General features: G+C 51.9%; 46 protein-coding genes (2 of these 46 cut by a window edge). 26 read left to right on the top strand and 20 right to left on the bottom strand.

Annotated elements, in window-relative coordinates:
* The 5 genes from dsrO to BM231_RS22875 form a co-directional block, all read left to right on the top strand.
* Positions 1 to 656 carry the 3' portion of a sulfate reduction electron transfer complex DsrMKJOP subunit DsrO gene (gene dsrO / locus BM231_RS22895; protein ID WP_093523212.1) on the top strand. It extends 64 nt beyond the left edge of the window, so 656 of the gene's 720 nt are visible here — the last part of the coding sequence; its start codon lies beyond the left edge, outside the window; its stop codon occupies positions 654 to 656.
* Positions 657 to 659: 3 nt separating this feature from the next.
* On the top strand, positions 660 to 1643 hold the full coding sequence (gene nrfD, locus BM231_RS22890) for an NrfD/PsrC family molybdoenzyme membrane anchor subunit (protein WP_093523210.1): 984 nt from the start codon (positions 660 to 662) through the stop codon (positions 1641 to 1643).
* A gap of 12 nt (positions 1644 to 1655) precedes the next feature.
* Complete coding sequence (locus BM231_RS22885; RefSeq protein WP_093523208.1) at positions 1656 to 4736, top strand: molybdopterin-dependent oxidoreductase; 3081 nt, start codon at positions 1656 to 1658, stop codon at positions 4734 to 4736.
* 444 nt (positions 4737 to 5180) lie between these two features.
* Positions 5181 to 6278 (top strand): DUF1217 domain-containing protein, encoded by a 1098-nt coding sequence (locus BM231_RS22880; protein ID WP_093523206.1) that lies wholly within the window; start codon positions 5181 to 5183, stop codon positions 6276 to 6278.
* A gap of 421 nt (positions 6279 to 6699) precedes the next feature.
* On the top strand, positions 6700 to 10158 hold the full coding sequence (locus tag BM231_RS22875) for a hypothetical protein (protein WP_093523204.1): 3459 nt from the start codon (positions 6700 to 6702) through the stop codon (positions 10156 to 10158).
* 29 nt (positions 10159 to 10187) lie between these two features.
* Here the strand turns inward: BM231_RS22875 and BM231_RS22870 are convergent, their stop codons facing one another.
* Positions 10188 to 11279, bottom strand: coding sequence for a glycosyltransferase family 2 protein (locus BM231_RS22870; protein WP_093523202.1), 1092 nt, complete (start codon positions 11277 to 11279; stop codon positions 10188 to 10190).
* Positions 11280 to 11541: 262 nt separating this feature from the next.
* Here BM231_RS22870 and BM231_RS22865 point away from each other — a divergent pair, with 262 nt between their 5' ends.
* Positions 11542 to 12756, top strand: a complete 1215-nt coding sequence (locus BM231_RS22865) for a serine hydrolase (protein WP_093523200.1) — start codon at positions 11542 to 11544, stop codon at positions 12754 to 12756.
* On the opposite strand, the gene BM231_RS22860 is transcribed toward BM231_RS22865, so the two are convergent.
* The 4 genes from BM231_RS22860 to BM231_RS22845 all read right to left on the bottom strand — a co-directional run bounded on the left by BM231_RS22860 (position 12751) and on the right by BM231_RS22845 (position 15454).
* Positions 12751 to 13152, bottom strand: a complete 402-nt coding sequence (locus BM231_RS22860) for a VOC family protein (RefSeq protein ID WP_093523198.1) — start codon at positions 13150 to 13152, stop codon at positions 12751 to 12753. The genes BM231_RS22865 and BM231_RS22860 overlap by 6 nt on opposite strands.
* Before the next feature lie 159 nt (positions 13153 to 13311).
* Positions 13312 to 13677 (bottom strand): VOC family protein, encoded by a 366-nt coding sequence (locus BM231_RS22855; RefSeq protein WP_093523196.1) that lies wholly within the window; start codon positions 13675 to 13677, stop codon positions 13312 to 13314.
* A gap of 60 nt (positions 13678 to 13737) precedes the next feature.
* Positions 13738 to 14523: an enoyl-CoA hydratase-related protein gene (locus tag BM231_RS22850; RefSeq protein WP_093523194.1), complete on the bottom strand. Its 786-nt coding sequence runs from the start codon at positions 14521 to 14523 to the stop codon at positions 13738 to 13740.
* 85 nt (positions 14524 to 14608) lie between these two features.
* Complete coding sequence (locus BM231_RS22845; protein ID WP_159437991.1) at positions 14609 to 15454, bottom strand: LysR family transcriptional regulator; 846 nt, start codon at positions 15452 to 15454, stop codon at positions 14609 to 14611.
* Between the two features lie 97 nt (positions 15455 to 15551).
* Between BM231_RS22845 and BM231_RS22840 the strand changes: the two genes are divergently transcribed.
* The 3 genes from BM231_RS22840 to BM231_RS22830 all read left to right on the top strand — a co-directional run bounded on the left by BM231_RS22840 (position 15552) and on the right by BM231_RS22830 (position 18498).
* Positions 15552 to 16478 (top strand): MBL fold metallo-hydrolase, encoded by a 927-nt coding sequence (locus BM231_RS22840; RefSeq protein WP_208860590.1) that lies wholly within the window; start codon positions 15552 to 15554, stop codon positions 16476 to 16478.
* Positions 16479 to 16685: 207 nt separating this feature from the next.
* Positions 16686 to 17528: a transporter substrate-binding domain-containing protein gene (locus BM231_RS22835; protein ID WP_093523182.1), complete on the top strand. Its 843-nt coding sequence runs from the start codon at positions 16686 to 16688 to the stop codon at positions 17526 to 17528.
* A 13-nt stretch (positions 17529 to 17541) separates the two neighbouring features.
* The gene (locus BM231_RS22830; protein ID WP_093523181.1) at positions 17542 to 18498 is read left to right on the top strand and encodes an amino acid ABC transporter permease; all 957 of its coding nucleotides are present in this window, start codon (positions 17542 to 17544) and stop codon (positions 18496 to 18498) included.
* 20 nt (positions 18499 to 18518) lie between these two features.
* Here BM231_RS22830 and BM231_RS22825 read toward each other — a convergent pair whose 3' ends face one another.
* Positions 18519 to 19184 carry a hypothetical protein gene (locus tag BM231_RS22825; protein WP_093523180.1) on the bottom strand — a complete coding sequence of 222 codons (666 nt, stop codon included), beginning with the start codon at positions 19182 to 19184 and terminating at the stop codon, positions 18519 to 18521.
* A 25-nt stretch (positions 19185 to 19209) separates the two neighbouring features.
* The gene (locus BM231_RS22820; RefSeq protein WP_093523179.1) at positions 19210 to 20790 is read right to left on the bottom strand and encodes a multicopper oxidase family protein; all 1581 of its coding nucleotides are present in this window, start codon (positions 20788 to 20790) and stop codon (positions 19210 to 19212) included.
* Positions 20791 to 21282: 492 nt separating this feature from the next.
* Here BM231_RS22820 and BM231_RS22815 point away from each other — a divergent pair, with 492 nt between their 5' ends.
* The 10 genes from BM231_RS22815 to BM231_RS22775 are packed head-to-tail and all read left to right on the top strand — an operon-like array spanning position 21283 to position 29586.
* Entirely contained in the window at positions 21283 to 21546 is a 264-nt protein-coding gene (locus BM231_RS22815; protein WP_139226395.1) for a hypothetical protein, read from the top strand.
* Positions 21547 to 21556: 10 nt separating this feature from the next.
* Entirely contained in the window at positions 21557 to 22360 is an 804-nt protein-coding gene (gene cobA / locus BM231_RS22810; RefSeq protein WP_093523177.1) for a uroporphyrinogen-III C-methyltransferase, read from the top strand.
* Positions 22353 to 22724, top strand: coding sequence for a c-type cytochrome (locus BM231_RS22805; protein ID WP_093523166.1), 372 nt, complete (start codon positions 22353 to 22355; stop codon positions 22722 to 22724). The genes cobA and BM231_RS22805 overlap by 8 nt, the downstream gene beginning before the upstream one ends.
* Positions 22721 to 23902, top strand: a complete 1182-nt coding sequence (locus tag BM231_RS22800) for a cytochrome D1 domain-containing protein (RefSeq protein WP_093523164.1) — start codon at positions 22721 to 22723, stop codon at positions 23900 to 23902. The genes BM231_RS22805 and BM231_RS22800 overlap by 4 nt, the downstream gene beginning before the upstream one ends.
* 55 nt (positions 23903 to 23957) lie before the next feature.
* The gene (gene ahbB / locus BM231_RS22795) at positions 23958 to 24956 is read left to right on the top strand and encodes a siroheme decarboxylase subunit beta (protein WP_093523162.1); all 999 of its coding nucleotides are present in this window, start codon (positions 23958 to 23960) and stop codon (positions 24954 to 24956) included.
* Entirely contained in the window at positions 24953 to 25441 is a 489-nt protein-coding gene (locus BM231_RS26990) for an Lrp/AsnC family transcriptional regulator (protein ID WP_159437990.1), read from the top strand. Before ahbB (BM231_RS22795) ends, BM231_RS26990 begins: the two co-directional genes overlap by 4 nt.
* Entirely contained in the window at positions 25438 to 26013 is a 576-nt protein-coding gene (gene ahbB / locus BM231_RS26985) for a siroheme decarboxylase subunit beta (RefSeq protein ID WP_159437989.1), read from the top strand. Before BM231_RS26990 ends, ahbB (BM231_RS26985) begins: the two co-directional genes overlap by 4 nt.
* Positions 25949 to 27163 carry a heme d1 biosynthesis radical SAM protein NirJ gene (gene nirJ / locus BM231_RS22785; protein WP_093523160.1) on the top strand — a complete coding sequence of 405 codons (1215 nt, stop codon included), beginning with the start codon at positions 25949 to 25951 and terminating at the stop codon, positions 27161 to 27163. The genes ahbB (BM231_RS26985) and nirJ overlap by 65 nt, the downstream gene beginning before the upstream one ends.
* The gene (locus BM231_RS22780) at positions 27138 to 28739 is read left to right on the top strand and encodes a nitrite reductase (RefSeq protein ID WP_244527208.1); all 1602 of its coding nucleotides are present in this window, start codon (positions 27138 to 27140) and stop codon (positions 28737 to 28739) included. The genes nirJ and BM231_RS22780 overlap by 26 nt, the downstream gene beginning before the upstream one ends.
* Positions 28696 to 29586: a CbiX/SirB N-terminal domain-containing protein gene (locus BM231_RS22775; protein ID WP_208860589.1), complete on the top strand. Its 891-nt coding sequence runs from the start codon at positions 28696 to 28698 to the stop codon at positions 29584 to 29586. The genes BM231_RS22780 and BM231_RS22775 overlap by 44 nt, the downstream gene beginning before the upstream one ends.
* Before the next feature lie 62 nt (positions 29587 to 29648).
* Here the strand turns inward: BM231_RS22775 and BM231_RS22770 are convergent, their stop codons facing one another.
* The gene (locus BM231_RS22770) at positions 29649 to 30299 is read right to left on the bottom strand and encodes a peroxiredoxin (protein ID WP_093523156.1); all 651 of its coding nucleotides are present in this window, start codon (positions 30297 to 30299) and stop codon (positions 29649 to 29651) included.
* A 98-nt stretch (positions 30300 to 30397) separates the two neighbouring features.
* Between BM231_RS22770 and BM231_RS22765 the strand changes: the two genes are divergently transcribed.
* Positions 30398 to 31297, top strand: coding sequence for a LysR substrate-binding domain-containing protein (locus tag BM231_RS22765; protein WP_093523154.1), 900 nt, complete (start codon positions 30398 to 30400; stop codon positions 31295 to 31297).
* Between the two features lie 45 nt (positions 31298 to 31342).
* Here BM231_RS22765 and BM231_RS22760 read toward each other — a convergent pair whose 3' ends face one another.
* A complete protein-coding gene (locus tag BM231_RS22760; RefSeq protein WP_208860588.1) occupies positions 31343 to 32062 on the bottom strand; it encodes a Crp/Fnr family transcriptional regulator in 720 nt (239 codons plus the stop codon).
* 525 nt (positions 32063 to 32587) lie between these two features.
* Between BM231_RS22760 and BM231_RS22755 the strand changes: the two genes are divergently transcribed.
* Positions 32588 to 33115 carry a GNAT family N-acetyltransferase gene (locus BM231_RS22755; protein ID WP_208860587.1) on the top strand — a complete coding sequence of 176 codons (528 nt, stop codon included), beginning with the start codon at positions 32588 to 32590 and terminating at the stop codon, positions 33113 to 33115.
* A gap of 28 nt (positions 33116 to 33143) precedes the next feature.
* Here the strand turns inward: BM231_RS22755 and BM231_RS22750 are convergent, their stop codons facing one another.
* Entirely contained in the window at positions 33144 to 33626 is a 483-nt protein-coding gene (locus BM231_RS22750) for a hypothetical protein (RefSeq protein WP_093523148.1), read from the bottom strand.
* Positions 33627 to 34129: 503 nt separating this feature from the next.
* On the opposite strand from BM231_RS22750, the gene BM231_RS22745 reads away from it, so the two are divergent.
* A complete protein-coding gene (locus tag BM231_RS22745) occupies positions 34130 to 35068 on the top strand; it encodes a helix-turn-helix domain-containing protein (RefSeq protein ID WP_208860586.1) in 939 nt (312 codons plus the stop codon).
* Between the two features lie 43 nt (positions 35069 to 35111).
* Here the strand turns inward: BM231_RS22745 and BM231_RS22740 are convergent, their stop codons facing one another.
* Positions 35112 to 36773 (bottom strand): aminotransferase class V-fold PLP-dependent enzyme, encoded by a 1662-nt coding sequence (locus tag BM231_RS22740; RefSeq protein WP_093523144.1) that lies wholly within the window; start codon positions 36771 to 36773, stop codon positions 35112 to 35114.
* 601 nt (positions 36774 to 37374) lie between these two features.
* Here BM231_RS22740 and BM231_RS22735 point away from each other — a divergent pair.
* Positions 37375 to 42036 carry an ExeM/NucH family extracellular endonuclease gene (locus BM231_RS22735; protein ID WP_093523142.1) on the top strand — a complete coding sequence of 1554 codons (4662 nt, stop codon included), beginning with the start codon at positions 37375 to 37377 and terminating at the stop codon, positions 42034 to 42036.
* Positions 42037 to 42099: 63 nt separating this feature from the next.
* On the opposite strand, the gene BM231_RS22730 is transcribed toward BM231_RS22735, so the two are convergent.
* The 8 genes from BM231_RS22730 to BM231_RS22695 all read right to left on the bottom strand — a co-directional run bounded on the left by BM231_RS22730 (position 42100) and on the right by BM231_RS22695 (position 54429).
* Entirely contained in the window at positions 42100 to 42894 is a 795-nt protein-coding gene (locus BM231_RS22730; protein ID WP_093523140.1) for a hypothetical protein, read from the bottom strand.
* 530 nt (positions 42895 to 43424) lie between these two features.
* On the bottom strand, positions 43425 to 44741 hold the full coding sequence (locus BM231_RS22725) for an HlyD family type I secretion periplasmic adaptor subunit (RefSeq protein WP_093523138.1): 1317 nt from the start codon (positions 44739 to 44741) through the stop codon (positions 43425 to 43427).
* Complete coding sequence (locus BM231_RS22720) at positions 44734 to 46527, bottom strand: type I secretion system permease/ATPase (RefSeq protein WP_093523136.1); 1794 nt, start codon at positions 46525 to 46527, stop codon at positions 44734 to 44736. The genes BM231_RS22725 and BM231_RS22720 overlap by 8 nt, the downstream gene beginning before the upstream one ends.
* Positions 46528 to 46795: 268 nt before the next feature.
* A complete protein-coding gene (locus tag BM231_RS22715) occupies positions 46796 to 48388 on the bottom strand; it encodes a M10 family metallopeptidase C-terminal domain-containing protein (RefSeq protein ID WP_093523134.1) in 1593 nt (530 codons plus the stop codon).
* A gap of 728 nt (positions 48389 to 49116) precedes the next feature.
* A complete protein-coding gene (locus BM231_RS22710; protein ID WP_093523132.1) occupies positions 49117 to 50277 on the bottom strand; it encodes a mandelate racemase/muconate lactonizing enzyme family protein in 1161 nt (386 codons plus the stop codon).
* 54 nt (positions 50278 to 50331) lie between these two features.
* On the bottom strand, positions 50332 to 51888 hold the full coding sequence (locus BM231_RS22705) for a BCCT family transporter (RefSeq protein ID WP_208860585.1): 1557 nt from the start codon (positions 51886 to 51888) through the stop codon (positions 50332 to 50334).
* 15 nt (positions 51889 to 51903) lie between these two features.
* Positions 51904 to 53028, bottom strand: coding sequence for a mandelate racemase/muconate lactonizing enzyme family protein (locus tag BM231_RS22700; RefSeq protein ID WP_093523130.1), 1125 nt, complete (start codon positions 53026 to 53028; stop codon positions 51904 to 51906).
* A gap of 48 nt (positions 53029 to 53076) precedes the next feature.
* Positions 53077 to 54429, bottom strand: coding sequence for an FAD-dependent oxidoreductase (locus BM231_RS22695; RefSeq protein ID WP_093523128.1), 1353 nt, complete (start codon positions 54427 to 54429; stop codon positions 53077 to 53079).
* Positions 54430 to 54976: 547 nt separating this feature from the next.
* On the opposite strand from BM231_RS22695, the gene BM231_RS22690 reads away from it, so the two are divergent.
* The gene (locus tag BM231_RS22690; protein ID WP_063310454.1) at positions 54977 to 55621 is read left to right on the top strand and encodes a GntR family transcriptional regulator; all 645 of its coding nucleotides are present in this window, start codon (positions 54977 to 54979) and stop codon (positions 55619 to 55621) included.
* A gap of 185 nt (positions 55622 to 55806) precedes the next feature.
* On the opposite strand, the gene BM231_RS22685 is transcribed toward BM231_RS22690, so the two are convergent.
* Positions 55807 to 56097: a DUF1330 domain-containing protein gene (locus BM231_RS22685; protein ID WP_063310455.1), complete on the bottom strand. Its 291-nt coding sequence runs from the start codon at positions 56095 to 56097 to the stop codon at positions 55807 to 55809.
* 489 nt (positions 56098 to 56586) lie between these two features.
* Between BM231_RS22685 and fucU the strand changes: the two genes are divergently transcribed.
* Both fucU and BM231_RS22675 read left to right on the top strand, forming a co-directional pair.
* The gene (gene fucU, locus BM231_RS22680; protein WP_093523126.1) at positions 56587 to 57006 is read left to right on the top strand and encodes an L-fucose mutarotase; all 420 of its coding nucleotides are present in this window, start codon (positions 56587 to 56589) and stop codon (positions 57004 to 57006) included.
* Between the two features lie 218 nt (positions 57007 to 57224).
* On the top strand, positions 57225 to 57671 hold the 5' end (the start) of the coding sequence (locus BM231_RS22675; protein ID WP_093523124.1) for a sugar ABC transporter ATP-binding protein. It continues 1080 nt past the right edge of the window; 447 of the gene's 1527 nt are visible here — the first part of the coding sequence; it begins with the start codon at positions 57225 to 57227; its stop codon lies beyond the right edge, outside the window.

Here is a 57671-nt window from a genome sequence, read left to right as displayed (position 1 = left end):
CGGCAGCTGCAAGCGCTCAGGCAAAGCCCAAGCGCTGGGGCATGCTGGTGGATCTGCGCAAATGCATCGGCTGTCAGGCCTGTACCGTGGCCTGCACCATTGAAAACGATGTGCCGGAAGGCCAGCACCGCACCGCTGTGCCAGTGTACGAGCTGGATGGACCTAATGGCCCCAGTCAGGCCGTGCTGCCGCGCTTGTGTAACCACTGTGATGAGCCACCGTGCATTCCGGTGTGTCCGGTCAATGCGACCTTCAAAACCGAGGAGGGTGCTGTGGTGGTGGATGCTGAGCAATGCGTGGCCTGTGGCTACTGCGTGCAGGCCTGCCCTTATGAAGCGCGCTTCATCAACCACAAAACCGGCGTTGCAGATAAGTGCACGTTTTGTGTGCATCGCACCTCTGTTGGCTTGCTGCCTGCCTGCGTTGAAACCTGCGTTGGCAATGCCCGCGTGTTTGGTGACCTCAACGATCCGGAGAGCGAAATCCGCAAGCTGATGGCGCAGCATGAAACCAAGGGCCTGCGCCCGGAATTCAAGACAGGACCAAACGTCTATTACATCGGGCTGGATGACAGGCTCGCCTCAACTGTTGCGGTTGGTGGCGGTGCGCGTGATCTGCGCCAAGGTCTTGAAACGTCTGCACATGGGGAGGTGTGAGTTATGCCTGCTGTCGATCTGATGTCTTTTGACCATGAAGCCGTTTGGCGGCCTTGGGCGGTCGCTTACTTCTTGCTGGTGGGAACAGGGGCAGGCGCTGCCTTGCTGCTGGCTTATGCTCGTCTTGTGCGCATTGCAGAAGCCAAAGGCGCACTAATTGTAGCCGCCAGTTTTGCGCTTGCCTCTGGTTTGCCACTGCTGGCCGACCTGCACCAGCCTGCACGTTTTATGCACTTCTACCTCGGCTCAGCACCTGGTTCCATCATGTGGTGGGGCAGCTGGTTCCTGCCGCTGTTTATCGTCTCCACACTTCTGTTGGCGTTCATGACAGGCCGTCGTGGCAACGCACCCATGTGCGGCGGCGAGCGCATGCTGACCATGATTGTCGGTGCTCTGGCGCTCTGCATTTTAGGGTACACCGCCGGTGAAATGAGTGTGGTTGCTGCACGCCCTGTGTGGAACACGCTTGGCTTCCCTGTTGTGCTCATTTTGACTGCCTTGATGAGTGGTGCTGGTGCCACCATGATCATTGACAGCCTGAATGGCGAAAAGGGTGAAGGCCGTTACATGCTGGTGGTCACAGGTGCAGCCACTCTGGTCGCGTTTGGCCTCTGGATGCTGACCGACACCAACCTCTCAACTCTGGCGGCAGACTATGCACCTGTTGGCTTGTTCGGTGGGTTCATCATTGCGGGTGTCGTCGTGCCAGTTGTTCTGGCCGTGAGTGCAAAGGCCTCTTTGCTGCTGCGCGGTGTGAGTGGAGCACTGGCTGTGTTTGGTGCATTGGCCTTCCGCTGGTCCACCTTCAACGGCGCGCAGCTCATGTCCAAAACCGAGACTGCATTTTACGGTCATGAGGCCGCCCTGTCTCAGGATGCTCTGCGCACGCTGGCTGGGTCTGCTGGCCTGCTGATCCTCAGCCTTATCTTCGTGACGCTTCTCATCAACCTTCTGGCCGTGCGTGCCAGCAAGCAAACTCAAGCCTAAGGAGAGCCAGTTATGACTATTTCTCGCCGTGGTGTTCTTCAAGGCGCAACCGCTCTTGGCGCAGCTGGCGCTGCCTTCTGGGGCTTTGCTGAAACAGGCAAAAATTTTTACCAAGGTGTAATGGGTACAGCGCAAGCCAAAGGCATTGCAGGGGGCGCTTTGCCGCCAGAGTATAAGGTTGATCCAGCAACAGGAGAGGTGATCCTCAATCCTGATCAGCGGGTCGGCTACACAATGTGCATGGGCTGTACCAGTGTTTGCGGTATCCGTGTGCGGGTGGACAAAGCCTCTGGCGACATTCTGCGCGCAACCGGTAACCCCTACAGCCCACTCTCCACCAATCCGCATATTCCATATGACACGCCAATTAAAGAGGCGATCACTGGCCTGTCTGCCTATGGTGAGCAAGGCCTTGCCGGACGCTCCACCGCTTGCGGTCGCGGCAATGCAGCCATTGCCAAGCAAAACAGCAAGGAACGCATTCTCAAGCCGATGAAACGCGTGGGAGAACGCGGCAGCGGCCAGTGGAAGGAAATCTCCTGGGATCAGCTGATTGAGGAGACCGTTGAGGGCGGCGACCTGTTTGGTGAAGGCCCTGTAGAAGGTCTACGTGCCATCCGCGATCTAAAGACACCGCTTGATCCGGAAAATCCAGAATACGGCCCAAAAGCCAACCAGCTTGTGGTGATCCCGGTCTTCAAAAACGGTCGCCTGATGATGGCAGCTCGCTTTGCCAAAATGGCTTACGGCACCCGCAACTTTGTGGGGCACCGCTCCTACTGCGGCCTGTCCATGCGGGCTGGCTATGCGGCCATGTTGGACAACCTGAAGAAACAGCCACACCTGAAGCCGGACTATCGTCATGCCAAGTACATGCTGTTCATCGGCACCGCCCCCGGCAATGCAGGCAATCCCTATAAGCTGCAAGGCACGCTGATGGGTGCTGCCCGTGGGCGTGACGGGGTCAAATATGCGGTGGTGGATCCTGTTCTCACCAACTCTCAAAACCATGCGTTTGGCAAAGACAACACATGGGTTCCGATCAGACCGGGCACCGACGGGGCGCTGGTGATGGGCATGATCCGCTGGATTATGGAAAACGAACGATACGACGCCAAGTTTCTGGCTCAACCGTCCGGCGCAGCAGCTCAGACGGCAGGGGAGGCCAGTTGGTCCAATGCAACGCATCTGGTCATTGATGATCCTGAGCATCCAAAAGGCGGCTCATTCCTGCGGCAAGGAATGGTAACAGCTGACCTGGAAGAAGATGCTCAAAAAGCACCAATGTGCCTTGATGCGCAAACCGGAGAGCTTTCTCCTGCAAAGGGCCGCCCTGCCACACTGTTCCATCAGGGAACCGTGAGACTTCTGGATGGTTCTACTGTGCCCGTAGCCACCAGCCTCAGCTTGCTGCGCCGGGAGGCACTGCGTAAAACACTCGCCGAATATTCTGCAGATTGCGGCGTGTCGGAAGAGCGTATCATCTCCTTGGCACGCGACTTCACCAGCGTTGGCAAACAGGCAGCTGCCGATTGCCACGGCGGCACCATGCATGCAGCAGGCTTTTATACCGCCTATGCCATCGTCATGCTCAACGCGCTGGTGGGCAACCTCAACGCCAAAGGCGGCACCACAGCTGGTGGCGGTCGCTTCAAAGATGTGCAGAAAGGTCCACGCTACAACCTGCTCGCCTTCCCCGGCAAGGTGAAGGTGAAAGGCGTTGATGCAGGCCGCGGTGGCTTTGCTTACGAGAAAACCAGCGAATTCAATCGCTTGATTGCCGACGGCAAAAGCCCATATCCGGCACAGGCGCCATGGCATTCCTTTACCCAACCCATGGGTGCGCAATGGCTCACCTCTGTGTTGGAAGGGTATCCTTACAAAGCCAAAGCCGTGATCACATGGTCCTCCAACCCGGTCTACGGTGTTGCGGGCATGGAAAACGACGTCAAAGAGAAGATCAAAGACACCAAGCGCTTGCCGCTGTTCATCGCCATTGACCCGTTCATCAACGAAACTTCTCGTTTTGCAGATTATATCGTGCCGGACCGTGTGTTCTACGAGGCATGGGGCTGGGCGTCTGCCTGGGGCGGTGTGCCAACCAAGGTCTCAACGGCCCGCTGGCCGGTGGTGGATTGCCAGACTGGCAAAACACCAGATGGCCGCCACATGGACATGGACAACTTCTTCATCGACGTGGCCAAACGCATGGAGTTGCCGGGCTTTGGAGAAAAAGCCATCCCGGATGCCGACGGTAACCTGCACCCGCTGCACCGTTCAGAGGATTTCTGGATGCGTGCTGGGGCTAACGTGGCATTTGATGGCGGCGCAGTGCCGGAAAGTGATGATACCGACATGACGATCACCGGCGTGGATCGTATCCGAGCGGACTTGGAAAGCACCCTGAAGCCAGATGAATGGCGTCGTGTTGCGTATGTTTACAACAGAGGCGGCCGTTATGAAGACGCGGTGAAAACCTACAAGGGAGAGACCTTCGCTCGTTCCTACAAAAAAGGTATTCAGATCTGGAACGAAACCGTGGGCATGGCGCGCAACTCCATGACCGGCAAAAAGTTTGTTGGCTGCCCCACTTGGCAGGCGCCAAGCTTTGCCGACGGCACAAAGGTGGACAAAGCCTTCCCGCCGGATCTGTGGCCGTTCCGCGTTGTCAGCACCAAATCTCAACTACGTTCTTCCAGCACCGGAGGCAATCCGTATTTGGATGATCTCAAACTCTCCAACGCCATCGCTATAAACACGGTGGATGCGGACCAGCTTTCCATCAAAACCGGAGATTGGATCACCGTCATCTCCCCAAGCAATCGCATCAGCGGGCAAGCCTTCGTTCGCCATGGCATCGCACGGGGCGCGATTGGCATCGAGCACGGCTACGGCCACCGCGAACTGGGCGCTCGCACCCACAAGATCGGCAAGGTCATTCTGGAAGGTCATTCCAACCGGGGCCTCGGCACCAACAGCAATGATCTGGGTTATACCGACCCAACCAGCAAACGCCCGGCCCTGCTCGCCGACCCCGTCGTCGGCAGCATTGCCCGCCAGGCTCTCCCCGCGCGTATAGAAAAAATGGGCTAACCGAACACCTCCGGTTCTCGGAAAAAGAATGCGCCAATAAAAAGACATCAGGCACCGCCCCAGTGGTGCCTGATAACAACAAACAGCCAAAGCAAAACGTCCCTCCAACTCGGTATGAGGCACATCCCGGGCAGAAAAACTCTCACGACCCTCGCTTGAGTTGGCGGGGGTCTTTTTTTGAGGGAGAAGGAGTTCGGGGATGTGAGGCGATTCTCCAACAATTATCGAAACACCACAAGGCGCTCCCAAAAAGCAGGTTATAAGGCTGGGTACCGCGCAGGACCGAACTCTGCATGGCTCGTGCTTGCCGCCTGAAGAACAATCATTACAACAGCTTAAATAAACCAACGCGTTGAGAATATCCGCACTAAGGTTCATCAGGTTCAGACAAGACAACCGAGTCAGACTACCCCAAACTGTTTTTATGTAATCGGGTTCAATTCAATGGATACTAACCTTCGTTTCTCAATGCTTAATCGGGATTTGCCTGGTGCAAAGGATCGAACAGCCAAAGATCCAATAATTGCCCGTGAAGTCCAATACTATGAAGAAAATTTTAGCAAGGTCGAGACGGTTGATGACCTGCTCAACGATTATCGGCTTTACACCTTTGTAATGAAAACAATGGGTTTGGAGGACATGTCCTACGCAAAGGGCATGGTCCGGAAAGCTCTTGTCGAAGGCACTGAAGACCCCAAGGCGCTCGCTAATACGCTCAATGATAAACGCTTCAGAGAACTAGCAGAAGCGTTCCCATTTAACAAAGATGGCACGATCAAAGGAAAGTTTGATTGGGACAGTAAAGCTTTGGATCGGAGAATGGCGCTCTGGTCCAACACGCCGGGGCAAGAGATTGACGACGTTGATCGGTTGGCTAAATATTATCAGCTAAAAATGCCAAGGGATGTACTTTTCTCCACACAGATTCTGGCTGATCCTGCTTTATATGAAATTATAACGGTCGCGTTTGATGTCCCAGAAGATATCATTAATGGCCCGAAGAGTGAGCGAATTGATTGGTTTGATGAAAACATCGATATTGAGGAGTTGAAGAAACCGGCAGAGCTGAAGGATACAATCGCAAAATATCGAGATAATCTGGAAGTACGCGAGGCGGAAAGAACTAAAGGTATTGTTGAACAGTACATCCAAGTTAATTTCGAAGAAGAAGAAGGTGAGCAAAATGATGGTGTCAGGCTTGCTCTCAACTTCCAGAGAACGGGTGGCAACATAACAAGCGCCTACGAGATTCTTGGGTCGCCAGCATTGTATCAGGTTGTTCGGACCGTACTAGGTATGTCTGAGTCTATGGTTGGCACAGACATTGATAACCAAGCCGCGGTAATTAATGAGAAATTTGACATTAAGAAGTTTCAGGATCCAGAGGAAGTTGAAAAATTCGTCAAAAAGTTTGTGATCCTATACGATGCTCAAAATGGAACCGGCGGGGCACCGACAGTGCAGCTGTTTGCTGGCAATCCTATAGCTGGAATCTCTGAAAGTGCACTGACGGCCGTTAATGCTCTGAAATTCGGTGGTTAGGTTCAGTTTGATTTTGATAGTGGGAGTACCTTCTCCCGTTTGACTGATGCCAAAATCGCAAATTCAATTAGTTTTAGATACCAAAATGCCAGCGAACGCATACAGCAATGCTGGCATTTTTCTTAAGTAACTCCCTGCTTTTTCCGAGAATCTCTTCGACAAGCTCTTGCAGATTTTCGTGATGTGGCCTGGGAGTAATGTGCTTTGAGCAGGAATGGTCTCACTTGGGAGGCTCGGTGCAAATGTAATGCATCCTACTCGAGCGATCTGCACCGCTGTATGTTCAGCAGAATATCCTCAATTTCCGCGACATCTCCTTTTTAATAAACATTCGCTCGATAGAGGGAGATTAGTGAAACATTATCTCATGGCGTAGGTGATATCCCGCACTTAGGTATTTTAGTGCGCCAAGAGGTCCGTTATGGCTGGTTCCGATATCCCTTCCGGTTCGAATGAAACTGCTGGTACTCAAAAACAGTCCAGTCAGGTCGATGCATGGGCGAATGCCATGCTTAAAGTCTGCAGTATTGATCCCTCCGAGGCCGATACTGATTCCTCCTACGGAGATGAAGTGCCAGAGGCACTTGAGGTGTCGCTTGATACGGCAGAAGGCGTTCAGGTTGCGGTGGCACAGGCTTATGTTGAGTTCGGAAGTCTTACGGAAAAAGCCCATCTGATCATCGACAAGGAACAGCTCAAGATATTCGAGAATTTTGAGCAGAAAACCGATGACTATCTGAATGAAGCAGAACTTGCGGCTGTTGGTGAAGACATTGATGCTGCAAATGATTGCCTCGACAACGCAAAGCTTAGCTTGAAGGGCATGAGTGATGCTCTTGATCGTGGTGTTTCAACCGCGCTCAGGCTGGATGGCTATGTGCAGCAAGTCTCTGATTTGCTTAAAGAAGCCGGTACCTATTATAAACAGCGTAATAAGATCCCCTATGAAGAACAGCTCTCTGACCTGCTGAGCTATCAGACCATGGTGGAGACGCTGGGGCAGGAAGCCAAGCTACTCATCTCTGAAAACAGTATTGCGGATGCCAAGACAGCCATCGAACAGATGAAGGCTGCCATCAGCAACATGCCTAAGTGTTTTGAAGAGCCTAAGAACGCCAAAACTGCGAAGAAAGCCACTGCGGATGAGGTGGAGTTCGGGCTGGTTTCAAAGGGTGCGCATGCAATGGAGGACGTTGATTTCCTCGATGATGTGTTTGGAGAGGAGATCGCACTTGCGGAACGGCAAGATGCAATCTTCGCCTTACAACAGAAGCTGGAAGAAGACCACAAACAAGACAAGACAGGTTGGTCCAAAAAGTCTGTGACTGAGTTTGAAGATGCCTATCAGGTTGCAAAGAATGCGGCGGCTGGTGGGCACAAAATGGCGACGGATCTCTGGCTTGATTCAGATGTAAAAAAAGCCCTGCCCAAGATTGATAGTTTGATTGAGACTAGCCGAACCATGCACATGCGCATGAAGAAAATCAGTCTGACCGCGCAAGGGCATAATGATGCTGAAACAGATGAAATCATCTCCGCTGAGAAGGAAACAGCAGGTGATGTGCTTGAGAACCGTCTGGCACGGTTGAGGGGAGATCTGGAAAGTCTGAAGACAGCTATCAATACAAGCAATGCGAATTGGCGTCCTATTTGTCAGCATGTGAATGGACCAGAGTTTGACACCCTCTATCAAGGCGCCTTGTCAAGTTATGAGGACGGTTTGGCCTGTTCGCTGGAGAAGAGAGAAGACAAAGAGGCGCATTGCGAGCAACTTCAGCAACACGTATCCCAAGCTAAGTTCAGTTTGGTGCAGATGCAGCAACTCTTCGCGAAAGCTCAGGAAATCCGCAATAACGACATTTCCGGTATCAACATCAAAGCGAAAGAAGCTACTGGAAAACTACAGGATCTGGCGAAACGTCGGCCTGAGGTTGAAGCATGGAGCGTTGATCTTGGCGGCTTTGATCAAGCCCGTACCTTAGCGGCTAAAGCACTTGAAGCGCTCAATGTGGCTATGGCTGATAAAAAAACCTCAGTAAGCATTGCTGCGGTGAACGCACTCAATAGCCAAATTGCCGACATGCAGGACGCGTTTGATGCTGCGGCAGCTGAGATCCAACGTATTGGTGCGGACGTGAAGTTCCGTCTCAAGAACATTAAAAGCGTTTTTGCCAATCTTGCGGCTCGCAAAGAAGAGCTTAAGAAAAAGCCCAAGGAATTTGCTGAGTTTTACAAGGCAAACAACGAGGCCTTTACTCTTATCACACAGGATCAGGTTGTTCTGTCCAATCAGGATAAGAAGGGGGCTGAAGATCTGCTGGCTGGTGTTGAAGTTGCGCTTGGCAAAATGCGTGCCTTGCTTGGCATGCCGGATGCCGGAGAAGGTGGTGTGCAAAATGATGCTTCAGGCCGTATGGCAGAATTACAACAGGCCGTGCGTGACAAGTTTGGTCAGTTGAAGCAGATTGAAAAGTGGGCTCGTGAGAACCCCGATGTGGAAGGTCACTACACGGATTTTGCGAACACCCATGCTGATGCCGAAGAACACTCCGAAATGTTCAACGTAGGGCTCATTGAGCTTGGCAATATGGACAGGAAGGTCGTCGAGAATGCCCTTCGTGCTATTGATCAGGACCTGGATGACATGGACAACATCTTCCAGGCTGCCAGAGAGCAGATGGAGCAGCTGAAAGGTACTGATGCAATTGAAGGCGAACTCAATGCGAAGTCTGACCTTCTGGAGCGTATCAGAGCCTACAATCCTGAGATTACCAAGTATGAGGACAAGTCTGGCCGGTTCGAGGATGCAGGTGAGAAAGCGTTCTACAAAGGCACCATCGCCAATCTTAAGGAATGCCTGCTAACAGCCTCAAACTTCTACTACAGAGATGAGGATGCTAAGGGGGAAGCTGAGCTGGAAAAGGTCGAGGTCTACTTCGATAGCCTTGATAATTCTCTCGCACAAGCAGAAGTGACGCGACAGGAAGTGGCTGGTTTTAGACATATTATGGATATGGCTAAGCAATCGCTTGCTGATCTGGAGGCCAGAGAACAGAATCTGAAAACCCGGTCACAACGTAATGCATTTGTTCTTGATGCTGCGGAAGTGAGGAAGCTTTTAGCTGATATATCTAAGTGTATCGGTGATGGAGATATCAAGCCAATTCGAGACCTCATTCCACTCCTGCAAGCGGCCGTTCAGAAAATGGAAGGTGGCTTTCCGAAGTCAAGAGGCGAGAAAGTTAAGGCGGCACTTGGGAAGAAGAAGAAGGGAACTTTCGAAGACGAGTTGGCTGCCATGCAACAGCGTCAGGCTGCTGCTGAAGCAGAACGCCGTGCACACTCTGATGAGCATCTGAGTGAAGAAGAAAAGCAAGCCAAGGCCATTAAGAAAGAAATCTGGGATATGGAACAGATTGTCTACAAGGCTTGCGAACTTATGGTTAGCTTAAACAAAAAGTTTGAGCCAGCTGAAGCTGACCTAGGTCATAGAGAGAAAGCGATCGAGAATGTTATAACAAAGCAAAAGCTGGCAAAGGAAAGTGCTCAAAGTGCAAAAGAAAAGCAGAAGCTAGCGAAAGAAATTGCTCAAAGTGCAAAAGAAGAGCAGAAGCTAGCGAATGAAAGAGCGCCGCTTAAACAGTATTTTAACAATAGAGAAGCATTTAAGGCACTCATTGTAGAGATTGGCCAGCTCCATCGTGACCAAAAGATTGAAGAAGCCTGGGCGCTTATTCCTAAGATCAAGGCAGCCGCTTTGAAGATGGAAGATGAGTATCCAAAAACCAGATCTGAAAAGGCGAAAGCCGCACTCGGCAAAAAGAAGAAAAAGGACTTCTTCGGCGATGATGTCGAACCCAAAGGCGGTAAGAAGAAGTAACCGTTTAACCCACCAAGAGGCGTAACTTACTACGCCTCTTCCTCCAGTCGCTTCCTTAATGCATATTTGACGAATTTGTTGGGTTTGGAGAGCAGGGACTTGAGGTGCCTGCTCTTTGAGATTTCGTGTTGGAGTTTGTAGAGAATCTCTGCGCTCTCGGTGTCTTCAATCCGCATGGCCTGATCAAACAGAAGCCCGAAGGCATGGCCCAGGGCTTTTTTGTTGAACTTTTCCTTGTTGTTGAGCAGGAAGGCTTTAACCTGATCGATATCCATGGAGTTCAATGGCTTACGATCCACGAAGGCCTTTTTGTTACAGTAATAGTCTTGCCTTGCGGAGATGAGGCGCTCGCGAACAAGGCGTTCATCTATGGCTTCCAGATCAAATTCATCTACCATCTGGTCCACCGGGTCACGATGCCCGGCGCGGCGTTGCTGCACGCTGATCTCTGCAAGGCGTGTGATGTAAAAATGCTTCCAGAATCTGTTGGTCAGATCACGCTTGTCCGGAAAACCGCGATAGGCAACAAGCCGTTCTGGCAGGTTGGCAAAGGAGTATCTGTCCTGTGCCCTTAACCAGAGGTCATAGTCCTGACAGATGCTGAAGATCTCGCGATAGCCTCCAAGCTCCACAAGCGCACGGCGACGCATCATCATGGATGGGTGCACGAAAGTGTTCTGGCCGCGATCCAATTGCGCTTTGATCTCGAAATCATCCTCGGGGAACTCAAAGGATCCTGTGACTTTATCATGGTCGTTGATGTGGTCGGCAAAGGTGCCAAGGAATGAGATGTCGGGGTTTTCTTTCAAAAACTCAATCTGCTTGGCAAACCGCTCTGGTCTGCACAGATCATCGCCATCCATACGGGCTATATAAACTCCACTGGCCTGTGTGATGCCAAAATTCAGGGCGCCAGCCATTCCGAAATGAGGGGAATGCAGCAGCTTGAACCGGTCATCGACAGTGGCAATGTCTGCACACACGTCCTCTGATCCATCAGAGGAGTGGTCATTGATCATCAGCACTTCGAAATGAGGGAAGCTCTGGTACTTTAGGCTCTGCAATGCGGGCAGCAGATATTTGCCGCAATTGTGAACCGGAAGAACGACACTGATCTCCACAATACCAACCTCTTGGAATGCTCGGGAATCTGCGAAAGGGCATGCGGGCCAAACCTAACAGCTTCCGAGCCCGGTTTATTCTGGCAGATCTGCTTGGTTATAGAGCGAGGTATGATTTGTTCTGAGGCGACTAAGTATCCGCCTCTCAGGTTGCCCAACTGTGGCTTTTTGCTAAAGAAAGAAGACAGGCTTTGCCAATCTCATGCGCTCTCTTTAAGAGAAGAGGGACGATTCCCAGCTGGCTGACCTGAGGCGATTTGAAATGCGCACCCTGAAAGAGATGTTTCTTGACCCTATCCTGAGCATAAAGGATGCGCTGGAGAACCTCTCCCCCGCCAAACGGATCACGCCTGAGATGATTGCCTTGCGCAACACGTCTGACATGGATCTCCTCTTTCAGCTCTGGAATGGCAATGGAGAAGACCTGTCCATGTTCACGGCTGGCTTCCTTTCGCTGGTCGGAGAGCAGGGGCTGAAGCGGTCTTTGGAAGATGCGCTCGCCGCTTACGGAGCAGCGCAAGAAATCAGCAAAGAAACGCAAAAAAACGCATTTCTCGTCAAAACAACGCACTTTAAGATCGTCGTGCTGTTGGAGCGGGAAAGGTCTGGCAAAATCAAAGGCTTATTCATAAGGCCTGCGCTATATCAGGTTGAAGATCTTGATGAGTGCTTGTCTTTGATGCAAGAGATTGTCGGAACCTCCAGCCTCCTCATTCGCAAAGATGGCGTAGAAATTTTCAGCAAAAATGCAGATCAGCCACTGGCGATTGGTCCGGCTTACAAGCTGTTTGTGATGCAGGAACTGGTGCGACGCGTAAAGAGCGGCGAACTGAAGTGGAACCAGAAGGTTCGGCTTGAGAAAGATCTGGAATCTCATCCAGTTAGCAGCCTTTACGCCAAAATGAGTGGAGGGCTGGTGACCTTACAGGTGCTCGCGCAGCACATGATGGCAGCCTCTGATAACTCAGCTGCGGATGTTGTTCTTAACCTCATCGGCACTAAGGCACTGGAAACACGCGAAGAACGGGCGCCATTTCTAACATCTCGCCAGTTCTATCAACTCAAGGCGGATCGTGCTCTTGCTGATAAATACGGTCAGGCGGATGTTGCTAAGCGGCGGAAAATTCTGGAGAAAATCGAGGAACGTCCGCTACCGGCGATTGAAGATGTGGCAGACCCATACCTCACCGGAGTGGAATGGTATGCAAGCGCAGAAGAACTTTGTGATGTGATTGGCGAAATTGCTGATGACAAGGCGATGCAATTCAACCCTGGCCTCGCGGAAAAGACGGATTGGCAACGCATTGCATTCAAGGCTGGCAGCGAGATCGGTGTTCTGAATTTTACTTATGATCTCATAGGTTTGAATGGAACACACTGGCAAGTCGCGCTGACGTGGAACCACGATGATATTCTGCCGGAGGGCAAGCTGCTTGGCCTTACCAACGCACTGCTTCAGGAGCTGAAAAAGCTATAGCTTGTGCTGCACCATGTCTTCGGGCTGCACCATGTCTTCGGGCTGCATCAGTTCAACGCGGTTGCCGAAGGGGTCATAGGTGGTTCTTCTCAGGAAGCCAATGAAGGTCGGGTCCTCTGAAACCTCATAGCCCGCATCCCGCAGGTGCTGTGTGAGTTTGATGATATCATCCACCACGAAAGCCGGATGCCCCACCTTGTTGGCGACGAACGGGTCTTGCACGGTCAGGTGCAAATTGACAGAACCCACGGAAAACCAACCACCTGAACGGTGCCGTATGCTCTCAGGTCGCTCAATCTCTTCAAAGCCCAGCAAGTCTACATAAAACTCACGCGCGAGCTTATCCCCGTCAGGGGCGATTGGAAGGTTGAAGTGCTGCAAACTGAGAATAGTCATTTGCGGTGGCTCCTGTGTCGAGGTGAGCTTGCTTGATTAACTCATCCTCTAACACACACAGGATATCGTGAGGTTTTCGAAAACTCGAAGATTTTCCGTTTATTTATCAATGTCTAAAGCTGAAATTTGAATGCTATTTCAGCCAGTAGCACCAGCAAGTCAGGCTACCTTCTGCATCAGCTCTATGCGGTTGCCAAACGGGTCTTCTGTGAACTTTCTGATGTAGCCCGGCAAAGGCTTATCATCTTTCAAAACAGCGCCTGCAGCGGCAAGGCGGTCGACGGTTTCCTGAAGGTTATCAAGCAGAAAGGCAGGATGGGCTTTCTTGTTTGGGCTGAATGGTTCTTCCGCGCCAACATGCAGATTAACGCTGCCAGCGGTGAACCAGGCCCCGCCACGGCCTTGCAAAGACACAGGCTTTTCAACTTCGGTGAAACCGAGCAGTCCAATGAAGAAGGCCCGAGCTGCTTCTTCCTCATCCACTGGCATGGTCATCTGGACGTGATCGAGCGCAATGATACTCATAGATTTCTCCTCAATTATGGTTTTGGGACGCGCCGCAACCATCCGAGAGGGAAGCGAGCGCTATTTGAAAATAGGTGAGCGCTTTTCAAGAAACGCGTTCAGGCCTTCGGCATGGTTCTCCGAATTTCCAGCCCTTCGCTGCATCTCCGCTTCCCGCACAAGCTGGTCTTCCAACGTGCTATCAGCTGATGCATGAATGAGGTGCTTGGTCATGGCATAAGCCGATGTTGGGCCTTTTGCAAGTTTAGTTGCAATATCTAGTACCTCGCCCTGAAGTAGGTCATCTTCAATGGCTTCCCAGATCAGGCCCCAATCCGCTGCGCGGTCTGCTGTCAGCGGCATGCCTGTCAGCATCAGCCCTTTCGCCCGCACCTCGCCCACCATCCGCGGCAAGTGGAAGGAGGCGCCAGCTCCGGGTACAAGGCCTAACTTGCTGAAAGCATGTATGAATTTTGCGCTCTTAGCTGCGAAAACCATGTCGCAGGCAAAGGCGAGACCTGCGCCAGCACCTGTGGCAACACCGTTCACAGCACACAAAACTGGCTTTTCCATCTGGCGGATCGCATGAATAATCGGGCTGTAATGCTGGGTTAGAACATCACCCAGATCAGGCTTCTCTCCAGCGCTGTCGGGCAGAATGTCGTTGAGGTCCTGTCCGGTACAAAAAGCGCGGCCAGAGCCTGTGAGGATAACCGTGCGCACTTCAGGGTTGGTGTGGGCTTCATTCAGCGCGGTCAGCAAGTCCTGACGCATCTCTGGTGAGAGAGCATTGAGTTTGTCCGGGCGGTTGAGTGTAATTCTCAAAACACCATCAAGCCGTTCTTTTAAAAGGGTTTCCTGCGCCATACTCTCTCGTCCAATGCAATCGATCACTCAAAATCTGCGGGGATACTAACGAAATGCTCGGCCTGCGCCCATAAGCCATTTGGTCTTACCGACGGGCTTTTGCGCTCTCGACGATGTGTTGGATAAAAGCACGCGTGCGTTTCGGTCTGTGCTTTCTTGCAGGGGTCACAATGTAAAGCGGTACCTGAGGGATTTGCAGAGTGGTTTTTAACAAATGCAAACGGCCTTGCCCTACCTCTTGCTCACAAAGCGAGATCGGCAGCACAGCAAGGCAATCCATTGATAACGCGAGTTGTTTGGTCAAACGGAAGTTCTTGGTCTCGATCGTGTGAGAGGCTGATTTACGTGTCGAGAATTCAGCTAGGAAACCTCCCGGATCTCTGAGAGCAAAAGAACTTATGTTGTCTTCTGTGATGAGCTCATGCGGTTTGCGAGAGAACAGACCGACAGGGTCATAAGTGTAGCGCTGCGTGATCAGAGTTTCTTCTCCCGGATGACGTGCGCGGATCGCGAGATCGAAATGATCTGCCACAAGATCCACTGGATTATCGCTCATATCAACGTAAAACGAGACTTTGGGGTGCAGCTCGCTAAAGCTGCTCAGCAGGGTTTCCAGCGTTTCTACCGGGTAGTCTGTAGGAACGGAAAGGCGAATGTTTCCAGAGAGTTCGTCTTTCTCTAACAGGTCGCTTTCAGCTTGTAGAAGTGCCTCCAAGGCTGGCTCGCACTGCTGCAAAAACCGTTCACCCTCCAGCGTCAAAGAAACCCGCCGGGTGGTGCGGTGAAGCAGTTGCACGCCGAGCCGTTCCTCCAACGCTTGCACGCGAGCCGTGACCGTTGAACGGGGGATATTCTGGTACGTTGCAGCCTCTGCGAAGGAGTTCAGGCGAGCAACATCAATGAAGGTTTGCAATTGGGTGATGTTCGTCATTGTGCAGCTATATCGTATAATGATGACAGTATTATCTGAATACTCCAGCCGATCAGAGTTTGCTAGCCCTATGCTTCTTACGGAGATAGGTGACATCATGAACAGACGGAATTTTCTAGGTTTAAGCGGAACAACAGCGTTGGTTTCTGCCGTTGGTTTACCCGTACTGGCGCAGGCAAAAACCCATGCAAAAGCGAGCAGTATGCCAGAGGAAGCATTGCAAATCCAATGGCTTGGCGGGGCAACGATGCTGATCAGTTTTGATGGGGTAACATTCCTCACTGATCCCGCCTTTGGCATTGGGGAGCAGGCGATTGTGATGCCGAACCCAAATGAGATGTTTGATCTTGCCAAAGGACCCAACATCAAACCGCAACCACGTTTTGGCACATTGCCTGCGTTTGATCTTGGAGCTGTGACTGCAACACTGATCAGCCATTCGCATCCTGACCATTTTGATGCAGCAGCGCAGGCGAAAATTGCTTCTGATATGCCGATGATTGCGACAGAACATGACAAGCAAGTGCTTGCAAAGAAGGGGTTTTCTAATATCTCCACTTTGCCATGGGGCAAGCAGGTGGTGTTTCCGACCAAGTCCGGTCAGATCACCATCACAGCAGTGCCCGCCGAGCACTCGGAAAACGCGGAGATCCTGAAAGTTCTTGGGCCAGGCAACGGGTACTTCTTTGAATTCGTGGCCGGAGAATATCGCAGGACTATGTATTGGACTGGCGATACCTTCCCGGTTGATGGTGTGGTGGACGAAGTCCAAGCCCTTGGTTCCATTGATGTTCTTGTGCCGCATGTTGGCGGGGTAGGCGCGACGGGCGCTCTGGGGAAAATCAGCATGGACGCCGCAGATGTTGTGAAGATGGTTGATCGTCTGAGACCGAAACGCATCCTGCCTATTCACCACTCCACATTTGGGTTGTTCCTGGAACCGATCTGGAAACTGGTGCAAGCGATGGAGAGGCATGAAGTGGATCTTGATGTCATCTCAGAAGGCGGCATTGTCCAGTACTGATAGATGAAGATGTATGTGCGATGACTATTACAAGACATCGCACTCTTCCTTCAATAACGTGGTGGTTCGAAGAATAAATAGATTAGACGTATAGATTTCACTCAGTGAAACTGAGTTATATTCATATATGAATAAATGAGAATCTCTTGTTTACCTTGGTTCTGTTGCCTAGGATCACCCGGATAATATTATTATTTGGAGGGGTGAATGAATATTATTAAATCAATCGCGAGTATTGGCTCAGTTGTCAGCGTGTCTTTTCTGGCCCTATCTCAACCTGCATTCTCTGGCGAGGTGATGGACCGCGTCATGGAGAGTAAGGTGATCCGTGTCGCCACCAACTCGGGGTATCCGCCAGCTTCGTTCCTGAATGCTGATGGTGTGTTTGAAGGTTATGACATTGATGTTTCAAAGGAAGTCGCCAAACGCATGGGCGCTAAGGCGGAGTTCCTGAACCCGGCTTGGGAGGCCATTACATCCGGCAAGTGGGGCGGACGCTGGGAGATGTCCATCGGTTCCATGACGCCAACACCTGCCCGCGCGAAAGTGCTCGATTTTCCAGCGGTTTACTATTACACGCCTGCCGCGTTTTACGTGCACAAGGACGCGTCTTATGAAACAGTTTCGGAGCTAAACGGCAAGCGCATTGGCGCCAGCACAGGGTCCACCTTTGAGTATTATCTTCAGCACGAGTTGAAGTTGGACCCGGCTTATTCGCCTGCTTTTGAGTTTGCGGTGACACCGGGTGAAGTCCGCACCTATGAGGCTGATAGCAACGTACTGGATGATCTGCGTCTGGGAGATGGCAAGCGCCTAGATGCTGGCATCACGTCGGTCCCAACCATTCTGGAAGCAATCAAGGCGAACTATCCGATCCGTATTCTGGGAGAGGCGGTGTTCTTTGAGCCTCTGGCGGTTGTGACGTCTCGTGATGACCCTGATTTTTCCAAAAAGGTTGGCGAAATCATTGAAGAAATGCGGGCTGACGGCACATTGGTTGAGCTTTCCAAGAAATGGTTTGGGGCTGACCTTGTAACCACGACGCACTAGTGCGGCTGGTCCTATGACATTGCTCGTAAACCTGTTTAGTCATGCGCCCTCCCGGCGCCTGGCTTTCTTCGCGGTACTGGCAGCGTTGCTCATGGCATTTGACCTGAGCAGCGTTGGCCAATACCTGACGACCCTTCTGAACCTTGATGTGGCCCCTGATACTGCTTCCGTGCTGGCCGCATTTGCGATTTCTGCTGTGATCACAGCAGATGTGGTGTTCGTCTCCAAGCTGCCGATGAAGGTGCAAGTGCCGATCTACTGGGCGCAGCTTCTGGCGCTGTTTCTGGGGTTCTTCTACTCGTTTGACCTGTCGTTTCCGTTCATCATCGAGCGGTTACCGATCCTGCTTTATAAGGGACTATTCTACACGCTCTTGGTCTCGTTTGCGTCCATCATTTGTGCCAGTTTGCTGGCATTTGTTGGCGCGCTTGCCCGTCTGTCCAACTCAGGTCCAGCCTATGCGGCTTCAACGTTCTATGTCTCGTTTTTTCGTGGTACGCCGTTGTTGTTGCAGGTTTATCTGATTTACCTGGGATTGCCGCAGCTTGGTATTACGCTGGATGCAATCCCCTCCGGCATACTGGCTCTGTCGCTCAGTTACGGGGCCTACATGACGGAGATTTTCCGCGCAGGCATACAGGCGGTTCCACGGCAGCAGTCGGAAGCTGCTGCTGCTCTGGGGCTACAGCCCTGGCAGATTATGTGGAAGGTTGTTTTGCCTCAGGCAATCCGCATTATCATTCCACCAACGGGCAACAACTTCATCTCCATGCTGAAAGACAGCTCGCTGGTGTCTGCCATGGGCATCATGGAGCTTATGTACCTGGCACGGACGCTCGGGCGCTCCGAGTTCAAACACTTTGAAATGCTGATCAGCGCAGCGCTTATCTACTGGGCAGTCAGTTTTGTCTTTGAGATGATACAGGCACAGCTAGAGAAGCGATATTCGGCTCCGCAGAAGGTTGGGTAAGCAAAGGGAGAGGAGGCCGCTCAGGCCTTCTCTCTGGCACGAAACAAGTCGTGACACTTGAGGGCACAGTAATAACCGATCGTAAAGAAGATGCTCATGGAAAGGACTTGGAGATAGAACCGGTCAAACGTGTTCCTGTGCAGCATCAAGTTGAGTGCGTGGCCCACATAAACGCCAAACATCATCATGGAAATGGCGAAGATGTGTATGAAGATTTTTGCGCTTCTGGAGCTCGGGCGCCCTTTGCAGTGGTCCGCGAAGAAACATGTCACGATGCAGGCGAACACCATGATGAGCGTCATCCAGTTTAGATAAACAGCAGCCAGCGTAAGGCTGTTCATTTGTTGCATGGCCAGGTTCTGGTCAATGGATAGATCGATCTGGTGACCCAAAATCATGCCAAGCCCGCCATAGACAAACCCACTCCAAAAATACGTGAAGAGATAGCTGGGCATGACTGCATTTTGCAGGCTTACCATGCCTGTAAAGAATATGGCGAGAATGAAAGCAACTTCAAATACATGAAGGGTGTCCGGTCGGGTGATCAGCGTCACCACAACCAGCTGAAGCACGAGCATCATCCCATAGCCAACAGGGTTGGTAAGCAAAAAGTGGCTCAGAGAAAAGCTGCGCATTGGCTTTGGCTTCCGCTCGTTGTTAGGGCTGATGCCGTGTACCTCAGTCATGTGAACCTGATGTTGCCTTGGGCTGTTACTGGTTGTTGTTCCAGTCGTCTTTTTCTTTCAAGTCTCTGACGACTTTCACGTGTTGCATCATGCCGCCATCCTCGTGGTAAAGCAGGTGGCAGTGGAGCGGATACTTGCCGACGAAGTCTTTGAACCGCATGCGGAATTTCACGTGACCATGAGGCGGAACCTGAATGGTGTCTGCCCAGAACGGGAGTTCCAGGGTGTAATCCAGAGGGTCTTCGCCCTGAATTTCAAAGACATACATGGGGTTCACATGGATATGGATGGGATGCGGAAACTCGCTTTCGTTCTCCAGCGTCCACTCTTCCACCGCGTCCAGCTGGACCCAGTGATTAACCACCTCGCAACCGCCGAACTGGCCGTGGTCAATGGTGACGTTCACCCCTCGATAGTATTTCTCGGGATTGTCCAGCGTGTTTGCCTGAAAGGTCAGCGTGCGTTTGTTGGTTACTTCCTCTGGGCCGATTGGTTCCAGCAGACCGCTCTGCAAGCTTTCCGGGAACGGCGGCGGGGTGGTGCGCTCGGCAGGTTCGCTTGGCATGTAGATTGCGGCACCGATCTCTTCGCCGCGCTCCACTTCAATGGCAAAGAGCGGCGGGTTGTTGTGGTACTTGTAGTGCGGAATGAACTGATACTCGACCGAGTCATTTTGCACGTAATAAAACGCGCCCGGAGTGGCCGCTTCGCTGATTTTCAGCAGGATAGACGCGCGGTTTGCCGGGGCAAGGCTGATGCCCCCCTGTCTGCGGTAGTTGTCTGTGGGGTTGCCATCATACCCGTAGATGAACATCTGCCCGAAGAAGGGGCACTCGAAGTTGATCGATGAGCGTGTGGTTGCGTTCAACAGGCGGAGATTGATCAGCTCTCCCGGCTTTACCTTGATGATTGGGCAGTACTGGCTGTTGACCGTGATGTTGTATTCGCTGTTAGGGAACTTGGCGACCTGCTTCTGGTCTTCCACCTTGCCTTCAGCGTTCACAGCGATGTTCTGGAACACCATGCAGTATTCCTTAACACCCATCTCTTTGAGCTGATCATCAAACGGGCCGCGCACGATAATCATGCCCGCCATGCCGCTACCAACCTGCAGGGCCACGGACCCATGTTTATGCGGGTGATACCAATAGACACCTGGTGGGTGGTCCGCCGGAATGTCGTACTCGTAGTCGTATTCTTCGCCGGGACGAATGGTCATGCAGACGTTATCGCCCGGCGACTCCGGCGTCACATGTAAGCCGTGGGTATGGATGTTGTAGTTATTGAAACCGTAGGGGAAGTTGATGTCATCCGGCTCGGCTTGGTCTTGTTCAGGCAACTTGTTGTGCGTGTGGATCTGCAGTTTTGACCCCGGTCTGATTTCAATGGTCGGACCGGTCAGCGTGTTGCCTGCTTCTTTGGTGAGATCGCTTGTGAAGACCCGGGTGTATGTTGGGACGTTGTGAGGCTTCTCAAAGCTGAAAACATTGTTGGTGTCGTATTCAACATCCAGAGTGACTTCCAGATGCTTCTTTTCAGGATCCATTACGTAAGCTGGCGGGTTTTTGATAGGGCTCAGAAAGGAAAAGGGCTTCGCCTCACTCATGTAGCGGTTCCTCACGTAGACAGCACTCGAGTGCTTGTTGATTTTGGTTTCAACCTACTGAGGATGGGAGAGTGGTGGAATCTTTGCTTGGCAATGGGGTTAAGGTACCGTTAGGTAAAAAGGTCGGTTCCGATCTGACTTTACGTTTATTCCCTAAACGCGCACTCCGTGCAGCTCTGGATGGGTGCCAACTTGCCGTTGTCAGGAAGTAAATACCTGAAACGGAATCTCTTTCTCCTTTTTAGAACGATTATTTTTTGTGGGAAGTCTACGTATTTTTTGCCTGCGCGTGACCTATGTCAATTTAGCTGGGATATCACCACATCCGGTTGCAATTCTGTGAAATTTCTACACACATCAACCTATTGAAATATATAGAAATTATGACCACTCACGAGGCTCTCACAATAACTTGACGATGGTCAATGTGAGAAGCGAGAGGGCAAGCTTACATAACGATGCCGGTAAGGTTCGTCTCGATTGGAGTTTATGGTGTCGTTTAAATCAATTCTCCGTTTTTTGGCCAGTATCGCGCAGCAATGCGCAATCAGCGCCGTAGCTGTAAGCGCTCGCAAGAAGCCAGCAGCATTTGATGACCACACTCTCAGGTTTGAAAGTGTCATCAAAGACGAACGCCTGATCGCTCCGTCGGGCATGGTCTATGTCTCCAACACCTTAAAAGACATCGGTTCGGCAACACTCCAGATCACCAGAGGGGCTCGGATTGCCCCTCTATTTTCGCCAGTTTCGATTTGAGGAATGAGTTATGAGAGGCATTGGTAAGGTCAGTCTGATTGGCGCAGGACCGGGTGACCCGGATCTCCTGACAGTGAAAGCTCTGAAACGCATTCAGAACGCTGAAGTCGTTGTTTACGATCGATTGGTCTCTCAGGAAATTATGGATCTGGTTCCGCCTAAGACAGCTCTTTATCCTGTCGGAAAGAAGCCAAAGAGCCATCCGATCCCTCAGGAAGAAATCAACCAGTTACTCGTTGATCTCGCCAAAGAAGGTAAGCATGTTGTGCGCCTTAAAGGTGGGGATCCGTTTATTTTTGGCCGCGGCAGTGAAGAAGCTGCTGAATTGGTCATTGCCGGCGTCGACTATGAAGTCGTGCCAGGCATCACAGCTGCGCAAGGCTGTGCCTCAAGCCTAAACCTGCCACTCACGCATCGCGGCCTTGCAACGGGGCTTAGATACGTAACCGGGCATTGCCAGAAAGATGTACCCCTCGATCTGGATTGGGCCAGCCTTGCGGACCCTAACACTACCCTTGTGATTTACATGGGCCTTGCAGCCATCGCCGAGATTTCTACCAAGCTGGTGGAACACGGCATGCCTGCGGATATGCCTGCTGTAGCAATCTCGAAGGGCACCACATCCGAAGAGCAGAAAGTGTTTGGCACACTCACCACAATCGGTGAGCAGGCCAAGGCCGCTAAACTACCAGCGCCTACACTGTTTATGATTGGTGATGTTGTGGGTCTGAAAGACTCTCTGGAGCTGCCATCCTATTCCGGCAGTGAGGCAAAATGGGGCGATAGACCTCATCTGGAGGTTATCAATGGCTAAGACAGAGCGGAGTGCGCAAAACCCGCTGCGTTCTTTTCTGAAGGCTGGGTTGCTGGCGCTTCCGTTGCTGACTGGAGCGCCATTCGGAGCTCACGCCGACGAAGAGGCTCTCAAGATTATCGATCGCGAAAAGCTGACAGATTTCGTGCAACAGGACTGCGGGTCCTGCCACGGTCTGACGCTTGAGGGCGGTCTTGGTGGGCCAATTCTTCCAGAAAATCTGGAGCATATGGACTCTGATGTCATTCAGGAAGTGATCCTTGGCGGACTGCCAGGGACAGCGATGCCTCCATGGCGTGGCTTCCTTACCGAAACTGAAGCGGCCTTCATTGCGGAAGGTCTTAAAACAGGAGCATTCAAGTGAAGACGTTTTTTGCTGCCGCAGCCTTAGGTGCGGGTCTTTTATTTGCTTCTGCAGCCAGTTCTGACGACCTGCGCGCCACGGGCGATCTGGGTCTGATTATCGAACGAGCCACAGGAACAGCCCTGATTGTCGAAAGCACAGACCGTACTGTGCTGGCTCAGGTGGAGGGTTTGGGCAATCTCTCACACGCCTCCGTCGTTTACTCGCGAGATGAGCGCTACGCCTATGTGTTTGGCCGCGATGGTGGCCTGTCCAAAGTGGATATGCTCACCGGCAAGTTGGTCGGCCGCGTCATGCAGGCTGGCAACTCCATCGGTGGTGCTATCTCTGATGATGGCAAGCTGATCGCAGTCGCCAACTACAAACCGGGCGGCGTGAATATATTTGATGCAGAAACTCTGGAGCTGGTCTCTGAAGTGCCTGCGATCTATGACGAAGTGGGCAATCAGTCGAAGACCATTGGACTCGTAGATCTGCCCGGCCGTCGCTTTGCCTTTTCCCTTTGGGATGGTGAGCAAACATGGATTTTGGACTATTCCAAGAGCCTGAAGCCTGAGATTACCAAACTCGAAGACATTGGTGTTTTCCCGTACGACGCGCTGGTCACGGGTGATGGCCGCCACTACATCGTTGGTCTGTTTGGTGAAGACGGTCTTGCCCATGTTGACCTTTGGAAAGAGCCGCTGACGGTTGAGCGCATCATGGATGGATACGGCAAGGGCGAAGAGCCTCTTCCGGTCTACAAGATGCCGCATCTGGAAGGTTGGGCGAAAGCCAATGGCATGTACGCACTGCCAGCAATTGGTCGCCACGAAGTTCTGTTCATGGATGAGCGTGATTTCACTGAAGTTGATCGTGTGAAAGTGCATGGCCAGCCGGTGTTTGCCATGGCGCGTCCTGATGGTCGTCAGATCTGGGTAAATTTTGCGCCTCCACACAACGACACCATTCAGGTGATCGACATTCTGGAACGCAAGATCATCAAAACGATGAAACCGGGACCGGGCGTGTTGCATATGGAGTTTACTCCACGCGGCAACGAAGTCTGGATGTCCGTTCGTGACAAGAATGAAATTCATGTCTACGACACAACGGATTTCTCCCTGAAAGAAGTTCTGCCAGCAGAAAAACCAAGCGGCATCTTCTTTACTTCACGTGCACACCAGCTGGGGCTTTAGCCCCCGGCTTTCCCAGGGCGGCGCTGGCCGCCCGAGCGATTGGGGAGTTTGCGATATGAGCGCACAGCTGAGTGATATTGATCTCGTATTGGTGGACAAGTGGCAGCATAATTTTCCGCTTGTTCCTAAGCCATTCAATCTCATAGCCCGGGAAACCGGGGTGGACGCTTTAGACGCGATCAGCAGTTACGAACGGCTGGTCGCAAATGGCGTTATTTCGCGCATTGGCGCGGTACTGGCTCCAAATACAGTGAGCGCGAGTTGTCTGGCTGCCGTGTCTGCACCTCCACACTTTGTGGAAACAGCAGCCCAGCTCATCAACGATGAGTCGGGGGTCAATCATAATTACCTGCGTGAGAATGATCTCAATATCTGGTTCGTGGTTGTTGAACGGGATCGGGCGACGTTAGAGGCCACGCTCGCCCGTATTGAGCAGAACACCAATCTGGTGGTTCATGCTTTTCGGATGGAAAAGGCTTTCCATTTAGATCTGGGGTTTTCTTTGACAGAGCAGCGGCTGGAAAAGAAGACCCCCGTGCTTCCTCCTGTCGACATGTCGGTGCTGGAACCGGGTGATATCGACCTGCTGGAAAAGCTGTCTGATGGCATTCCGCTCTCGGACCGCCCGTTCCTGCGCATTGCGCTGAAGCTGGGTCGCTCGGAAACCTCTGTGCTTGAACGGCTGAAGGTGCTGCAGGATGCTGGCATCATTCGCCGGTTCGGTGTGGTCGTGCGGCATCGGTCCATCGGTTACAAGGCGAATGCGATGACGGTCTGGAATGTTCGTGATGAGCATATTGATGACGTTGGTGCCACATTCTCTGCTGACCCGATGGTGAGCCTTTGCTACCAGCGCAACAGAGAGATGCCGCTTTGGCCATACAACTTGTACACCATGACCCATGCGAACAGTCGTGAAGAGGCGCTGGAGGTCATCAACCGGCTCTCTACCATGGCCACGCAGCATGTGATGAGCAGCGATGTGCTGTTTTCCACCAAGTGCTTCAAGCAACGTGGTGCCCGCCTGTCTCGCAGTGTTGGAGTAAGTGCATGAGCACAGATATTGCCCACCTCAATGAACCTGCCAAGGTGCATCTGGATGATCTGGACCGCAAGCTGATCAACCGCTTGCAAGATGGTCTACCGGTTGTCTCCAAGCCGTATGCAGCGGTTGCAGAGGAACTGAGCATTGCGGAAGACTTGCTGCTTGAACGCCTGCAATGGCTGCTTAAGACGCGTATACTCACTCGTTTCGGGCCTATGTTCGACATTGCTCAAATGGGCGGGGCGTTCTGCCTGTGTGCCATGGCCGTGCCGGAAGAGCGCTATGACGAGGTGACCGAACAGGTGAACTCGTTGGAGGAGGTGGCCCACAACTATGCGCGTGATCACGAGTTGAACATGTGGTTCGTGCTTGCCACGGAAACCCCTGAAGAAATTGAGAGTTGCGGGAAACGCATTGAAGAGCTGACCGGAATCCCGGTCCGGCTGTTCCCGAAAGAACGCGAGTTTTTCATTGAGTTTAAGGTTCCAGTATGAGCACGCATAATATCGAAGAATTTTCAGAATTTGACCGTGCTCTAGTGTCTGCGCTGCAAGAAGGCTTGCCGCTTGTCTCCGAGCCCTACGCGCAGATTGCCCATCAGCTTGGCGTGAGCGAAGAACTGGTGTTGGAGCGTGTCGCTTCCATGAAAGAAAACGGTGCAATTCGTCGTATTGCGGCTGTGCCAAATCATCGCGCCCTTGGCATGCGTGCCAACGGCATGTCCGTCTGGAATATCGTTGATGAGGACGTTGAGCGCATTGGACAAATGATGGGTTCTCTGGACTTTGTGTCCCACTGCTATCAGCGCCCAAGATGGCTACCCACATGGCCGTACAATGTCTTTGCCATGGTGCATGGAAAGACTCGCGAAGAGTGTCTGACTTTAGTCAAGGAAATAGAGGCGCTCATAGGGACATCATGCAATGGAAATGATGTCCTGTTTTCGACAAAAACCCTGAAAAAAACAGGACTTAGACTTCGTCGCAGAGGGGAGAGCCCGCGTGTTTCGTCTGACCCATTATCTCAAAGCTCTAGCGGATCCGTATCCACTTCCACCAGCGCGTAAACCTGCTGGTCCGGTTGTTATCTGGAACTTGATCCGCCGTTGTAATCTGAAGTGCAAGCACTGTTATACAACCTCAGGCGATGTAGATTTTCCCGGCGAGCTTTCAACCAAGCAGGCCTATGAGGTTATTGATGACCTGAAGGGCTTCCGTGTCCCGGTCATCATCTTCTCTGGTGGTGAGCCGCTGATGCGCCCGGATATGCTGGAGCTGTCGGCCCACGCCAAGCAGCTTGGTTTCTATACCGCCTTGTCCACCAACGGCACGCTTATCGACAAAGATATGGCGCGCAAGATTGGTGAGATTGGTTACGACTATGTCGGCATCTCACTGGACGGCATCGGCAAAGTGCATGATGACTTCCGCGGCATGGATGGTGCCTTCGACCTGTCTTTGCAGGCAGTGCGTTACCTGCGCGAGGAAAACGTGAAGGTTGGCCTGCGCTTTACGCTGACAGAAGACAACGCCGATACGCTGGATGACTATCTGGATCTGTGCGCCCGTGAGAACGTGGACAAGATCTACCTGTCTCACCTTGTGTATGCAGGACGCGGCAACAAGAACCGTGGTGAAGATGCGCACCTGAACGTGACCCGCAAAGCCATGACACACCTGATTGAAAAGGCGTGGGAAGATGTGCTGGCTGGCAAGTCCAACGAATACGTGACCGGCAACAACGATGCGGATGGCATCTACCTGTTGCAGTGGGTGCGTGAGAACATGCCGGAAAAAGCTGGTTATCTGGAAGATATGCTGGAGCGCTGGGGTGGCAATGCCTCTGGTGTGAACATCGGCAACATCGATAACACCGGTAAGGTGCATCCGGACAGCTTCTGGTGGCATTACACAATCGGCAACGTGAAAGAACGCAAGTTCTCCGAGATCTGGCAGGATGTATCCGACCCGGTCATGGCAGGTTTGAAGCAGACCCCGCGCCAGATCAAAGGCCGTTGCGGATCTTGCCAGTACTTCAACATTTGTAATGGCAACACGCGCGTGCGTGCGCTGCAGCTGACCGGCGACCCTTGGGCGGAAGATCCATCCTGTTACCTGACGGATGAAGAGATCGGCCTCGTGGATGCAAACCACCAACGCGTTGAAACAACACCATTCCGGGGAGCTCGTCATGAAGCTAAACACGTTTATGCCTAAACTCGCCGGAGTTTTGCTGGCAACCTGCATGTTGGCAGGGGCCGCGGAAGCTCGCGGTAAAAAGCTGGAACTCTACCCCGTTTCTGACGCCACAAAAGGCACTTATCAGGAGCTCTGTGCAGAGTGTCATGGCGGTGATCGCTTAGGCGGTATCGGTCCTGCGCTCATTCCGGAAAGCTTGAAACGTCTGCGGGTCAGTGCTGCGACGTCGACCATCAAGGATGGTCGTGTCCACACGCAGATGCCAGCCTTCGGGGATCAGCTCAACGATCAGCAGGTTGCTGATCTGGTGAACCTGGTAAAGACTCCATTGGGTGCGATGCCGGTTTGGGGCGAAAAGGAAATCAACGCGACCCGCGTGTTCAACGAGGACTACAAGCCCGTTGAAAAGCCAGTCTATGAATCCGATCCGCTGAACCTGTTTGTGGTCGTGGAGACTGGTGATCACTACGCCACCGTCATGGATGGTGACACGTTTGAACCGCTCACACGCTTCAAAACCCAGTTTGCGCTGCATGGCGGTCCAAAGTTCACACCGGACGGACACTACGTGTTCTTCATGTCCCGTGACGGCTGGATCACCAAGTATGATATGTGGGCGCTGAAAGTGGTTGGCGAAGTGCGCGGTGGTATCAACTCCCGCAATATCGCGCTTTCACGCGATGGCAAGCACATTGCACTGGCAAACTACCTGCCGCATTCTCTGGTGATGCTGTCCGCTGAAGACCTTTCCGTTGAAAAGATCTTTGAAGCAGAATCTTTGGGTGGCGAAACCACACGTGTTTCAGCAGTTTATCAGGCGCCGGAGCGTGACAGCTTCGTTGTTGCCATGAAAGATACACCTGAGGTTTGGGAGGTCTCAACCAATCCTAAGGCAGAGCCTGAGTTTGATGCCTATGTTGATGCAGAAAACTACGGCCAGAATGGTACGAAGCCAACCTCCGAGGGTTTGTTCGCTCTGCGCCGTATTCAGGTTGATGCGCCGATGGACGACTTCTTCTTCGACCAGTCCTACAAGCACCTGATGGGATCGTCTCGCGACGGTAAGAGCGGTGTTGTGGTGGACATGGATGAAGGCGCGACCATCGCCAAAATCGATCTGCCAGGCTTCCCGCATCTGGGCTCCGGCATCAGCTGGGAGTGGCAGGGTAAACCTGTGATGGTGACGCCGCACCTGAGCGAGAGCAAGATTTCTGTGATCGATATGTCCAACTGGTCCGTCTTGAAGACACTTGATACTGCGGGTCCGGGATTCTTCATGCGATCTCATGAAAACTCCAAGTACGCTTGGGCGGACGTGTTCTTTGGTCCAAACAAGGACCAGATGTACGTGATCGATAAAGAAACGCTTGAGATCGTAAAGACGCTGAAACCGCTGCCGGGTAAAACCGCTGCTCATATCGAGTTTGACCGCGATGGTAGCCACGCCATTCTCTCTATCTGGGAGGATGACGGCATGATCATCATTTACGATGCGAAAACGCTTGAAGAAGTGAAGCGTATTCCAATGAGTAAGCCATCTGGAAAGTACAATGTCTGGAACAAGATCACCTTCTCCGCTGGTACGAGCCACTAGCGATCTGGCACTTGTTCTTGCTGCTCATGGAGATCTGGGTGGCAAGGGCGCCGACAACACACCAGGCCATGTTCGCCTGAAAAATGCTCTGGCGCTCTTACTGCCTGAACTGGATGTGGTGAGTGGGGTGATGAAAGGAACCCCGCCCCTACAGGAAGTAGTCGAAGGCCTCCCGCACGAGCATGTGCTTGTGCTTCCTCTCCTCCTAAGTAACGGCTACTTCTGCAACACTGTCCTGCCTCGCAGACTGGGGCTGGACCCAAACCTGCAACAACAGAAAGAAGGTGCATGGCAAAATCTGAACCGAGACGGGCAGTATATCAAGCTGTTACCCCCGCTTGGTGTATTGCCCTTCCTACCTGATCTGGTGTCTCAGAGTATTCAAAGTACACTGGCACCAAACAGCAAAAGCACGTTGTTAAAGCCGGAACTCGACCGGGAAGTGCTGATCGTTGCTCATGGCTCCACAGTTGGCCCGGAATCGCGGCTTTGTGCCCTTCAGCTGAAAGACCATCTGGAAAACCGCTACGGCTACAAGCAACTGCGCGTGGCATTCCTTTCAGAAGAACCTTTTGTCGAAAAGGCGGTCCTGACACTTTCCGATGACGCAATCGTTGTTCCTCTGTTCGCCAGCGGTGGCTTGCACGGGCATGAAGATATCTCCAAAATTATGGAGAGCGCCCCAACCGGATGCAAACTGGCTCCCGTGATTGGCTGTGAGCACGCATTGGCTCAGCATCTGGTGAGCTACTTGCAAGAAAATGGCTTAACTCGTGGTGCTGCCAACCAAAGAGTTGCAATACTACGAGATTCAGCCGCACAGCCTACAAGGGCTGCTCTGAGGTAGTTCTGATTTTTGTGTGAGAAGTTCAGGCAATTGATCACCTGAACTCCGTCTCTGGTTTTGTATTAAGCAGGTACTTCTTTCGTTGAGAAGTACCAGTCTACATAATCATAACCTGCTGATTTTCGTGTTTCAGCCAGATCCGCTGTTGCTGGTGGAGGAACGATTACTTTGTCACCAGGTTGCCAGTTTTCTGGAGTTGCGACACCGTGTTCGGTAGATGTTTGCAAGGCTTTGATCAGGCGTAGGAACTCAACCACTGAACGCCCGTTGGTCATTGGGTAGTAAACCATCGCCCGCAGAATTCCCTCAGGGTCAATGATGAAAGTTGCGCGAACAGCAGAGGTGTCTGAGGCTCCAGGCTGAATCATGCCGTAGGCTTTGGCGACTTCCATTGAAAGGTCCGCAATGATCGGGAAGGGGATGTGAACGCCGAACTTTTCCTCGATGTTTCGCATCCACGCGATGTGTGAGTAATGACTGTCGATAGACAGGCCAAGCAATGCTGTATTGAGCTTGCCAAAATCATCTGCTGCATTCGCAAAAGCAATGAATTCGGTTGTGCAGACAGGCGTAAAATCCGCTGGATGCGAAAAGAGAACCAGCCATTGGCCTTTGTAATCACTCAATGATTTCGTGCCATCTGTTGTTGGGGCCGTGAAATCTGGTGCTGGTGTGTTCAGCTGCGGCAATGTGATGATAGTTTCTTCTGACATTTATTTTCCTCGGGCTCAATTGATTTGATAAATGCAGAATATCGATCTATGTTAATTAGTGAAATTGATTAATAATAATACAGTGATCTAAAAATCATATGAGTCATCTACCAAGCCTTCGCCAGTTGGAATTTCTGGTCGCCCTTGTTGAGGAACAGCATTTTGGCAGGGCAGCAGAAAAATGTAATGTGAGTCAGTCCGCTCTAAGCACAGCGCTTAAAGAGCTGGAACAGAACCTTGGTGTTCATCTGGCAGAAAGAACCAAGCGTTCTGTCACTATTACCCCACTGGGCAACTCTCTGGCCGATCGTGCGCGTCACATTCTGCTTGATACAAAAGCCTTTGTAGATTTCGCTGCGGCAAACTCAAAATTCCTGTCTGGAGACATGAAACTGGGTGTGATCTCTACAGTTGGACCTTATCTGCTTCCCGGGATTATGCCGCAGCTTCGGAAGAAATTTCCGGACCTTCGCCTCTTTATCAAAGAAGGTATTACCCACGACCTGTTGGCGGCATTGCAGAGCGGATATCTGGATGCGGTTTTACTGGCACTTCCATTTGAGATAGGCGACCTTGTTCATTTTCCATTGTTTGAAGATGGATACAAACTGGCCGTCACACCTCAGCACCCGCTTGCGAACCGACAACATGTAGATGGACAGGACCTGACCAATACTAAAATGATGTTGCTGGAAAAAGGGCATTGTTTACAACAGCATGCCCTGTCTGCATTTTTACCTGATGGCCCGGTTCAAGATAGCTCTTTTGAAGCGACGAGCCTCTCCACTCTGGTGGGTATGGTGGCGGAAGGGCTGGGAACAACGCTTCTGCCTGACGTCGCAATCACTGCCGGACTGACCGATAATTATGATGTATGCCTCATCGATGTAGATAAGGCATTGCCAAGAGAGATAGCGCTTGTGTGGCGAAAAAGCTCGCCGCGGGGAGAGGAGCTACAACATCTTGGCACGTTCATCAAACAGGCCTACGAGGGATAAATCCCTTGGAGCAGGCGAACGAATAAATTCAATTATCGCAATATCTTAGCCGTGGCTTGAATGCATAACCACTGTGCGTTCCTGCTCTACCAATGTGCGCAGAACCTGAACGTTGGAAATGATCGCCCGGTTTTGCTTGACCTCGACGCCATAGCTTTTCAGCTTCTGGAATGCACGAGACAGGCTTTCCGGTTTCATGCCCAAGCGACCGGCAATGAGCGCTTTATCGTAAGGCAGCACCAATGTGCAGGAACCGGCTGGTTCTGTGCTGAGGTTCAATAGAAATTCAGCAACACGCTGCGCGCCCGTATGCGTCTTCAGTCCTTCAATCTGCAACACGAGTTGATGAAGGTGCATGGACAAAGATGACATCATCGCCAGCGCGATGTTCGGATCTGCTGCAATTGACTTGGCCAGATGGGCCACAGGAATACAAAGCACCACACTATCCGTGACCGCTTCACCAGAAGCTGGATAGTTTGAGTTTGTAAAGGCAGCCCCTTCAGCGAAGGTTTGCCCACGGGTGAAAACCCCAACAACGGCTTCATCGCCGCTGCTTGTTGCGCGGAAAACTTTGACCCACCCTTCCAGAACGATAAAGAACGCGTCTGCCTTATCATCCTGAAAAAATATCATCTCACCGCGCGAGACAGATTTTTTAGTGGCACCCCGAAGCAGCTGTTCTCTTGCCTCGGTACTCAACCGTTTAAGCAAGGGAATTTCAGCGAGCTTCTCCACTTCACTGCTAACTATAGTAGTAGACATTTTTACAGACCTCTCCCACGATCAACCCAATCGTACTGTTGCGTAGATGAAGGACGTTGATCTAACGCAAGTGTTTTTGCGCAATTGGCATCTTGGGGTTGTTCTCTTGAAAACAAATGGACCTAACGAAAATCAAGGAACTAGAGAACTCAGAGGATTAGGGTCCATTAAAGGTAAGGTTTTCACCCAGTGAAGAAACTTGCCTTTTTGGCTCAATAATATGTTCAAAACTGTCTCCGAGCGTGTTTTTCGCTCGAGATTGACGATGAAATGAGCCTGCTTGATGGTGAAGACGCGTCCGGAATGGGAAACGGGCAACGGTTGCGTCTTCACCATCAAGTTCCCAAGCCAGCTAATATTTTCCGGAAATCACGAGTTGCGAAACTGCTCCTAAATATGTGCACCTGAAGCAGTTGTTTGAGGTGCCTTGACATCGCGCAACTGAGGTATAGATTGCCAGCTCTTATATGTTTCACAGGAGATTTGATGTCCCGGATCTGAGGGTTCAAAGAAGAACCCCTTCGCATGCTTTCAACTTTAAGACCGCGCAGCTTGCACGGCCGGTTTTGCATGCCTTCATTTTCAGAACATCAAGCGCCGATTAACGGCACTCTTCAGGACATAGAAATGATCCGTAAATTTGAAACTCGTGACACCGAGTCCATTGTTGACGTCTGGCTTAAGGCCAGCAAACTTGCTCATCCTTTTCTGAGCGACAGCTTTTTAGCCCACGAAACCGACAATATTCGAAACTTGTATCTGCCCAACGCCGAAACCTGGGTTGTTGAGATAAATGAGGCCGTTGTCGGGTTCATTGCATTGCTTGGCAATGAAGTGGGCGGGCTGTTTGTGCACCCTGATTTTCAGGGGCAGAAGCTCGGGAAGGCTTTGATGGACAAGGCCACCTCGCTTCATGACAGTGTTGAACTGGAAGTTTTTAAGCACAATCCAATCGGGCGTGGCTTTTATGCGCGCTACGGATTTGAAGAGATGCATGAGGACTTCAACGAGGATACGCAGCAGTTGGTCATCCGGCTGAAGTATTCTGCGTGAGCTGACACAAAGATGAAGGAGAGGGCGCTTAGCGCTCTCTCCGGTTCTCAGAGAATTTTTGGAAGATGACACCCATCACCATGGCCATACCGACATGTCCGATGAATGAGGACTGCGTATAAGCCCCGAAATCCATCATAAAGCTTCTGCCGATGAAGGGCGCGAGCATACCCTGCGCGATGTACCAGAGCAGCACACCAGCAACGACGCCTGAGAGCCAAAGTCGAAGCCTGGTGACCTCATGCACGGCAAACACCGCAAGTGGGAAGACGACTGCACCAACGGAAAAGTGGACGATGAAGGCAACACTATAGGGAATGGTGAGGCCGAACAGTTTGGTTGCCAAGGCCCTGATGAGATAGGCGGGTTCCAGCACAGGGCCAAACAGAATGGGTGAGACAAACCAGGCATAGGCTTCAAAGGCGACCTCGCCGATGACACCAGCCAGCAGCAAAGCAGGCAATACGTTTCTCAATGAAGAATTTGAGGAAACAGAACTATCCAAAGCCATTGGGAGATCCTTAAGATGCTCGATGGGGAAGCGCACAAACTAAGATATGTGCAGTGAGCACTTCTTTAGGTGTGATTTTGGAAAGAAGAATGCAAGACGGCTTCGTTCCCAGTTTAATCACATTACGTTCACCTGAATGAGAGGCGAAGCGCCAGAAACCGGTACTTTGGGTCTTTTCGTCGTTGTGCTCTCTTCATGCATCAATGCAAGTTTCTCAGGAATAAAGTCAGTTTTCAGAAGGTTCCAAACAAAATGCACAATGATCTGGACGCCACGTCATTGTTTGGGTGGGGCTTGGAGATATATACAATTGCTATAAGGTTTTAGTAAAAGCACGTATTACTTGTGCTGGTTTTACAAGGACAGTTTCTTTGAGTGAGGTGGATCTCATTGATGGAGCGCCGATGGTGGAAATTTCGGAGCCTATTCCTCAGGCTGTGTTTTCCGTTGACGGCGTTGCGCCAGATGAGCGCTTCTCTCTCTGGAAGGAAAGTATCTCCTTCATGTTTCAGGTGGAAGCAGACCATGCCGTTAGGTCGGATGCGTTCACCGCCGAAGTAGATGCACATATGTTTGGGCAAATTATTCTGGCCCGGACAAAAAGTAGAAAGCAGTATTGGGAGAGGAGTGAACTGACCATTGCAAAAGATGGAATGGATCACTTCATGATCCAACTGTTCGAAACAGGAGACATGTTTTACGAACATGAAGGTGCACAACATTCTGTTGCACAGGATGGCCTCATCATTTTTGATTTAGCCAGGACATCAAAATCCTGGACCAATACATTTTCAAACCTATCCCTGATTATTCCCAGGGAGTTGCTCGAACCTAAACTGGTCTATCCAGATGGGCAGCATATGCGGAGATTACCTGCCGCGCAGCCCATGGTTCAGCTTCTTTACAGTCATATTAAATCGTTGAAAGAGTTGTCGGGTCAACTGAGCTTGTCACAAGCTGCAGATATTAACCCGGCAACGATTTCACTCATCGTTGCTTGCCTCAACAGCACGTCTGAAGGCGTCGTTCTGGTGGATGCAAGCAGCCATGCAGCGCAGATTATGCTGGCTAAGCGCACAATCAATGAGCAACTGTCGAACCCGGATCTGTCGCCAGAAACTGTGGCTATAAAAGCAGGTATCTCGCGGTCAAAACTTTATGAGATGTTCCGCAATCACGGCGGTGTGAAAAGCTTCATTCTGGAGCAACGTCTCAAGGGCGCAATGATGGCGCTCATCAGCAACAGCAATACCCACCGCTCAAACTCAGAAATCGCATTTTCCTTCGGTTTTGTCTATGAGAGTACCTTCAGTCGTGCTTTCAAAAAACGCTTCTTTATGACCCCGACTGAAGCCCGAAACTCTGCGGGTATCGCATGGTCGCGAGCCATATCCTCTCCAGATGTCGATAGACGCTATGAGGATTGGGTGAAGTGTTTGTGAGGTGTCACAGGCGACGGTTTTTCTCCGTCGCCTTGGCTTCTTGTTAAGCCACAGCAACGTCTTGTGGGCGGACGAACCAGCGGAGTTCTTCTACTTTTTGTGGCTGAATGACGTTGTAGCGTTCCTCAGTGCTGTGGTTACGCAGGAGTTCGGCTTCAGCTGCTTTCATTGTCTCAGCCAGAGAAGGGCGGTCTGATTTTTCTGCGGCTTCTGGCAGTGCGTTGAAATCGAGTGTTTCGAGAGACGCTGCGAGTTCTGTTTTGTGGTTTTGGTAGCGCCACACAGCGCCGTTTTGGTCGAAGCGATAGAATGGCAGCAACTTCCAGCCATGCTCCGCAACCAACTCAATAGCCCGCACCAGATACTCGAAGGTGTCTTCATCAATAAAGTAGTTGAAGTTGAGGCGGATCCAACCCGGACGCAGGATCATGTGTCCTTCCACCAGTTGCTCCTCCAGTGCCTTACTGTAGTGCATGTCCATGCCAAGCAAGGTGTGACCGTATGGACCTGCGCAGGAGCAACCACCACGAGCCTGAATACCGAACAGGTCATTGAGCAGCGCCACAATGAAGCTGTAGTGCAGGTCTTTGCCTTTATGGGTGATCTTCAGCGAGGTGATAGACAGGCGTGGCGCCGCAGTGTTGCCGAGTATCTCGATGTTCTCGCAGTTTGACCAACGCGCAACAGCTCTGGACACAAAGCTCTCTTCCCGACGTTCAATCTCATCGGTACCAACGGCTTGCTGAAGCTTAAACACCAGTCCTGCCCGCACAGATTCAATGATAGCTGGTGTGCCACCTTCTTCGCGGCGTTCTGCGTCAGCCACGTAACGATGATCTTCCGGTGTTACGTACATGACGGTGCCGCCGCCCGGCATTGCTGGCACTCGGTTCTTTAGAATTGCGTCGTTGACGATCAAAACGCCCGGTGTGCCCGGTCCACCGACAAATTTGTGAGGGGACAGGAAGATCGCGTCTTTGGAGCTGTCGCCCTGCTCATCTGTGCCAGCCATATCGATGCCTACATACGGGGCTGCGGCGGCGTAATCCCAGAAGGAGAGCGCGCCGTGTTTGTGAAGCAGGCGGGCGACGGTGTCTACATCTGTTTTAACACCGGTAACATTGGAGGCTGCGGAGAAGCTGCCGATCTTGAGGGGGCGATCTGCGTATTTGATGAGCTGCTTTTCAAGATCGTCCAGACAGACCTGACCACCTTCGCAAAGGGGAATGGGAACCACGTCTGCGATGCTCTCGCGCCATGGCAACTCGTTGGAGTGATGCTCGTAAGGACCGATGAAGACGACGGGGCGTTCTTCCGCCGGAATCTGCTGCTCAAACTTGTAGCGTGCGCTCAGGTCTGCTGGCAGTTTCAGGTTGAGAATGTCGATTAGTTTATGGATCGCAGAAGTTGCACCGGAGCCGCAAAAGATCACGGAATGATCGTCGTTTGCGTTGACCGAGGAACGGATCTGCTGGCGGGCTTGCTCACGCAGTGCAGTGGTCTGCGCTCCTGTGTAGGAGGTCTCTGTATGGGTGTTGGCGTAGTAGGGTAAAACGTGATCCCGGATGTAATCCTCAATCATGCTCAGCGAACGGCCAGAGGCTGTGTAATCCGCATAAACCAATGGCTTACGACCAAATGCCGTGGTGATGGCTGCGTCCTCACCAATCACTGACTTCCTGATTTTATCGATCAAATTACACATGCTTGCCCCGTCCCTTAATTCCGTCTCATCAGTTTCTTGTTATCGCGAACACTCTCTAAGTTCGCTTAGTTTGCTGAAAAGATAGGATATAAGAAACTACATACTACAAAGATAAGTCAAGTTAGAAAATGATACTCTAAATGAGATAAAATATAGAATTGGTATGATTTTACTCAAGCTCGTGCCGCACGTGCGCCATGAACCCGTAAAAATCGTGATTTTGATAATTAAATTTTAATTGTATCTATGGATTCGCAGGGGGCTCATGAGAAATATGAGTCGCTTAGCTGCTGATATGTGCGTAAAAGCACCTTAAGTTATACACAGCACTGGGTAACTTCCTGTCGCCTTGACATTGATATGCAACGCGAAGTTGAAAAAAATTTCACAAAAGAAAATATTATTCGAAATAATATGCAAAAAGTGAAAAATTGATCAATACGTCCTTTACGTCACCCCCTACATCGAGAAAACTGTCGATGCATGCTGCAGAAAATCTTTCGGGCATCTAGCAAAAAATAATCGTTCGTCTTGGCTCCCGGCTCAAAACTGGGAGGGGAGTGACGAACTCGGATAAGATGAACTGTAACGGGGTTGATACATGTTCAATTTCTTTCCTCGATTTAACTTCTACTCGATCAGCGTAAACTTTGGCACGTGGTGGGATGACGTCATCACGGGTACCGACGGTATTGATTGGGTCTGGGGTTTCAACGGTAACGATACCATCTCCACATATGCTGGAAATGACTGGATCCGGGCAGGTAAGGGCAATGACCTTATCTTTGCTGGTGAAGGCAATGATCGCATCAGCGCAGCTGGTGGCGACGATGTCATCCATGGTGGTGCAGGCAATGACAGCATCAATGGTGGTCGTGGTTTCGATACAGCCGTTTATGAAGGCTCAATCGATGACTATTCATTCCAGCAGCGTGGTGGCTGGTGGAATCCAAAGACCAAAGTCATCGCAAATGACGGCTCTGAAAAAGACACCTTGATGAATGTCGAGGCAGTTCACTTCGCAGCTGACGACTACACCTACTATCTGGATGGTCGCAACAACGAGATCCGCGCTGGCGAAGATGCTGTTGCATCGGGCGACGAAGGTCTGGTTATTGAGGCTGCCACTCTGCTGGAAAACGACAAGGATTATGACGGCGATACGCTGACGATCACTGAAGTTTCCGCAAACAGCGCATCTGGCGCAACCGTTTCTCTCGAAAACGGTCAGGTCTCATACAACCCAGGCAATGTTTTTGACAGCCTGCGTGAAGGTGAGACTGCTGAAGATACCTTCACCTATACAGTGACCGACGGTAACGGCAGCACCAAAGACGTTACTGTTACTGTTACCGTGACTGGCTCCAATCAAGCACCTGTTCTGTCTGTTGCTTCTGACGTTGCTATTGCAGAAAACACCACTGAGGTGACGACTGCATCTGCTACTGACGTTGATAACACGGACCTGTCCTACTCTGTTTCCGGTACAGATGCTGGCCTGTTCGAGATCGACGCTGAAACTGGTCAGCTGAGCTTTAAGACAGCTCCTGACTTTGAAGCACCGGCAGATGCTGATGGCGACAATGTTTATCAGGTTGAAGTCACTGTCACCGACGCTGACGGCGGTTCTGACACTCAAAGCGTTTCCGTCACTGTTGAAGATGAAAACGAAGTTGTGCGTGACGTAATCGCGTTCGACATGGTCGACTCTCAAAATCAGGGTCTGGTGAGCTTCACCAACACTGCACCTGATTTCTCCAGCCTGGCTGATGGCTTCGGCAAGTTCACTGCAGACAGCGCGCCGTTCTCATTGGTCGACTCCACCAATGGTGGTTTTGAAAATGATGCGCTTGGTATCATTGATGAAGCCACCAACTCTGGTGAGTTCTTCGGCATAACCGACAGCGTCAACAGTGATAACACTGGTGAACTGACAGCTTCCTGGACCTTCGACATTGCAGGCTACAAAGATTTGGGCCTTTCCCTTGATCTTGGTGCAATGGGTGACTTTGAAGGCACAGACACCTTCGTGATCCGCTATTCCATTGATGGCGGCGAAGAGCAGGTTCTGTACTCCTTCACCTCTGACAATGACGGCGCACAGACCTACACCCTTGCCAGCGGTAAGACCGTTGATCTGGATGACCCGCTCACCGATGCAGATGCAGGCATTGTGCTGACCAACCAGCTGCAGACCCTTGTGTCTGATCTGGAAGGAACAGGCTCTGAACTGACCATCAGCATTGAAGGTAAGTCAGACGGTGGCTCTGAAGCATTCGCACTGCAGAACCTGAAGATCCTGGGCAACCAGGCTGTCGTGCGCGAAACCTTCGCGTTTGACATGGTCGACTCTCAGAATGATCGCCTGATTGAGTACACCAGTACTGCACCAGACTTCTCCAGTCCTGCAGATGGCTTTGGTAAGTACACTGCTGGCGATGCACCGTTCTCGCTGGTCGATTCCACCAATGGCAGCTTCGAGAATGATGCAATTGGCGTTATCGATGAAGCGACCAACACTGGTGAGTTCTTCGGCCTTGCTGATACCGTCAACAGTGATAATCCGGATGGCAACCCGTTGGTTGCAACCTGGCGCTTCGATATCTCAGATTACAGCAACATCAGTCTGTCTCTGGATGCTGGCGCAATGGGTGACTTTGAGTCCGACGATGTTGTTTCCATCCGCTACTCCATTGATGGTGGTGAAGAGCAGACTCTGTTCTCCTTCACGTCTGATAATGACGGCGCGCAGACCTACACTCTTGCCAGCGGCAAGACTGTTGATCTGAACGATCCGATGGTTGAAACAAGCTCCGGTCTTGTTCTTTCCAACGAGCTTCAGACACTGATGGCTGATCTGGAAGGGTCAGGCTCTGAGCTAACCATCACAGTTGAAGGCTCCGCAAACGGCAGCGACGAAGCGTTCGTATTGCAGAACCTGAAGCTGGAAGGCGATACATCAGGTGGTGGTGGTACCTCCACAACCTACGCAATTGCAGCCGAAGCTGAGTCAAAAGCTGAAGGCGACAGCGGCGTAACCTCCTTCGAGTTCACCGTGACCCGTGACGGTGATCTGTCTGAGGCTGGCACTGTTGACTTTGCTGTTGGCGGCGACGTTGATGCAGCTGACTTCGGTGGCACTCTGCCATCTGGCAGCATCGAGTTTGCAGCTGGCGAAACCACCAAGACCATCACAGTCAACATCACTGGCGATGAAACAACTGAGCTGAGCGAAGCCCTGTCTGTGACCTTGAGCAACCCAACGGGTGGCAAGATCACAACCAAGACTGCAACCAGCACTGTTGTGAACGATGATACCGCGCCTACACTCATCTCCACCATTCAAGGTGACGGTGCAGAATCCGGCATGGTTGGTGAGTTCGTTTACGTCAGCGCGCTTGTAACAAGCGTGACCAGCAGTGGTTTCTACCTGCAGGAAGAAACAACTGACAGTGACGGCAACTCCGCAACTTCTGAAGGTATCTTCGTTTACACCGGCGCGGCTCCAACCGTTGCAGTTGGTGATGAAGTGTCCTTCGGTGGAACGGTTGCTGAATTTGGTGGCCAGACCCAGCTGACAAACATTGGTGATCTGAGCGTTCTGTCCTCTGGAAACGAACTTCCAGAATACATGCAGGTGCTTCTGTCTCCAACAAATCAGCATAACCTGGAAGCTCTGGAAGGCATGCGCGTCAGCGTAGGCTCCGGTACAGACGATGCTCTGACAGTCATCGAAAACTTCAATTTCGACCGCTACGGTCAGATTACAGTTTCCGCTGGCACCCAGTATCAGGCAACCCATCTGTACGATCCGCAGGATGAGCTTGACCAGATCATCGAACATCAGGAAATGAACCAGAACAACCGCATCCTCATCGATGATGGTTCTTCTGAACAGAATCCTGACGAGTTCACCTATGTGCCAGTTACCGAAGAAAACGGCGACAACGGCAATGGGTATCTGGACAGTGGTGATGACTTCTCTGAAGGGGCAACTCTGCGTCTTGGCACAGAGATCGATGCTCCGATCGAAGGTATTCTCACCGAAGGTTTTGATGGTCATACTCTGATCGTTGACGGTCAGATTTCCATCGACGAGAGCACCAACTCCGGTGCACGTCCTGACCAGCCTGCTGATGTTGGCGGTGATCTGAAAGTGTCCAGCTTCAACGTGCTGAACTACTTTACCACCCTTGGTCAGCGCGGAGCGAGCTCCGAGGCAGATCTTGCGCGTCAGACCGACAAGATCGTCAAGGCAATGCTTGATATCGATGCGGACGTCTTTGGTCTTCAGGAACTGGAGAACAACGGCTTCGACGATGCATCTGCGATCAGCGCTCTTGTTGATGCACTGAATGCAGAGCTGACCGCTCAGGGCCGGACTGATGAGCTTTACACCTTCGTGAACCCGACTGACGGGGCTCCGATTGGGTCTGATGCTATCACCACCGGTATGATCTACCGTCCTGGCAAGCTGACTGTCATTGAGACAGAAACCTACACCTATCAGGAAACAAGTGCGGATGCGACTTACGCGATTGCGGATCGTCTGCAGGACTTTGCTGATCGTTCATATGTAGGTGACTTCCAGCGTAACCGCCCAACCGTTGCAACCACTTTTGAGGATGCAAACGGCGAGCGCTTTACCCTCGCAGTCAACCACTACAAGTCCAAGGGTCCAAGTGGCCTGAGCGATCTGGTGGAAGACATTCAGGGCAAACTGGATGCAGGTACCATTCCGGCAGCTGATGTCGACCAGGTACAGGCAGATCTGGATGCCTTGATCGCTGATCCAAACTATGATCAGGGCGACGGGCAGGCCTTCTGGGCTCAGGCACGTGAAGACGCAGCAAAAGAGCTGCATGAGTGGCTGAGAACCGAATATGCGGGTGCCGGTCTTGATCCGGATATCCTCGTGATCGGTGATTTGAACACCTACGGTAAAGGCGACTCCGTACAGGAACTGGTAGAGGGCGGCGATATGACCGATCTTCTGTCTCAGTACCTGGGCGATGAAGCTTACAGCTTCGTGTTTGATGGTCAGCGCGGTTCTCTGGACCATGCTTTGGCATCCGACAGCCTTGCTGATCAGGTGACCGGCCTCGCTGAGTGGCACATCAATGCTGATGAGCCAGACCTGCTCAGCTACAACAGCCGCTTCACCGATGCTGGTTTCTACACTGACGACCAGTACGGCGCATCCGACCATGACCCACTTGTCATCGGCCTGGACCTCAGCAGCCCAAGCGAAATGCTCGTTTAAGCAAAAAAGAAGGCCCTTGCAGTTCTGCGAGGGCCTTTAGCTAAGGTGATTTGCTCTCAATGACTAAACTGTCACATTGAGGGACTTTCCCGGTTCAATTTGTGAAGCTGTGAGATTTTCCCTTTTAATATCAATTACTTCAGAGATTTGCTTGGCTTTTTTAAAGTACTCATCAGCTCTTGCCGCAGATAAGTTTTCAATTTCTTCCCAATATTCTAAAGACTTACCTTGCTTGTTTTCTTCAATATCTAAGAGGAGCTCTTGAAGACGCCGCATTCCTAAAAGGCGATCCTCTTCGCTTGTGGGAACGCCTTGATCTTGAACATAAGCACTGCCATCAGGCTTGAATGTATATATTTTATCTTCGAAGTATACAAAATGTTCTTCAGTCGAAGCGTTAATTACGGTTCCTTGTTCTTTGAGCTCTTTAGTAATCCAGGATACTTGCTCTTCATTTAGTTTTACTGGCGCAACTGGAGGTGTGTTTGAGAATTTTTGATAATAATCCGCCCAAAACCTGTTATTTTCGTCTCGGATCAACACGCTGTGGGCCATTACTTTTTCCTGAGTGGCTTCCATGGCAGCTCCCCATGCATCACCATGTTCAGTCATGTGCGCAAACAGCTCATAAATTTTGTCAAACCTTATAGTATCTTGATCGTTTGGAAGAGCGGCGTTTTCTTTCAGTTTCGTCAATTCAGGATTGCTTACAACAATGTTTTCTTGAGGCTTGTCGGCTGAAAGATCTATCGCTTTGGATGTTAGAGATTTTGCATCTATCTGAGCGGTATCAAGACGCGCGTGCGCTGTCAGATTCGTAGGTAGACCGACTTTGAAATTGCTGGTTACTACAGACATAATTAAAAATCCAAAATTATGGTTTGCTTATGTATGCGAGACATAATAAATCCAAGTAATGTTAAAGCATATATGCGTATCAGTGAAATAAATTCATGATTTATTTGCGTGTATGTTCAGGTGTTTTTAGATTTAATTGCTGCGTATCTTGAGATTTAATTTCGTATTGCGGTTCTGCAACTCCCAAAATCAGGGAGATAAAGTTCGCGATGTTCGATGCTAAGCTGGAAGCTCTTTGAGGGCAAAAGCAGCTGTGTTGTGCCAGCCAATGCATCGGACAAGATTGGCTTATCCGACTGAGGCAACAGCTTTGCCTTCAAATCGGAGGTGATGGGATGAGGTTACTCCCCATTTCACTCACGCTTAAAATGAAAAGGACCCGCAGCCGGCTGGTAATCGCGCTACGGGTCACTTTCGGATCTTAAGCAAAGGGGAGGGGACTTGAAGTTCCCTTCCCACTCCGGTGCATATTCTAGTCCTCAAGACTTCAAAAATCAATGAAGCCGCCTTCCGAGGAAGTAAGGGGTTCCTTACTTCTCCTTGAGCGCATGGGCGATTTGGTCTTGCATTGGTTTTATGAAGTAGGAGAGGACGGTGCGTTCGCCGGTTTGGATGAAGCCTTCGACGGGCATGCCCGGGACGAGGGTCTGACCATTCAGCTTTGGCATTTCGCTCTCCAGGATCTTCAGGCGTGCCAGATAGAACGGCTCGCCGGTGACCTCATCGCGGGTCAGATCCGGGGAAACGTTGAGCACAGCTGCACCCAGCTCAGGTGTGGTGCGCTGGTCGAAGGCGGCAAGGCGCACATAAGCGTCTTGTCCCACTTGAAGCTGATCCACATCAACGGGCTGAACGCGGCTTTCAATCACCAGATCACTGTCTTCCGGCACCACCAGCATGAGGGTATCACCCGGTGCGATCACGCCGCCAACGGTATGAACGTTGAGCTGGTGCACATAACCGGATTGCGGGGCGCGAATGTCGATGCGCTTCAGGCGATCCTGCGCAGCCACTTCCTGCTCTTCCAGTTCGGCAATCTGCGAGCGGATGTTTTGCAGGTCGGATAAGACCTTCTCCAAAAACTCTTCGTCCAGCTGCAGGATCTGTACACGCTTTTCGCTGATGGCTTCCTTGGTCTGAGCGACCTGCGAGATCAACCCGCCGCGATCACCAACCAGCTCGGCCCGCTCCCGCTTGATAGCGGTGACCTGAGAGGCGTTGATCAGGCGTTTTTCCAATAGAGAGGCGAAGTCGGCGAGCTGCTGGGTGACCAGTTCAATGCTTTCGGCCTTGGCGTCGCGCTGCACCTGCAGGCCTTCAATCTGCTGCTCCAGCTGAGCAATCTGCTCGCCAAGTTGCTTTTTGCGGCCTTTGATGCCCTGCTGACGGGCAGCGAACAGAGCCTGCTCACCATCCAGTGCGGTGGCGGCAATCTTGTCAGTCTTTGCCAACTCGACCAGATAGTCCGGGAAGGCGACCTGATCGTCATTGCGCCATTCGGCAGAAAGACGGGCTTCCTGAGCCTGCATCTGGTGAAGGCGTTTGCGGGTGATGGCAAGGTTTGCTTTCACCACGGTCTCATCCAGACGGAACAGCACATCACCGGCTTTGACTTCATCGCCGTCTTTGACGAGGATTTCGCCGACAATGCCGCCTTCCTGATGCTGTACCTTCTTGGCCTGTCCATCGACAGCGATGGCGCCAGAGGTGATCACCGCGCTGTTGATCTTGGCAACGGAGGACCAGCCGCCAAGGCCAAGAACCAGAACGCCAACAAGGACGAGGCCCCAGCGCATGTGTTTCTTACGAGAGGTCTGAATGGTGGTAAGTGTTGTTTGCTCAGGCATGTGGCACCACGCTCAATGGTCCTGTTTTTGCAGCAGCTGGGGCTGGTTTTGCGCCGGGAGCTGGAACACCAGCGGGGGCCGGCACACCAGCAGGAGCGCTGATTTTTGGCAGGACTTCGTCTTTCGGGCCAAAGGCGGCCTGTTGGCCATCCTTCACAACAAGCAGCAGATCAACAGCTGAGATCGCGCTTGGACGGTGCGCAACGACAATGACGATGCTGCCGGTCTCACGCATCAGTTTGATGGCGCGGGTCAGGGCTGCTTCGCCTTCTGAATCCAGATTGGAGTTCGGCTCATCAAGCACGATCAGGAACGGGCTGTCATAAAGCGCACGGGCCAGACCCACACGCTGGCGCTGTCCGGCAGAAAGCAGAGCCCCGCCTTCACCAACTTGCGTGTCATAACCGTCAGCCAGACTGGTGACCAGCTCATGCACATTGGCGAGCTGGGCGGCTTCCAAAATCTTCTCGTCATCACGTTCTGCTGCAAAGCGGGAGATGTTTTCGGCAATGGTGCCGTCAAACAGTTCCACATCCTGCGGCAGGTAGCCAACGGCGGTGCCCAGACGATCTTCCGACCACTGGCTCAGCTCCGCGCCATCGAGACGAACGGCACCGCGCAGAATTGGCCAAACACCCACAAGTGCGCGGACCAGACTGGTCTTGCCGGATCCGGACGGGCCGATAATGCCCATGCCGTCGCCTGCCTTGAGCTCAAAGTTGACGCCAGCCAGTGTGACAGCGCGTGCACCGGGAGGAGCTGTTGCGATCTGCTGTACATTGAGGGCCTTGCTTGGCAGTGGCAGTTCGGTTTCTGGCGGGGTCTCATCCAGACCTTCCAGTGATTTCTCCAAACGGGCACGGGCCTGACGGGCTGCGATGAACACGCGCCACTGGCCAACAGCCTGCTCCACAGGAGACAAAGCACGGGAGGTGATGATGGAGGCTGCGATCATAACACCAGGAGAGACTTCCTGAAGGATCGCAAGCCATGCACCCACGGCCAGAACGGCAGAACCAAGCAGGAAGCGGAAGGCTTTGATGGCGGTGGCGAACAGCGAGGCGCGGTCGCCAGCTTTGGTCTGGGCATCATAAAAGCGGGCGTTGGCTTCATCCCACTTATTGGTGAGCGTTGAACTCATGCCAAGGGCGCGCACCACTTCTGCGTTGCGCCGTGCTCCAGAGCGGGTGTTGCTGCGCTGTGCGTTTTGCGAGGCCAGCTCTTTGGAGGGATCGCGGCTCATGAACTCGTTGGCAAGCACAAGAGACAGGATGATGACCGCACCGGCCAGTGCCAGCATGCCGAGCCAGAAGTGCAACACGAACACCAGACCCAGATAGATCGGCATCCATGGAATATCAAAGAGCGCGGCTGGACCCTGACCACCCCAGAACTGGCGCATGGTTTCCAGATCGCGGATCGGGTCTACGTTTTTGCCGCTGTTGCCCATGCGCAATGGCACGCGCAGGTTGGCAAGGAACGCGGTGCGCGACAGACGAGCATCAATTTCCTGAGAAATACGCGACAGGCCACGGGCACGGATGCCTTCCAGCAGCGCGAAGAACAGGTAGAGGATACCGGCGAAGCTGGCGATGATCACCAGGGTTGGCACGCTGTGGCTGGCGAGCACGCGATCATAGATCTGCAGCATGAACATCGGACCCGTCAGCATCAACAGGTTGATGACCAGACTTAAAACCCCGACGCCCGCATACCCGGACCGAGACGCCGCAAACGCCTCAGCCACCATCGGGCGCTTTGGCTGCCCACTCTTCGATGTACTCATAGATACTCCCGAAACCACCTGGCCCCAAACTTCAGTGCGCGGCACGTCCTCCCAAAGAACGATTGGACGCCTCTTGCGCTACAAAACTCGTGGTTATGCCCCAACAAAAATTGTGGTCCCCATAGTATGTAAATCGCACACTATTTGAAAGGGGTAAGACACTTAATTTTGCTCATCTATTGAATTTGAGGGAAATACCGCAAACTTATGATTTGATTAAATAATTATGCAACCTGCCATTGCGGCAGGTCGCACATTTTATTACCCCTTATACAAACGTGAAATCGTCTGCACTGATGAGGCTGGAATCAACACCTGAGAGGGTGATGGAGCCACCGTCATAGCTGACGACTGTGTCTGCACCAGTGTCCTGAATCGTAAGGTCTGCAAAGCTGTCTGCACCGCTTTCAAATCTCATGAAGTCAAGGCCATTGGAGAAGTCAACGATCGTGTCCGCACCGCAGTTGATGTTGAACACGAAGGTATCACGACCAGAACCACCGGAAAGGGTGTCATCACCGAGACCACCTTCGAGGGTATCATTACCAGCATTGGCATACAGACCGTTGTCGGCATCGTTACCAATCAGCTCATCATTACCTGAGCCAGAATAAGCATTCTCGATCACGGTATCACGCATGATGGTCATGTTGCCGGTCAGGCCGTTCACGTCAGAGTAAGTCTCTGCCACCAAAGAGATTTTCTGGTCAGCGCGGACAGAGCTGAAGTTGATGCTGTCGGTGCCGCCATTGTCCATGATGGTGAACGTGGCTGGGTTCAGGTCTGCGATGTCGTCGTAGTAACCGCCTGCTGTGGAGTTTTCACCGTAAACGGTGGACCCAGTACGCAGATCGGTTGCTGTGCCGTACAGGTCCTGCATTGCAAGGATGTCTGCAATCATTGGGGTGACGACGTAGGCACGGCTAGCGTCGACGCTGGTGTTCTCCACCTGATCGAAGTAGGACATGATTGTGCCCTGCCAGGAATCGTTGGAGTAGTGGTTGTCCACGCCGTAAGTCGCGCTGCCGTTGTAGTTGCCAGCGTGACCCAGACCGAGCGCGTGACCGATTTCGTGTACGTAAGTCTGGAAAGCATAGCCGTCCAGGCCAGTGCCATAACGCGCAACCCAGTCAGTGCTCACATTCACGGTTGAAGAAACGATGGTGCTGCCGCGTGTTGTCGAGTTTGCGTAAGCGCCGCTGTCGTTGTCGTCAAATGTGATCTGAGCGCCGGAGTTGACAGTCTGGAAGTCGATACCAGTGACTTTTGTCCAGGCTTCCAGAGCTTTGGTTGCAAGCTCACGGCCAGAAGCGTTCAGACCATTGAGGTTGACGGTGAGAGACTCACCCGGGCTCACGTCAAACGCACGACGACCACGGCCTGAGTTGTTCCAGTACCCATCGGTCAGCTGGCTTGCAATCTGGTCGTTGGTGAACGCGTTTGGATCGGTTGGCGGGTCAGTTGGGCCGCCGTCTGCATCAACGGAGACTCTGTAATCGCCAGTGTAGCGATCATTGTAGGACGCAGCGCCAATGTAATAGGTGCCGGTGGATGTTGCGGTGAAGGTGATTTCGGAGTTACGTCCGCTGCCGCCATCATCGTCTGTTGCGATTTCGTTTGTGTTGGAATCGTAAAGGTACAGGTATGTATCGGAAACGCCCCCACTTCCGATGCCTTCCATTGAAATTGTGTAAGTTACTCCAGCCTGTACCTCGAGTTTAATTGCGTCTTTATCGCCAGAAAAACTCAGCGTTCCCTCAAAAGTGTCCCCCGATGAAATAGAGTATGGGGTCGTTGTGCTATATGGCGCATCGCCTCCTTCAATAACTCTTGCCTCTTCAACGTGATTATCTCTAAACATATTATCTCCCCTAGAGTAATAGTAGTAGTAAACCACCTAAACGTATGAGGGATGCACTGAAAGGCAATATAAATGATCTTTGGATTCACAGAAGAAAGTAGTATCAACACATCTACTGGTTGAATCATTGACGAACTCTCGAAGTGTGAATAGAATGCAGAATATATTGTTTTAGGTATAAAACATCTGAATCTTTTAATGATATCAATTCAAAATATTAATATATTTGGATAAAATACGTTAGCCGCCTGATAAATAATTCTAAAAACTGACCAGTTGATCAAATAATTGTAGTATGTTTTTCTTCTGATCTATTCTAATAAAGAGATGTTTAATACTTAATTATATTTGTTGATTCGAGAACTTCATCAATTCACGAAACTGTGATTCTGCTGGTGAGATGCGTGTATATACGTGAAAATGCGTGATTTTGATGGAACGTTTTATCAAATTAACGGAGCTCATCCGGCAGGTTGACGTATAGGGAAGTGTGTATGCTGAAGTGAGCTCATAAAACACCCCGGTCAATGGGGCTTGACCAGGGTGAGTAGTGGGCAGGGTACGTCTCTACCCAGGGGAAATATATTCCTGAGTGGCTCAGGAGAAGATCCTCCGCCCCTAGGCACACTTTGCAGATACGCGAGGCTGTAAAGCGAGATGGAGGCGGGGCGGAGAACGTTCCTGTGTGTATCTTCAGCCCGCAGAGGGGTGCTGAGTGAAGAGTGTCATCACAGGTTCGCCATAAATTGCTGGTTCAGGTCGATTCCATAGCCCGGTGCGGTTGGCTTTTCAAAGCCCCCATCCACCAACTCGGCTTCCGGCGTCACCAGATACTTGCGCAGCTCCCCGTCGCAGAAGTCCGGATGCACATACTCAAAGTAAGGTGCGTTGCCGACTGCGAACTGATAATGGATCGCTGCTGCTGAGGTGATGCCTGTCTTCCAGTTGTGCGGCATTACCTGCACGTTGTGAGCGGTTGCCATCTCGGTGATCCGGCGCAGCTCTGTCAGGCCGCCGCAACGGTTATAGTCAGACTGCAGCAGATGCACCTTGCCTTTGGTGATCCATTCCTCAGCTTCAAAGCGAGTGGTGCTCATCTCCGCACCGCAAATGCGGGAGCGGGTGTTTTCTACCAGTTTGGCGTGGCCGCTCAGGTCATCGTGCTGCAAAGTCGCTTCTGCGAAGTACAGCTCCAGATCCTCAATGGAATTGAGTAGGCGGGCAACGTCATACCAATCTGTAAAGCGGTAGAGGTAGTCGACCATCATATCGGTGTCGTAGTCCAAGATGCCGCGCAGCTCGCGCAGATAATAGCCGACTTCTTTGATGCTCCAGTCTGCTTTGATCGGCACGCACACTTTCACCGCACGGATGTTGTGTGCCTTGGCTTTTTCAAGCAGTGGGGCATAGCCCTTGATGGCGACGTCCAAAGATGCATCCACCGGAATGGCCGGATAAAGCGTCAGATACGGATGGACTTTGTCTTTGTTGGTGCCGCCAAGTAGCTGGTAGGCTGGCACGCCGAGCTGTTTGCCCGCAAGGTCATAAAGCGCCATGTCGATGCCGGAGAGGGCGAACATGCCCAGGCCGCGCATGCCCTGCCACTGCGTGGCGTCATACATGGCATTCCAGATGGCGTTGATTTCAATCGGCAAACGACCAATGACTCTTTCGGTCAGGTTCGTCAGCCACTTATGTTCTGTTTCAATATTGGAATAAGCGAGAATTGCGTCCGGAGAACCGTCAGCTTCGCCGAGGCCGTAGACACCGTTTTCGTCTGTAATCTTGACGACAACCGTGTTCTGGCTCCAGTTGCTGGCTTTGTAATTGACCGGAATAAACTCGACGGACTTGATGGGTGCGACTGCTGGGTTAAGTGCCAGTGACATGATGTGCTCCTAAGAGAAAGGCGCCAGTTTTTGCTGGCGCCCTCATGTGCTTTATTATTTTTTGCGCATTGGAAGTTCGACACCGTTGGCAATGTCGCGTTGCAGTTCTCTGAGGAACGAGACCGCAACGATGCCGAGGATGATGACCATCAGCAGTCCGCCAACAACCGTTGAGATCTGGATGGTGCCCAAGTCGCCGCCAATCAGGTTGATCACCACTGGGATAATGCCCAGGAACAGTGCCCAAACAAGACGGTTCCAAAGTGCTGGATCTGCACCATCTGGCAGTTCTTTGGTGGTCATCGCTGCAAGAGAGAAGGATGCCGCATCAAAGGTGGTTGCCATGAACACGATCGCGGAAACGCACAGGCCGATGATGAACAGAGTACCCAGTGGCAGGTTCGCAAACATGTCGATGATCACGGTGAAGGAGCTCTGACCAGCTGCCAGTGCTGCAGGTGCATCAAAGATGCCCGCATCCAGAAGACCAATACCGTAGTTGCCGAAGATTGCGAAGAACACTGCAGTGCCCAGGGAACCGAACAACAGGGTGCCCAGAACCATTTCGCGGATTGTGCGGCCACGGGAGATCTTCGCGAAGAAGAGACCCTGGAATGGACCGTAAGAAACCCACCATGCCCAGTAGAAGATCGTCCAGTCAGACACAAAGGTGGAGTTCTCTGAGTATGGCTCCATGTAGGTGCTCAGGCGCACAAAGTTTGTCACGAGCGCACCAACGGATGTGGTGAAGGACTTGATGGTGGTCAGGAAGTAGCCGCCGAAGAACAGAACGAAGATCAGCAGGCCAACGGCCAGGAAGATGTTGAAGTTGGACAACTTCGCCATGCCTTTTTTAAGGCCAAGTGCGGAGCTTGCTGCAAACAGCGCAACCACGATTGCAAGGGCTGCAAGGTTCATGGAAGTGCCATGCTCAATGCCAAGCACTTTGGAGAAGCCAGCAGCAACAACCGGAGTGCCCAGACCAAGGCTGGTCGCACTTGCAGTCACCAAGCCGATCATGATGAAGATATCAACGACGTTGCCCAGAGGACCTTTTGCGCGTGTGCCCAGAACACCCTTACAGGATTCTGAAACCTTCAGAACCGGGTCTTTACGCACATAATAGTAGTAGCCGATGGTGATGGAACACACAGAGTAGAGTGCCCATGCACTTGGACCCCAGTGGAACATGCCCGTGGTGATTGCCCATTCTTTGGCCAGTTCGGTGCCCGGCTCAAGACCCAGTGGCGGTGTGGACATGTAGTAGATCCACTCACTGGCGCCACCCCAGAGGATGCCCGCGCCGATGCCCGCACTGAAGATCATCGCGACCCAGGAGATCGTGTTGTATTCAGGCTTTTCATCAGGGTCACCAAGCACGATGTTGCCGTACTTGCTGAAAGAAACGCTCAGGCAGAAGATCAGCGACAAGATCGCTGCCCACATGTAGAACGCGCCAAATTCGTTTGTCAGATAGCTCTTCAAAGAAGAGATGACAGCTTTACCGGAGCCCGGTGCAGCAATGTCCGCTGCCAGAATGCCCATTGTCGGTAGGAGTACCGCAATGCCCCCGACGAAGAAGTTCGTCTTATCCAGTTGTAGTTTAGCCATGGATGCCCCCATTTATTATTCGAAGACGAAAGAAGCGAAAGATGCTTCCTTCACTGCGTCCCAATCCATTTCCACGCCGAGCCCGTTGCCCGCCGGCGCGTGCACATATCCCTCTTTGTCTGTGCGGATTTGGGTTTTACTTGCCAGCTCAAACGCCTCGTAAGGGTAGAACTGCTCGAAGTAATTGCAGTTGTCGTGAGCCAGAGCGACGTGCAGGTTGGCAGCCTGTGTCAGGGTGTATCCCATGCTCTGGATTTCCAGGTTTTTGCTGTGGCCGGCCGCGATTGCGAAGCATTTGTTCAGCTGAGTAATGCCGCCGCAAACAGTCGCGTCCTGACGCACGTCTGACCACATCCCAGTGCTCAGTGCGTGCGTAACTTCCTGCAGTGTGAGCAGGCAGTTGCCATGGCTGGAAATTTCAAGATCCGTATTGGCGACAAGGCGCTGATAGGTCTTATAGTCGTAGTCGGAAACCGGCGCTTCGAGCCATTCCCAATCATGACGTTCCATCCACTTGGCCATCTTCATGGCTTGTGCAGGTGTGTAGAACGTGGCGGTGTCCAGCATGAAACGGATGCCGGTAGCGCCGTATCTGGCCTGCACAGCTTCCACCAGTGCCACATCTTTTTCATAGATGCAGTAGCAGTGCAGCTTGATTGCTGTGAAGCCGTGGGCAATGCAATCGTCAATGTAAGGGAAGTATTCCTCTACAGTGTCGAACATTGGTGTGGAGGCGTAGGACTTGATTTTGGTCCGTGCGCCGCCAAGCAGCATGTAAAGCGGCATTCCGGCTTTCTTGGCCTTAATGTCCCATGCTGCAATGTCGATTGGAGACTTCGCTGGCAGTCCACCCCAGGTGCAGCGTGCTCCAAGCCAGTTGTTGAGCTCCTGAGTCATCAGTGGATTTTTGCCGATGAGGCCCGGAACGATAGTCCGCAGAGATTCAATGATGCACCGATCAAAGAAGTTCTCTGTGTAGCTCATAGTTGCGCCAAGACCCTCGGTTCCATCCTCGGTGAACAGGCGTACAATGTTGTTGGTGTACAGCAGAGGTTCCTGATTATCCGCCCAGGGAATAGGGGGCGCATCTTCATCAGCCAAAGCATAAAGCTCGACCCGGCTAATTCTGCAGTCTTCCATTTTTAACTCCCAGTGTGCCTTGAGGCACCTTCCTTATTGCCCGACTTTTTACAGAGCGCTGCCAGCCGCGCGCATCGCCTTGCGCAGCTCTTTTGTGTCTACGTCTCTGTAATTGATCGCTTTTTCGATTTTCTGTTTTGTCGCCACAGCCGCCGCATGTCCCAGCTCAAAGCACTGGGCAGTAACGCGGGCAGAAGCGAGAGCTTCATGTTCAGCGCTCAGGCACCGTCCCGCGACAATCACGTTGTCCAGCTCCTTCGGCACCAGCGTGCCGTATGGAACTTCATAGTAATCTTCCATCAGCCAATGCAGTTTGCTCTTCTCACCGGCGTGCATTTCGATTGGCCAGGAGGAGCGCACCACGCCATCCTCAGGCTTGTCGCAGTTTGCAACCTGCTCGTTTGTCAGGGTGCTTTCACCGCTGATTGTCCGTGTCTGGCGAATGCCCACTTCCGGTGGCATGTCAATCAGCTGGGATTCTTCGAAGCCCTTGATCTTGTCCTTGAAAAAGCGGTGATACTCGCGGGCCTGACGACGGCCATAGACTTCCGCGTATGTGAAATCAGCAGGGTCCACCACGTTCAGCAGTCGGTTGTCCTGTCCTGCCAGACGGGTGCAGTTCATCAAAAACACGCCCTTCTGCGGGGTTGGGAATACCCAGACCTTGTTGCGGGGTGTGTCGTATTCTCTGCTCTCGAACGCTGTTTTCAGCTGTTCGATCATGTCAGGCGGGCAGATGGTGTTCTTGCCGAAGTAATCGTAGAAATCGCTTTCCACCACGTCTGACAGACGGAAGATCATGGTTGGGTTCTGAATGGCACCATTATCTCCAAAGCTGTACTCACACCCCGCTTTCGTCACGAGAGCCGCATCTCCTGACGTATCAATGAATGCTTTTGCCTTGAGGAAGGTGCTGCCTGCTTTGGATTCCACACGGATCGCGGTGATGTCGTCGCCATCGCGCACCACTTCGGTCATGTAGGTGTGGTAGAGGCACTGAACGCCGGACTCCTCAAGCAGATCGTCCGCTGCTTCGCGCCAGATGAGCGGGTCAAAAGTCACCACGTGGGTGTTACCGTAGATTTGTGGGGCGGTGGCGCCACCTTTGGCCAGCAGGCGAGCACGAAACTCTTCTGCGAAACCGAAAACAATTTGCTTGGCGTTTTTGTTTTCGATGTCGTCCTGGGTGAGGAACAGACCGCAGATAGTACCTGACAGGCCGGCAACCGCACCGCCGCCACAAAACCCGTTTTTCTCGATGAGGATTGTCTTCAAGCCGTTGCGGGCACTCATAACAGCCGCCGCCACACCAGATGGGCCGCCACCGCAAACAACAACATCTGCTTCAGCAAGAACAGGAGATGCGGTTTCTGCTAGGGCAGTCTCTTTCCAGTTTTTCATGGGTGCTTACCTTGTATGCCACATTTTATGGCTGTTTGCTTTGTCTCTGAGTCCATGAGGACTGTTTTCAGAAACATATCCTCAAATCTGACATATTAGCAACCTTAAAAGCAAAAACAGGCGGCTGTAGCAATGGTAATAACCCTTAGAAATCGATAAAAACTGCGAAATAATGAGTACTGACATGCCAATATTGATCTGCTGACATGCCAGGGAAGTTCAATATTTTTCAGAGTATCAGTTCACGATAAAGTACTAATTACTTTAGCTTTTTTAGTTTATCTAAAATCTGCAAGGCGCGAGGAACCCATGAAAACTATGTAGTTTTTGCGTGACAGAATGACACAATGCCAGAGTCTGATGGATTACATTATCTAGAAGGGGTCCAGAACTGACATGGCAGCCGATTGAAAAACCGCTAAACAAGATCCATTTGGCTGACATAACAGCAAAAGAAAAGAAGAGACCGCTGGCAAATCGGGAATGCATTGTGCTACACTGTGATACAACTGACGCAGAAATAACGCTTTTAAAACAGGGGGTAACCGTGGCTCACCAGAAAACTCAGGCTGAGCTTGCGCGCACGGAAATTGAGAGAAAGTTGTTTTTCAACGAGCTTGATGTTTCAGCTCTGTACTCTGAGAACAAACTCGCCTCTCTGTTGGATCTGGGCCGTACGCCCGTTCGTGAAGCCCTTCAGGCTCTTGAACAGGACGAGATGCTGGCCATCCATCCGCGCAAAGGCGTGCAGTTTCTCTCCATCACCGCAGAGCAGCAATTGCAGCTGCTGGAAGTGCGCAAACAGATTGAGCCGATCTGCCTGAGATTTGCGGCCATGCGCGCCTCAACTGATCAGCGCCGCGAGATGCTGGCGCTTGGATCGCTCATCGTGCAAAGCGCGAAGGATGAAGATGAGAAATCGCTATTGTCCAATCTGCAGGACATTCACCGCATCGTGACGGAAGCGACCAACAACCCATATTTCCACCACTCCCTCGCCCGTGTGCAGAGCCAGTCACGCCGGTTCTGGTTTGCGAACAAAGACAAATCAGACAATCTGCTGTGCTCTTACCACCACGAGGCCATCATGCGTGCGGTCGCCATGGGCAACGAAGACGAAGCCGTCAAGCAATCCGGTTTGCTGCTGGAGCACCTCACCGAATCCGCCTTCAAGGCACCAAAACCTGCCTGAGTAAACTTACAGTGTATCGCCGAAAGGTGGGAACCGGTTTTCGGACAAAGATACGCAAAAACAAAGGCTAAAGCAGTTCAGATGCTTCAAATTAAATCCGGACTGTTTTAGTCAGCACGTAGCAAAACGAGAGCGGGTAAGTCGCAAGACCAGCCCGCTTTTTTGTGTCTGACGTCGGTTGCGGATTAGTCCACCCCTTCGACGATCACGGTCTCCACATCGGCGATCCCGTTTCGGAATTCTCGGGCAGTTTGGTATTCTGGGGAGTGGTAGCAGTTTAGCGCGTCTTCCATGCTGTCGAACTCAACGATCACATGACGATGGTATTCTTGACCCTCCAGCTGCTCAGCCTTATCGCCTCGCGCAAGGATTCGGCCAGTGTGTTTTCGCAGGACACTGGGCGCAGCCTCCATGTAGAACCGATAGATATCAGGATCTTTGATGTTGACGCGGGCAACCCAGTACGCTTTTGGCATTTGCTTTTGTTCCTGAAGCATCACGTTTTGTTACCGGTATCAGGCTCTGGTACTGGCTCTGATCAGCGCCGGTTTATGGTCATTTGCGCAGTATAAGTTGCTGGCCTGAAGCTATTATTACTGGTTTTCGACCAACTAAAAATTCAGGTAAATCTGACGTTAGGGCCGTTTCTTAAAATGCGCTCAAAATCGGCAAATTGAAAAATTGTTCTTGATTAAACGGAAAGCTTTGCTAACTTGCTAACACGAATTAGCAATGGTTTGGCGCCGTTCTTGCCGAGGAAATTGAAGGGCTGGTCCTGAGAGAGTTTGTCGGAACACGACAGCGTCATCCTGAAGACGGAATCATGAGGCGAACAGCCTTTCTGGTTCTTCATAGTACATTTATTCGCGGCGGACTTCTGAGCTTTCTTCAACCCTGCCGGAAGTCTTGGTGTTTGTTTTACCTGCCCGGTTGGTGCCGGGCACATGGTGTGAGTGGGGGCTTAAGTGCTTAAAGGGATCAACCCGATCATTTTCCCGGACCTGTTGAAGATCCTGCATGAGATGGGACATGGAGATGAGATCATCTTCAGCGATGCGCATTTTCCGGCCTACTCTGTTTGTGACAAGGTGCTGCGCGCCGATGGGTGCGAGGCGACGGATCTGCTCAAAGCCGTCATGCCGCTTTGGGAGCTGGACCAGTATGACCCCGAAAACGTGATGATGATGGCCCCGGTGGAAGGTGACCAACTGCCGGATGGTCTGGTGGAGGACTACCAGAATGCTTTGCCAGCAGGTGCTGAGATCACCTTTGTCGTGCGGTTTGCCTTCTATGAAAAAGCCAAGAAAGCTTTCTGCGTTGTGGTGACAGGCACGACACGCAAATACGGCAACGTCATCATCAAGAAGGGTGTCATTCAGAACTAAAGCGCCTCGCCGCCAAGTGGATCCGATTTTCGGATGGGGAGGCGCGCAAAAATGAGACAACGGTGACTGCGGCAAAACTCTGGGAGGAGCAGCGCCAGCAGTCAGGTATCAAACGGGTGTCTCAACCATTTCATTTTGCTGATCTGCAAGCGCAGCACCAGTCGGGATCTGTGCGTTCTCACTGAGGTTTGCAGGCCAGCACTGGGGGGAGAAAATAAATGAATACCATCGTCAGGATGACGGGTATTGAAAAGACGTTTCCGGGTGTGCACGCCCTGAAGAATGTGCAGTTTGACTTGCGTGCCGGCGAAGTTCACGCCCTGATGGGAGAGAACGGAGCAGGCAAATCCACCTTGATGAAAGTGCTTTCCGGTGTTTACACCCGTGACGGCGGTAAGATTGAAATCAACGGTACAGCGGCTGACCCAAAAGGGCCGCGAGAAGCGCAAGACCTCGGAATAGGCATTATTCATCAGGAGCTCAGCCTGATGAATGATCTGACAGCAGCGCAGAACATCTTTATTGGCCGCGAACCGCGCCTGAGATTTGGACGTCTCGATGAGGCTGCGCTCAACCAGAAGACAGCTGAGATCTTCCAGAGTATGGCGCTGGATTTGCAGCCGGACGTTCTGGTCGGCAACCTGACCATCGCCAAGCAGCAGATG

This window comes from Pseudovibrio ascidiaceicola, assembly GCF_900114245.1.
Classification (GTDB): Bacteria; Pseudomonadota; Alphaproteobacteria; order Rhizobiales; family Stappiaceae; genus Pseudovibrio; species Pseudovibrio ascidiaceicola.
This window is presented reverse-complemented; position numbering and strand designations above follow the sequence as displayed.

Coding starts and splice junctions, on each gene's coding strand:
- BM231_RS22695 (WP_093523128.1), bottom strand. CDS start 54,429: ATGAAAAACTGGAAAGAGACTGCCCTAGCAGAAACCGCATCTCCTGTT.
- BM231_RS22705 (WP_208860585.1), bottom strand. CDS start 51,888: ATGGCTAAACTACAACTGGATAAGACGAACTTCTTCGTCGGGGGCATT.
- BM231_RS22745 (WP_208860586.1), top strand. CDS start 34,130: ATGTTTCAGGTGGAAGCAGACCATGCCGTTAGGTCGGATGCGTTCACC.
- BM231_RS22715 (WP_093523134.1), bottom strand. CDS start 48,388: ATGTTTAGAGATAATCACGTTGAAGAGGCAAGAGTTATTGAAGGAGGC.
- BM231_RS22770 (WP_093523156.1), bottom strand. CDS start 30,299: ATGTCAGAAGAAACTATCATCACATTGCCGCAGCTGAACACACCAGCA.
- BM231_RS22880 (WP_093523206.1), top strand. CDS start 5,181: ATGGATACTAACCTTCGTTTCTCAATGCTTAATCGGGATTTGCCTGGT.
- BM231_RS22850 (WP_093523194.1), bottom strand. CDS start 14,523: ATGGCGCAGGAAACCCTTTTAAAAGAACGGCTTGATGGTGTTTTGAGA.
- nrfD (WP_093523210.1), top strand. CDS start 660: ATGCCTGCTGTCGATCTGATGTCTTTTGACCATGAAGCCGTTTGGCGG.
- BM231_RS22860 (WP_093523198.1), bottom strand. CDS start 13,152: ATGACTATTCTCAGTTTGCAGCACTTCAACCTTCCAATCGCCCCTGAC.
- BM231_RS22740 (WP_093523144.1), bottom strand. CDS start 36,773: ATGTGTAATTTGATCGATAAAATCAGGAAGTCAGTGATTGGTGAGGAC.
- BM231_RS22780 (WP_244527208.1), top strand. CDS start 27,138: ATGAAGCTAAACACGTTTATGCCTAAACTCGCCGGAGTTTTGCTGGCA.
- BM231_RS22725 (WP_093523138.1), bottom strand. CDS start 44,741: ATGCCTGAGCAAACAACACTTACCACCATTCAGACCTCTCGTAAGAAA.
- BM231_RS22720 (WP_093523136.1), bottom strand. CDS start 46,527: ATGAGTACATCGAAGAGTGGGCAGCCAAAGCGCCCGATGGTGGCTGAG.
- BM231_RS22760 (WP_208860588.1), bottom strand. CDS start 32,062: ATGTCTACTACTATAGTTAGCAGTGAAGTGGAGAAGCTCGCTGAAATT.
- BM231_RS22805 (WP_093523166.1), top strand. CDS start 22,353: ATGGCTAAGACAGAGCGGAGTGCGCAAAACCCGCTGCGTTCTTTTCTG.
- ahbB (WP_159437989.1), top strand. CDS start 25,438: ATGAGCACGCATAATATCGAAGAATTTTCAGAATTTGACCGTGCTCTA.
- BM231_RS22825 (WP_093523180.1), bottom strand. CDS start 19,184: ATGACTGAGGTACACGGCATCAGCCCTAACAACGAGCGGAAGCCAAAG.
- BM231_RS22750 (WP_093523148.1), bottom strand. CDS start 33,626: ATGGCTTTGGATAGTTCTGTTTCCTCAAATTCTTCATTGAGAAACGTA.
- BM231_RS22865 (WP_093523200.1), top strand. CDS start 11,542: ATGCGCACCCTGAAAGAGATGTTTCTTGACCCTATCCTGAGCATAAAG.
- BM231_RS22755 (WP_208860587.1), top strand. CDS start 32,588: ATGCTTTCAACTTTAAGACCGCGCAGCTTGCACGGCCGGTTTTGCATG.
- BM231_RS22885 (WP_093523208.1), top strand. CDS start 1,656: ATGACTATTTCTCGCCGTGGTGTTCTTCAAGGCGCAACCGCTCTTGGC.
- BM231_RS22835 (WP_093523182.1), top strand. CDS start 16,686: ATGAATATTATTAAATCAATCGCGAGTATTGGCTCAGTTGTCAGCGTG.
- BM231_RS22700 (WP_093523130.1), bottom strand. CDS start 53,028: ATGGAAGACTGCAGAATTAGCCGGGTCGAGCTTTATGCTTTGGCTGAT.
- BM231_RS22875 (WP_093523204.1), top strand. CDS start 6,700: ATGGCTGGTTCCGATATCCCTTCCGGTTCGAATGAAACTGCTGGTACT.
- BM231_RS22775 (WP_208860589.1), top strand. CDS start 28,696: ATGTCTGGAACAAGATCACCTTCTCCGCTGGTACGAGCCACTAGCGAT.
- BM231_RS22855 (WP_093523196.1), bottom strand. CDS start 13,677: ATGAGTATCATTGCGCTCGATCACGTCCAGATGACCATGCCAGTGGAT.
- BM231_RS22735 (WP_093523142.1), top strand. CDS start 37,375: ATGTTCAATTTCTTTCCTCGATTTAACTTCTACTCGATCAGCGTAAAC.
- BM231_RS22845 (WP_159437991.1), bottom strand. CDS start 15,454: ATGACGAACATCACCCAATTGCAAACCTTCATTGATGTTGCTCGCCTG.
- BM231_RS22710 (WP_093523132.1), bottom strand. CDS start 50,277: ATGTCACTGGCACTTAACCCAGCAGTCGCACCCATCAAGTCCGTCGAG.
- BM231_RS22840 (WP_208860590.1), top strand. CDS start 15,552: ATGAACAGACGGAATTTTCTAGGTTTAAGCGGAACAACAGCGTTGGTT.
- ahbB (WP_093523162.1), top strand. CDS start 23,958: ATGAGCGCACAGCTGAGTGATATTGATCTCGTATTGGTGGACAAGTGG.
- BM231_RS22820 (WP_093523179.1), bottom strand. CDS start 20,790: ATGAGTGAGGCGAAGCCCTTTTCCTTTCTGAGCCCTATCAAAAACCCG.
- BM231_RS22765 (WP_093523154.1), top strand. CDS start 30,398: ATGAGTCATCTACCAAGCCTTCGCCAGTTGGAATTTCTGGTCGCCCTT.
- BM231_RS22730 (WP_093523140.1), bottom strand. CDS start 42,894: ATGTCTGTAGTAACCAGCAATTTCAAAGTCGGTCTACCTACGAATCTG.
- BM231_RS26990 (WP_159437990.1), top strand. CDS start 24,953: ATGAGCACAGATATTGCCCACCTCAATGAACCTGCCAAGGTGCATCTG.
- BM231_RS22830 (WP_093523181.1), top strand. CDS start 17,542: ATGACATTGCTCGTAAACCTGTTTAGTCATGCGCCCTCCCGGCGCCTG.
- BM231_RS22685 (WP_063310455.1), bottom strand. CDS start 56,097: ATGCCAAAAGCGTACTGGGTTGCCCGCGTCAACATCAAAGATCCTGAT.
- cobA (WP_093523177.1), top strand. CDS start 21,557: ATGAGAGGCATTGGTAAGGTCAGTCTGATTGGCGCAGGACCGGGTGAC.